This is a genomic window from Chromobacterium sp. CV08, assembly GCF_051129845.1.
Taxonomy (GTDB): domain Bacteria; phylum Pseudomonadota; class Gammaproteobacteria; order Burkholderiales; family Chromobacteriaceae; genus Chromobacterium.
Genome location: NZ_CP150453.1, coordinates 672,678 through 727,051 on the forward strand (window position 1 = coordinate 672,678; position 54,374 = coordinate 727,051).

56 protein-coding genes and 1 tRNA gene (2 of these 57 cut by a window edge) are annotated in these 54,374 nt (G+C 68.0%); 13 read left to right on the top strand and 44 right to left on the bottom strand.

All coding sequences use genetic code 11. The features are described 5' to 3' along the window. The 4 genes from WNM05_RS03255 to WNM05_RS03270 all read left to right on the top strand — a co-directional run. Positions 1-74, top strand: the end of a protein-coding gene (locus WNM05_RS03255) for an adenylosuccinate synthase (protein ID WP_434632516.1). It extends 1,216 nt beyond the left edge of the window; the window shows 74 of its 1,290 coding nt (coding positions 1,217-1,290); the start codon falls outside the window, past its left edge; it ends in the stop codon at positions 72-74. A 90-nt stretch (positions 75-164) separates the two neighbouring features. Further along, positions 165-968 (top strand): 2,5-didehydrogluconate reductase DkgB, encoded by an 804-nt coding sequence (gene dkgB, locus WNM05_RS03260; protein ID WP_434632518.1) that lies wholly within the window; start codon positions 165-167, stop codon positions 966-968. A 56-nt stretch (positions 969-1,024) separates the two neighbouring features. Next, a complete protein-coding gene (locus tag WNM05_RS03265) occupies positions 1,025-1,363 on the top strand; it encodes an FKBP-type peptidyl-prolyl cis-trans isomerase (RefSeq protein ID WP_434632520.1) in 339 nt (112 codons plus the stop codon). Between the two features lie 210 nt (positions 1,364-1,573). Further along, positions 1,574-2,476 (top strand): LysR family transcriptional regulator, encoded by a 903-nt coding sequence (locus tag WNM05_RS03270; RefSeq protein WP_434632522.1) that lies wholly within the window; start codon positions 1,574-1,576, stop codon positions 2,474-2,476. Between the two features lie 41 nt (positions 2,477-2,517). Here WNM05_RS03270 and WNM05_RS03275 read toward each other — a convergent pair whose 3' ends face one another. From WNM05_RS03275 to WNM05_RS03355, 17 genes are all read right to left on the bottom strand, one after another. Then, positions 2,518-3,126 (bottom strand): LysE family translocator, encoded by a 609-nt coding sequence (locus WNM05_RS03275; RefSeq protein ID WP_434632524.1) that lies wholly within the window; start codon positions 3,124-3,126, stop codon positions 2,518-2,520. 76 nt (positions 3,127-3,202) lie between these two features. Beyond that, positions 3,203-3,787: a nitroreductase family protein gene (locus WNM05_RS03280; protein ID WP_434632525.1), complete on the bottom strand. Its 585-nt coding sequence runs from the start codon at positions 3,785-3,787 to the stop codon at positions 3,203-3,205. Positions 3,788-3,806: 19 nt separating this feature from the next. Beyond that, positions 3,807-4,079 (bottom strand): 2Fe-2S iron-sulfur cluster-binding protein, encoded by a 273-nt coding sequence (locus tag WNM05_RS03285; protein WP_434632527.1) that lies wholly within the window; start codon positions 4,077-4,079, stop codon positions 3,807-3,809. Then, positions 4,076-5,041 carry an oligopeptide/dipeptide ABC transporter ATP-binding protein gene (locus WNM05_RS03290; protein ID WP_434632529.1) on the bottom strand — a complete coding sequence of 322 codons (966 nt, stop codon included), beginning with the start codon at positions 5,039-5,041 and terminating at the stop codon, positions 4,076-4,078. The genes WNM05_RS03285 and WNM05_RS03290 overlap by 4 nt, the downstream gene beginning before the upstream one ends. Positions 5,042-5,050: 9 nt before the next feature. Then, the gene (locus tag WNM05_RS03295; protein ID WP_434632531.1) at positions 5,051-6,010 is read right to left on the bottom strand and encodes an ABC transporter ATP-binding protein; all 960 of its coding nucleotides are present in this window, start codon (positions 6,008-6,010) and stop codon (positions 5,051-5,053) included. Beyond that, positions 6,007-6,855 carry an ABC transporter permease gene (locus WNM05_RS03300; RefSeq protein ID WP_434632533.1) on the bottom strand — a complete coding sequence of 283 codons (849 nt, stop codon included), beginning with the start codon at positions 6,853-6,855 and terminating at the stop codon, positions 6,007-6,009. Before WNM05_RS03300 ends, WNM05_RS03295 begins: the two co-directional genes overlap by 4 nt. 2 nt (positions 6,856-6,857) lie before the next feature. Further along, positions 6,858-7,865, bottom strand: coding sequence for an ABC transporter permease (locus tag WNM05_RS03305; protein WP_434632534.1), 1,008 nt, complete (start codon positions 7,863-7,865; stop codon positions 6,858-6,860). Positions 7,866-7,876: 11 nt separating this feature from the next. Further along, a complete protein-coding gene (locus tag WNM05_RS03310) occupies positions 7,877-9,484 on the bottom strand; it encodes an ABC transporter substrate-binding protein (protein WP_434632535.1) in 1,608 nt (535 codons plus the stop codon). A gap of 79 nt (positions 9,485-9,563) precedes the next feature. After that, on the bottom strand, positions 9,564-10,343 hold the full coding sequence (locus WNM05_RS03315; protein WP_434632537.1) for a 2OG-Fe(II)-dependent halogenase WelO5 family protein: 780 nt from the start codon (positions 10,341-10,343) through the stop codon (positions 9,564-9,566). Positions 10,344-10,402: 59 nt separating this feature from the next. Next, complete coding sequence (locus tag WNM05_RS03320; RefSeq protein WP_434632539.1) at positions 10,403-11,650, bottom strand: MFS transporter; 1,248 nt, start codon at positions 11,648-11,650, stop codon at positions 10,403-10,405. A 10-nt stretch (positions 11,651-11,660) separates the two neighbouring features. Next, on the bottom strand, positions 11,661-12,890 hold the full coding sequence (locus tag WNM05_RS03325; protein WP_434632540.1) for an ATP-grasp domain-containing protein: 1,230 nt from the start codon (positions 12,888-12,890) through the stop codon (positions 11,661-11,663). Positions 12,891-12,966: 76 nt separating this feature from the next. Further along, entirely contained in the window at positions 12,967-13,752 is a 786-nt protein-coding gene (locus WNM05_RS03330) for an iron-containing redox enzyme family protein (RefSeq protein WP_434632542.1), read from the bottom strand. Between the two features lie 39 nt (positions 13,753-13,791). Further along, the gene (locus WNM05_RS03335; RefSeq protein WP_434632544.1) at positions 13,792-14,205 is read right to left on the bottom strand and encodes a DUF2000 domain-containing protein; all 414 of its coding nucleotides are present in this window, start codon (positions 14,203-14,205) and stop codon (positions 13,792-13,794) included. A gap of 259 nt (positions 14,206-14,464) precedes the next feature. After that, positions 14,465-16,099 carry a hypothetical protein gene (locus WNM05_RS03340; protein WP_434632545.1) on the bottom strand — a complete coding sequence of 545 codons (1,635 nt, stop codon included), beginning with the start codon at positions 16,097-16,099 and terminating at the stop codon, positions 14,465-14,467. Between the two features lie 215 nt (positions 16,100-16,314). Next, positions 16,315-17,859, bottom strand: a complete 1,545-nt coding sequence (locus WNM05_RS03345) for a DHA2 family efflux MFS transporter permease subunit (protein WP_434632546.1) — start codon at positions 17,857-17,859, stop codon at positions 16,315-16,317. Positions 17,860-17,866: 7 nt separating this feature from the next. Further along, positions 17,867-19,009, bottom strand: a complete 1,143-nt coding sequence (locus WNM05_RS03350; protein ID WP_434632547.1) for an HlyD family efflux transporter periplasmic adaptor subunit — start codon at positions 19,007-19,009, stop codon at positions 17,867-17,869. A gap of 35 nt (positions 19,010-19,044) precedes the next feature. After that, entirely contained in the window at positions 19,045-20,484 is a 1,440-nt protein-coding gene (locus WNM05_RS03355; protein ID WP_434632548.1) for an efflux transporter outer membrane subunit, read from the bottom strand. 113 nt (positions 20,485-20,597) lie between these two features. On the opposite strand from WNM05_RS03355, the gene WNM05_RS03360 reads away from it, so the two are divergent. Next, the gene (locus WNM05_RS03360) at positions 20,598-21,197 is read left to right on the top strand and encodes a TetR/AcrR family transcriptional regulator (protein ID WP_434632549.1); all 600 of its coding nucleotides are present in this window, start codon (positions 20,598-20,600) and stop codon (positions 21,195-21,197) included. Between the two features lie 87 nt (positions 21,198-21,284). After that, a complete protein-coding gene (locus WNM05_RS03365) occupies positions 21,285-21,791 on the top strand; it encodes a DinB family protein (RefSeq protein WP_434632550.1) in 507 nt (168 codons plus the stop codon). Between the two features lie 75 nt (positions 21,792-21,866). On the opposite strand, the gene WNM05_RS03370 is transcribed toward WNM05_RS03365, so the two are convergent. The 9 genes from WNM05_RS03370 to WNM05_RS03410 form a co-directional block, all read right to left on the bottom strand. Beyond that, positions 21,867-24,131 carry a TonB-dependent receptor gene (locus WNM05_RS03370; protein ID WP_434632551.1) on the bottom strand — a complete coding sequence of 755 codons (2,265 nt, stop codon included), beginning with the start codon at positions 24,129-24,131 and terminating at the stop codon, positions 21,867-21,869. Positions 24,132-24,342: 211 nt separating this feature from the next. Beyond that, positions 24,343-25,230, bottom strand: a complete 888-nt coding sequence (locus WNM05_RS03375) for an ABC transporter substrate-binding protein (RefSeq protein WP_434632552.1) — start codon at positions 25,228-25,230, stop codon at positions 24,343-24,345. Further along, complete coding sequence (gene fhuF / locus WNM05_RS03380) at positions 25,193-25,954, bottom strand: siderophore-iron reductase FhuF (protein WP_434632553.1); 762 nt, start codon at positions 25,952-25,954, stop codon at positions 25,193-25,195. Before fhuF ends, WNM05_RS03375 begins: the two co-directional genes overlap by 38 nt. Further along, positions 25,945-27,924, bottom strand: a complete 1,980-nt coding sequence (locus WNM05_RS03385) for an iron chelate uptake ABC transporter family permease subunit (protein WP_434632554.1) — start codon at positions 27,922-27,924, stop codon at positions 25,945-25,947. Before WNM05_RS03385 ends, fhuF begins: the two co-directional genes overlap by 10 nt. After that, on the bottom strand, positions 27,906-28,721 hold the full coding sequence (locus WNM05_RS03390; RefSeq protein ID WP_434632555.1) for an ABC transporter ATP-binding protein: 816 nt from the start codon (positions 28,719-28,721) through the stop codon (positions 27,906-27,908). The genes WNM05_RS03385 and WNM05_RS03390 overlap by 19 nt, the downstream gene beginning before the upstream one ends. Positions 28,722-28,810: 89 nt before the next feature. Beyond that, the gene (locus tag WNM05_RS03395; protein ID WP_434632556.1) at positions 28,811-30,115 is read right to left on the bottom strand and encodes a lysine N(6)-hydroxylase/L-ornithine N(5)-oxygenase family protein; all 1,305 of its coding nucleotides are present in this window, start codon (positions 30,113-30,115) and stop codon (positions 28,811-28,813) included. Continuing rightward, positions 30,112-31,917 (bottom strand): IucA/IucC family protein, encoded by a 1,806-nt coding sequence (locus WNM05_RS03400; RefSeq protein WP_434632557.1) that lies wholly within the window; start codon positions 31,915-31,917, stop codon positions 30,112-30,114. The genes WNM05_RS03395 and WNM05_RS03400 overlap by 4 nt, the downstream gene beginning before the upstream one ends. Positions 31,918-31,927: 10 nt before the next feature. Continuing rightward, positions 31,928-32,944: a GNAT family N-acetyltransferase gene (locus WNM05_RS03405; protein WP_434632558.1), complete on the bottom strand. Its 1,017-nt coding sequence runs from the start codon at positions 32,942-32,944 to the stop codon at positions 31,928-31,930. After that, on the bottom strand, positions 32,941-34,740 hold the full coding sequence (locus WNM05_RS03410; RefSeq protein WP_434632559.1) for an IucA/IucC family protein: 1,800 nt from the start codon (positions 34,738-34,740) through the stop codon (positions 32,941-32,943). Before WNM05_RS03410 ends, WNM05_RS03405 begins: the two co-directional genes overlap by 4 nt. Before the next feature lie 165 nt (positions 34,741-34,905). On the opposite strand from WNM05_RS03410, the gene WNM05_RS03415 reads away from it, so the two are divergent. Next, complete coding sequence (locus tag WNM05_RS03415) at positions 34,906-36,096, top strand: MFS transporter (protein WP_434632560.1); 1,191 nt, start codon at positions 34,906-34,908, stop codon at positions 36,094-36,096. A gap of 246 nt (positions 36,097-36,342) precedes the next feature. After that, a complete protein-coding gene (locus WNM05_RS03420) occupies positions 36,343-38,277 on the top strand; it encodes a methyl-accepting chemotaxis protein (RefSeq protein ID WP_434632561.1) in 1,935 nt (644 codons plus the stop codon). Positions 38,278-38,671: 394 nt separating this feature from the next. Here WNM05_RS03420 and WNM05_RS03425 read toward each other — a convergent pair whose 3' ends face one another. After that, positions 38,672-39,589, bottom strand: coding sequence for a LysR family transcriptional regulator (locus WNM05_RS03425; RefSeq protein WP_434632562.1), 918 nt, complete (start codon positions 39,587-39,589; stop codon positions 38,672-38,674). 109 nt (positions 39,590-39,698) lie between these two features. Between WNM05_RS03425 and WNM05_RS03430 the strand changes: the two genes are divergently transcribed. Both WNM05_RS03430 and WNM05_RS03435 read left to right on the top strand, forming a co-directional pair. Beyond that, complete coding sequence (locus WNM05_RS03430; RefSeq protein ID WP_434632563.1) at positions 39,699-41,120, top strand: MFS transporter; 1,422 nt, start codon at positions 39,699-39,701, stop codon at positions 41,118-41,120. Further along, positions 41,120-41,518 (top strand): nuclear transport factor 2 family protein, encoded by a 399-nt coding sequence (locus tag WNM05_RS03435; protein ID WP_434632564.1) that lies wholly within the window; start codon positions 41,120-41,122, stop codon positions 41,516-41,518. Before WNM05_RS03430 ends, WNM05_RS03435 begins: the two co-directional genes overlap by 1 nt. An 18-nt stretch (positions 41,519-41,536) precedes the next feature. Here the strand turns inward: WNM05_RS03435 and WNM05_RS03440 are convergent, their stop codons facing one another. Further along, positions 41,537-42,175, bottom strand: a complete 639-nt coding sequence (locus WNM05_RS03440) for an NAD(P)-dependent oxidoreductase (RefSeq protein WP_434632565.1) — start codon at positions 42,173-42,175, stop codon at positions 41,537-41,539. 133 nt (positions 42,176-42,308) lie between these two features. Between WNM05_RS03440 and WNM05_RS03445 the strand changes: the two genes are divergently transcribed. Beyond that, positions 42,309-43,217, top strand: a complete 909-nt coding sequence (locus WNM05_RS03445) for a LysR family transcriptional regulator (protein ID WP_434632566.1) — start codon at positions 42,309-42,311, stop codon at positions 43,215-43,217. Here WNM05_RS03445 and WNM05_RS03450 read toward each other — a convergent pair. The 14 genes from WNM05_RS03450 to WNM05_RS03515 form a co-directional block, all read right to left on the bottom strand. Then, positions 43,187-44,137: a LysR substrate-binding domain-containing protein gene (locus WNM05_RS03450; protein ID WP_434632567.1), complete on the bottom strand. Its 951-nt coding sequence runs from the start codon at positions 44,135-44,137 to the stop codon at positions 43,187-43,189. The two genes, WNM05_RS03445 and WNM05_RS03450, sit on opposite strands and share 31 nt — an antisense overlap. A 270-nt stretch (positions 44,138-44,407) precedes the next feature. Beyond that, positions 44,408-44,728 carry a RebB family R body protein gene (locus WNM05_RS03455; protein ID WP_434632568.1) on the bottom strand — a complete coding sequence of 107 codons (321 nt, stop codon included), beginning with the start codon at positions 44,726-44,728 and terminating at the stop codon, positions 44,408-44,410. Positions 44,729-44,759: 31 nt separating this feature from the next. After that, positions 44,760-45,086, bottom strand: a complete 327-nt coding sequence (locus tag WNM05_RS03460; protein WP_434632569.1) for a RebB family R body protein — start codon at positions 45,084-45,086, stop codon at positions 44,760-44,762. Positions 45,087-45,116: 30 nt separating this feature from the next. After that, complete coding sequence (locus WNM05_RS03465) at positions 45,117-45,440, bottom strand: RebB family R body protein (RefSeq protein ID WP_434632570.1); 324 nt, start codon at positions 45,438-45,440, stop codon at positions 45,117-45,119. A gap of 70 nt (positions 45,441-45,510) precedes the next feature. Further along, positions 45,511-46,113 carry a hypothetical protein gene (locus WNM05_RS03470; protein WP_434632571.1) on the bottom strand — a complete coding sequence of 201 codons (603 nt, stop codon included), beginning with the start codon at positions 46,111-46,113 and terminating at the stop codon, positions 45,511-45,513. Beyond that, positions 46,106-46,297 carry a hypothetical protein gene (locus WNM05_RS03475; RefSeq protein WP_434632572.1) on the bottom strand — a complete coding sequence of 64 codons (192 nt, stop codon included), beginning with the start codon at positions 46,295-46,297 and terminating at the stop codon, positions 46,106-46,108. The genes WNM05_RS03470 and WNM05_RS03475 overlap by 8 nt, the downstream gene beginning before the upstream one ends. Positions 46,298-46,389: 92 nt before the next feature. Beyond that, on the bottom strand, positions 46,390-46,830 hold the full coding sequence (locus WNM05_RS03480; protein ID WP_434632573.1) for a lysozyme: 441 nt from the start codon (positions 46,828-46,830) through the stop codon (positions 46,390-46,392). Positions 46,831-46,992: 162 nt separating this feature from the next. Then, positions 46,993-47,520 carry a hypothetical protein gene (locus WNM05_RS03485; protein ID WP_434632574.1) on the bottom strand — a complete coding sequence of 176 codons (528 nt, stop codon included), beginning with the start codon at positions 47,518-47,520 and terminating at the stop codon, positions 46,993-46,995. Further along, positions 47,517-48,626 (bottom strand): extracellular catalytic domain type 2 short-chain-length polyhydroxyalkanoate depolymerase, encoded by a 1,110-nt coding sequence (locus WNM05_RS03490; RefSeq protein WP_434632575.1) that lies wholly within the window; start codon positions 48,624-48,626, stop codon positions 47,517-47,519. Before WNM05_RS03490 ends, WNM05_RS03485 begins: the two co-directional genes overlap by 4 nt. A gap of 29 nt (positions 48,627-48,655) precedes the next feature. Then, positions 48,656-49,054, bottom strand: coding sequence for a hypothetical protein (locus WNM05_RS03495; RefSeq protein WP_434632576.1), 399 nt, complete (start codon positions 49,052-49,054; stop codon positions 48,656-48,658). 79 nt (positions 49,055-49,133) lie between these two features. Continuing rightward, a complete protein-coding gene (locus WNM05_RS03500) occupies positions 49,134-49,733 on the bottom strand; it encodes a hypothetical protein (protein ID WP_434632577.1) in 600 nt (199 codons plus the stop codon). Between the two features lie 27 nt (positions 49,734-49,760). After that, positions 49,761-50,003 (bottom strand): RebB family R body protein, encoded by a 243-nt coding sequence (locus WNM05_RS03505; RefSeq protein ID WP_101706604.1) that lies wholly within the window; start codon positions 50,001-50,003, stop codon positions 49,761-49,763. A 93-nt stretch (positions 50,004-50,096) separates the two neighbouring features. Beyond that, positions 50,097-50,645 (bottom strand): RNA polymerase sigma factor, encoded by a 549-nt coding sequence (locus WNM05_RS03510; protein ID WP_434632578.1) that lies wholly within the window; start codon positions 50,643-50,645, stop codon positions 50,097-50,099. 110 nt (positions 50,646-50,755) lie between these two features. Then, positions 50,756-51,493 carry a Crp/Fnr family transcriptional regulator gene (locus tag WNM05_RS03515; RefSeq protein WP_434632579.1) on the bottom strand — a complete coding sequence of 246 codons (738 nt, stop codon included), beginning with the start codon at positions 51,491-51,493 and terminating at the stop codon, positions 50,756-50,758. A gap of 271 nt (positions 51,494-51,764) precedes the next feature. Between WNM05_RS03515 and WNM05_RS03520 the strand changes: the two genes are divergently transcribed. After that, positions 51,765-51,849, top strand: a tRNA-Tyr gene (locus WNM05_RS03520). Positions 51,850-51,906: 57 nt separating this feature from the next. On the opposite strand, the gene fghA is transcribed toward WNM05_RS03520, so the two are convergent. Both fghA and WNM05_RS03530 read right to left on the bottom strand, forming a co-directional pair. Further along, the gene (gene fghA, locus WNM05_RS03525; protein WP_434632580.1) at positions 51,907-52,746 is read right to left on the bottom strand and encodes an S-formylglutathione hydrolase; all 840 of its coding nucleotides are present in this window, start codon (positions 52,744-52,746) and stop codon (positions 51,907-51,909) included. Further along, positions 52,743-53,882, bottom strand: coding sequence for an S-(hydroxymethyl)glutathione dehydrogenase/class III alcohol dehydrogenase (locus WNM05_RS03530; RefSeq protein WP_434632581.1), 1,140 nt, complete (start codon positions 53,880-53,882; stop codon positions 52,743-52,745). Before WNM05_RS03530 ends, fghA begins: the two co-directional genes overlap by 4 nt. Before the next feature lie 103 nt (positions 53,883-53,985). Between WNM05_RS03530 and WNM05_RS03535 the strand changes: the two genes are divergently transcribed. Continuing rightward, positions 53,986-54,374 carry the start of a LysR substrate-binding domain-containing protein gene (locus tag WNM05_RS03535; protein ID WP_434632582.1) on the top strand. Its footprint extends 514 nt past the window's final position, so 389 of the gene's 903 nt are visible here — the first part of the coding sequence; its start codon is at positions 53,986-53,988; its stop codon lies off the right edge, out of view.

Consider the following 54,374-nt stretch of genomic DNA (forward strand, 5'->3'; position numbering starts at 1 on the left):
CGGTGACGCTGATTTCCACCGGCGCCGAACGCGACGAGGCCATCGTCATCGACGATCCGTGGCGCGGCGGCTAGCCGGCCGGGCGCGGCTCCGGTAGGCTGGGCGGCCAAGCGGCGCGAGGCGGCCGAATGCCGCCCGGCCTCAACTCGATAAGGAAACGCATCATGCAAATGCCGAAACTGGGAGTGGGCACCTTCCGTCTGAAGGAGCGGCAGGCGGAGGATTCGGTGTCTATGGGCCTGGAGCTGGGCTATCGCCATATCGACACCGCCCAGATCTACCGCAACGAGGCCGACGTCGGCCGCGCGATCGCCAACAGCGGCGTGCCGCGCGACGAGTTGTACGTCACCACCAAGATCTGGACCGACAAGTTCGGCCCGGGCCGCCTGATTCCCAGCCTGCGCGAGAGCCTGGACAAGCTGGGCCTGGACAGCGTGGACATGACGCTGATCCACTGGCCGTCGCCCAACGATGAAGTGCCGATGGCGGTGTATATGACGCAGCTGGCCGAGGCCAGGCAGCTGGGGCTGACGCGCGGGATCGGCGTGTCCAACTTCACCATCGCCCATCTGGAGCAGGCGATGGACGTCGTCGGCGCCGACGCGATCGGCACCCATCAGCTGGAGGTGCATCCGTATCTGCAGAACCTGAAGGTGCGCGCCTTCTGCCGCGAGCACGGCATCGCGCTGACCGGCTACATGCCGCTGGCCTACGGCCGGGTGGTCGGCGATCCGGTGTTGCAGGGCATAGGCCGGAAGCACGGCGCGACGGCGGCCCAGGTGGCGCTGGCCTGGCAACTGGGGCAGGACATCGCGGTGATCCCGTCGTCGACCAGGCGCGAGAACCTGGCGGCCAATCTGGACGCGTTGAAACTGCGCCTGGACGACGAGGACATGGCGCGGATCGCCGGCCTGGAGGACGGCGGCCGCATCGCGAATCCGGACTTCGCGCCGGCCTGGGACGCCTGAGCCATCCGCCGCCGCGCGGGTTACAATGGGGTTTTGTCGCCCGCGTGGGAAACAGCATGAACGAAGAGTTGAAGATCGAGGACCTGGTGGTCGGCGACGGCAAGGAGGCGGTGCGCGGCGCGCTGATCACCACCCATTACACCGGCTGGCTGGAGGACGGCAGCCAATTCGATTCCTCGCTGGACAAGGGCCGGCCGTTCCAGTGCGTGATCGGCACCGGCCGCGTGATCAAGGGCTGGGATCTGGGACTGATGGGCATGAAGGTGGGCGGCAGGCGCAAGCTGTCGGTGCCGGCTCGCCTGGCCTACGGCGAGCGCCAGATAGGCGACCGCATTCCGGCCAACTCCAACCTAGTGTTCGAGATCGAGTTGCTGGAGGTGTTGACGCGGGACTGAGCGGTGGGCGGGGCCGGACGGATCGGGTCGAGGAGGCGCGGCGAGGAGCGGAGAGGGGAACGTTTCATGTAAACAGTCCGACTTGCCGATTGACTGGGAATGAATTATTTTTATGCTTTTAGCATTGTTTTCGTAGTCCAGGCCTGCTCTGTCGTATGTCCCGCGCCGGCGTTTACATACTTTGCGGCTTCGGGTTTATCGGAGAGTGAAATGATTGACGATATCCGCTACCTCATCGTCTTTGCCAAGATTGCCGAAGTGGGATCGATGTCCGGCGCCGCGGAGGCGCTGGGCATCACCACCGCCACCATCAGCCAGCATCTGACCAAGCTGGAAAAAAACCTGGACACGGCGCTGTTGTACCGCAACACCCGCAAGCAGGCGCTGACGCCTGACGGCGAGAGCCTGCTGGAGACGGCCAGGGCGATGCTGGACCTGTACGAGAAGGGCATCATAGGTTTCAAGCAGCGCTCGACCCTGATGACCAGCAGCCTGCGCATCTCGATTCCGGCGATGTTCATCAACAGCAGCTTCATGGACGAGGTGGCGCGCTTCATCGGCGAGAATCCGGACATCCAGCTGAGCATCGTCTGCAGCGACAACCGGCAGGACATCATCGGCGAAAACATCGATGTGGCGTTCCGCATCGGCGACATGCCGGACAGCTCGCTGAAGTCCAAACCCATCTTTTCCTTTCCGCGAAGAGTGGTCGCCTCGCCGGATTTCCTCGTGCGCCATGGGCCGATCCGGCATCCGCGCGATCTGGCGGCGGTGCCGTGGATAGGCCTGACGATGCGGGCCGACAACCGCCATTTCCGTCATCCGTCCGGAGAGGAGTGCGGCATCCGCTACACGCCGTGCACCCGGGTCGACAATGTCGCCGCGGCCTACCAGCTGGCCTTGCGCGGCGTCGGCCTGGCCGCCCCGCCGGAGTTCATGGTCCAGCGCGACGTCGCCGACGGCGCGCTGGAATGGGTCTTGCCCGAGTGGTCGCAGGAGCCGATGCGGGTATACGCGGTGTGGCCGTCCAATGTGTCCAGCAGCAGCGTCGCCTACCGTCTGATCCACGTCATCTGCAACGCCTTGCAGCACGTCAGCGCGATGGCGGCCTGACCGCGCCGGACCGGTCCCGGGAGGGACCGTCCGGCGGGTTCTCAGTGCAGATGCTGACGTATCTGCAGGTAGATCAGGTAGCCGGCCGACAGGATCAGCATGCCGCCCATCAGCATATTGAAGGCCCGTATCCGCGTGCGGGTGTTCAGCAGCACCGAGACCCGGTCGCCCAATACCGCCCAGGCCGCCAGCGACAGATAGCAGATCAGGAAGTAGATGACGACGAAGGCGATCAGCGGCTTGTGGCTGCTGGGGCTGGAGAACAGCACGACGCCGGAGGCGCAGGAGATCCAGGCCTTGGGATTCAGCCACTGCAGCAAAAAGCCCTGGCTGAAGGTCGGGATCGCGCGCTTGTCCAGCGAGATTTCCGGCGACGACATGGCGATCTTGTAGCCGACGTAGATGATGAAGGCCGAGCCGGCCAGCTCCAGATACATCAGGAAGCTCGGGTAGGCGCTGATCATCTGCTGGAACCAGAAGCCGACGAAGATCAGCAGCAGCGTGAAGCCTATGGTGGCGCCGGAGACGAAGGGGATGGTGCGGCGCACGCCGTGGTTGGCGCCGGAGGAGACGATCACCATGTTCACCGGGCCCGGGGAAATGGACATCGTCAGAGAGAACACCATCATCGCGATTAGCAGGTTGATCATTGTTTCTTTGTCCTATGGTTGTGCGGAATCCGTATCGATCGAATATCCATTTAACATGAAAATCGGCGGCGAGGAACTAGCAGGCCGGCGCCAGATGCTTGTCCAGGCGGCTGAAATGCCGTTCCAGCGGCGGGCGGCTGACGGCGACCGCGCGTTTTTCCGGATCTAGCCGGCTGCCCAGCCCCAGGAAGCCGGTGATCAGCGTGTCTTCGCCCAGGCCCAGCTTTTCGCGCAGCGCCGGGTTGTAGGCCCATTCGCCGGTGCGCCAGAAACAGTGATAGCCGAGCGCCTCGGCGGCGATGATCATGTTCTGGATCGACGCGCCGGCCGACAGCACCTGTTCGACCTCCGGCACCGGGGCGGTCCGGTTCACATCGAGCAGGCAGATGACGATGTGCGGCGTCGCCAGCAGCTTGCGCTCGGCCTTTTCCCTGTAGGACGCCGCGCTCAGGCCGCTGCCCTCGGGATGGGAGGAGGCGATCAGTTCGATCAGCATGGCCTTGTGTTCGGGATGGCAGACGATGAAGCGCCAGGGGCGCAGCCGCTTGTGGTCCGGCGCGGTCAGCGCGCACTGGAAGATGTCCTGCAGATCGGACGGCGGGATTTCGCCGTCCGTCAGCGGTTGGGATTTGCGTTGCAGTATCGTGTTGACGAGGCTCACCGGCGTTCTCCTGTGATGGTCAGTCGGGAATGATCACGTGGGCGTCGCCGAGCAGAAGCGACGAGCAGGACAGCACATGGCCCTGTTCCAGCACGTGTTTTTGAGGGTGCAGCTCGCCGCTGGCCAGATGCACCCGGCACGATCCGCACAAGCCCCTGCGACAGGAATTGCGGATCGGCAGCAGCATCTCCTCGATGTTTTCCAGTATCGATTTGTCCGGATCGGCGTCGGCGACGTAGTCGGTGCCGCGGAAGGTGACCCGCAGCGACAGGGACGGGGGCGTGGCGTTCATTGGAGGCTTTCGATCAGGAAGCAGGCGGCGTTGCGGTCGGCGAGCGCCAGCATGGCGGGCCGCTGCGTCGAGCAGCGGGCTTGGGCGTGCGCGCAGCGCGGGGCGAAGGCGCAGGCGGACGGTCCGATGGCCGCGGTCTGCAGCTCGCCCGGCGGCGGCGGCGCGCGTTTCGCGTCCTGCCGGCCCGGCATGCTGGCGACCAGCGCCTGGGTGTACGGATGACGCGGCGAGTCTATGACCGCGCCGGCTTCGCCGTATTCCAGCAGCTGCCCGGCGTACATCACCGCCACGTCGTCGGCGATATGGCGGACGACGGACAGGTCGTGCGAGATGAAGACGAAGGTCAGCCGCAGTCTTTGCTGCAATTCCAGCAGCAGATTGAGGATCTGCGCCTGGACAGAGATGTCCAGCGCCGACAGCGGCTCGTCCAGCACCAGGATCTCCGGCTGGCTCGCCAGGGCGCGGGCGATGCCGACCCGCTGGCGCTGTCCGCCGCTGAGCGCGCCGGGCAGCACGTGCAGGAACTGCTCGCCCAGCCCGACGGCCCGCAGCTGCTGTTCGGCGATCCGCATGCGCGCCTCGCGCGACGGTCCGCCGCGGCGGGCCAGCGCGGTGGTGACGATCTGCCAGATCGGCTTGCGCGGATTCAGCGAGGAATAGGGGTCCTGGAAGACCATCTGCACGCGGCGGTAATAGTCGCGCAGCGGGATGTCGGCGATGTCCGCGCTGTCGTTCCGTCCGGCGATGCGTATCGCGCCGGCGCTGGGCCGCTCCAGCTGCAGCAGCAGGCGGGCCAGCGTGCTCTTGCCGCTGCCGGATTCGCCGACCACGGCCAGCGTGCGGCCCTGGCGCAACGGCAGCGACACCTGGTCCAGCGCCTGGGTGTGGCCGGGACGCAGCCACGAGCCGCCGGAGCGGAAGCGCTTGGAGATCCGTTCGATTGTGATGATGTCGTGTGACATTGGGAGTCCTCAGAGATGGCAGCGGTAGGTCGCCGCGTCATGGCCGGCGCGCGGCTTCAGCGCCGGCGGCTGCGCGCAGCCGGCCTCGGCGCGCGGGCAGCGGGAGGAGAAGCGGCAGCCGGCGATGGCCTGGCCTATCGGCGGCACCGTGCCCGGTATCGTCGGCAGGACGGTCTTGGGCGGCAAGGCGTGCGTCGGACGGGCCGCCAGCAGGCCCTGGGTGTACGGGTGGGCCGGCAGGCCGGTCAGCATCGCCGCGCTGCCGGTCTCGACGATCTCGCCGGAATACATGACCTGGATGCGGTCGGTGTATTCCCCGATCACGCCGATATCGTGAGAGACCAGCAGGATGGACATGCCGCGCTGCCGGCGCGCCTCCAGCAGCAGGTCCAGTATCTGGCGCTGGATGGTGACGTCCAGCGCGGTGGTCGGCTCGTCGGCGATCAGCAGGTCGGGCCGGCAGGCCAGCGCCATCGCGATCATCGCGCGCTGCGCCATGCCGCCGGACAGCTGGTGCGGGTAGCTGGCCAGCCGCGCGCCGGGCGAGGCGATGCCCACCTGTTCCAGCAGTTCGGCGCCGCGCCGCGCGAGGCCGCGCTTGTCCAGGCCGGGCTCGGTCCGGCGCAGGGTCTCCGCCAGCTGGCTGCCTATGGTCAGCGAGGGGTTCAGCGCGCTCATCGGATTCTGGAAAATCATCGTCGCCCTGCGGCCGCGTATGGCCGGCCAGTCGCGCTTGCGCAGCGTCAGCAGATCGTGGCCGCACAGCCGGAGCCGGCTGGCCTCGACATCGGCGCCGCGCGGCAGCAGGCCCATCAACGCCAGATTGGTCACGCTCTTACCGCAGCCGGATTCGCCGACCACGCCCAGTACCTCCCCGCGTTCCAGCTGGAAGCTGATGTCGCGGATCACGGTCTTGGGGCCGTCGGCCGACGGCAGGCGGACCGTCAGGTTTTGCACGTCGATTATCATGGCTGGCCTCCCAGTTTCGGATCCAGTTTCTCCTGCAGGGCGTCGCCGAGCAGGTTGAAGGTCAGCACGGTGGCCAGGATGCACAGGCCCGGCAGCACCAAGAGATACGGGCTGGACTCGATGAAGGGCCTGGCGTCGGCCAGCATCGTCCCCCACTCGGCGAGCGGCGGCCTGGCGCCCAGGCCGAGGAAGCCCAGCGCGGCAATTTCCAGGATGGCGTCGCTGAAACCCAGCGAGGCCTGGACGATGATCGGTCCCCAGCAATTGGGCAGCACTTCCGACCACAGGATGGTGAAGCGCGACGAGCCGCAGGTGTGGGCGGCCTGCACGTATTGCTTCTTCATCTCCAGCGAGGCCACCGAGCGGACGATGCGGATGAAGCGCGGCACCGCGACCAGCGTGATGGCGACGGTCATGTTCAGCAGGCCCGGCCCGAGCACCGCCACCACCACGATGGCGAGCAGTATGCTGGGCAGGGTCATGACGATGTCGGTCAGGCGGGTGATCACGGTGTCGATCCAGCCGCCGTACACGCCGGCGAGCAGGCCGAGCAGCGAGCCGGTCAGCATCGAGACCGTCACCACGCCGAAGCCTATGCCCATCGAGCTGCGCGCGCCGTAGACCAGCCGCGCCAGCAGGTCGCGGCCCAGGTCATCGGTGCCCAGCAGCGGTCCGCCGGCCAGGCCGGGGGCGGCGCGGAGGCGGTCGCTGAGGCCGTAGGGGTCGAGGTGGACGACGAGCGGCGCGAGCAGGGCGAGGGCCATCAGCGCCAGCGTGCCGTACAACGCTATCCGTCCCGCCGCGCCGCGCCAGGAGCGGTAAGGCCAAAATGGCTGTTTTGACATGATCAGACTCGCATTCTGGGGTTGGCGACGCGGTAGAGCAGATCGACGCCGGCATTGGTCAGGATCACCAGCACGCCGATCAGCAGGATGCTGCCTTGTATGACCGGGTAGTCGCGGGCGTAGACGCTGTTGACGATGTAGCTGCCGACGCCGGGCCAGCCGAAGATGGTCTCGGTCAGGATGGCGCCGGCGATCGCCGAACTGACGAAGAACAGGCCGCCGACAGTGATCACCGGCAGCAGGGCGTTGCGCAGCGCGTGCAGCCAGATGATGCGCGGCGAGGCCAGGCCTTTGGCGTGAGCGGTGCGGATATAGTCTTCGCCCAGCACCTCGCTCATGCTGGACCGCGTCATGCGGGCGAAGACGGCGATGGGCGTCGCGGCCATCGTCAGCGCCGGCAGCAGCAGGTGGTGCAGCGCGCTGACAAAGGCGTCCAGGCCGTAGCGGGCGGTCGCCTCGGGCAGCAGCGTGTCGATCAGCATGAAGCCGGTCGCCGGGCGGATGTCGAAGGCGATGTCCAGCCGGCCGGAGACCGGCGTGACGCCCAGCATCTCCGAGAACACCAGGATCAGCACCAGGCCCAGCCAGAACACCGGCATCGAATAGCCTATCAGCGAGCCGACGGTGATCAGCTTGTCGACGACGCTGTGGCGGCGGATGGCGGCGACCACGCCGGCGGGCACGCCCACCAGCAGCGACAGCAGAATCACCGCCACGCCGAGTTCTATGGTGGCCGGCCAGCGCGCCAGCAACTCGGTCTTCACCGAGCGGCCGGAGACGATGGACGAACCGAAGTCGCCGCCGGAGGCCCGGCCGACGAAGCCGAGGTATTGCTCGAACAGCGGCCTGTCCAGGCTCAGCCGGTGCAGCGCTTCCTGGTATTGCCTGGGATCGGCGCCTCGTTCGCCTATCATCAGCAGCACCGGGTTGCCCGGCGCCAGCCGGATCACGAAGAACGCGATCAGCGTGATGCCGAGCAGGGTGCAGAGTAAGGTCCCTAACTTGATCATGCGCTCGGCTTTCAGCGGTTCTGATACGACAGGGGCGCGAAGTAGTCCATGTCGAACGGATTCACGACGAAGCCGTTCACGCGCGCGCTCAGCACGCGGTATACCTTGGAGTGCGCGATCGGGATGATGGGCTCGTCCTTGCTCAGCTGCTGCAGCGCCTGCTGGTAGAGCTTGCTGCGGACCTTGGCGTCGTCGGTGCGGCGGGCGTCGCTGATCAGCTTGTTGAACGTCGGCTGGCAGTAGCGCGAGTTGTTCGAGCCCCGGGTGACGGAGTCGCAGCTGAGCAGCGTGTACAGGAAGTTGTCCGGATCGCCGTTGTCGCCGGACCAGCCCAGCTGCACCATCTGGTGCTCGCCCCGCTTGACCTTGTCCAGATAGGTGGCCCAGTCGAACGTGGCCAGCTCGGCCTTGATGCCCACCTTGGCCAGGTCGGCCTGCATCATTTCCCCCATCTTGCGGCCGTTGGGGTTGTAGGGACGGCTGACCGGCAGCGTCCACAAGGTGGTGCTGAAGCCCTTGGCGTAGCCGGCCTGGGCCAGCAGCGCGCGCGCCTTGACCGGGTCGTAGCCATAGGTCTGGACCTTGTCGGTATAGGACCACATGGTCGGCGGGTACGGGTTGATCGCGACCTTGGCGTTGCCCAGGTAGACCGCATTGACATAGGCCTGCTTGTTCAGCGCGTAGGCGACGGCGCGGCGCACCAGCACATTGTTGAACGGCGGCTTCTCGACGTTCATCGCCAGGTAGCCGATGTTCATGCTGTCCTGCTCGCTGAGCCGCAATTCCCGGTTGCCGCGGATGATCTGCAGGTCGGCGGGAGACGGCGACACCGCGATCTGGCATTCGCCCTTCTTCATTTTCTGCAGCCGCACGCTGGCGTCGGGGGTGATCGCGAACACCAGATTGCGGATCTTGGGCTTCGCGCCCCAGTATTGCGGATTCGCGGCGTAGCGTATCGTGCTGTCCTTCAGATAGCTGCTGAAGGCGTACGGACCGGTGCCGACCGGCAGGATGTCGATATCGGCCGGGCGGCCCGCCTTCTGCAGGCGACCGCCGTACTCGGCGGACAGGATGGACATGAAGGGCATGGCCAGATCGGTCAGGAACGGGGCCTCCGGCCGGGTCAGCACGATGCGCACGCTGTAGTCGTCTATCTTGCCGACCGAGGCGATCAGCTTGTCCATGCCCATGCCCTGGAAGTACTGGTAGTTGCCGCCGCCGACCGCGTGGAACGGATGGTCGGCCTTCAGTTGGCGGTTGAACGAGAACAGCACGTCGTCGGCATTGAAGTCGCGGCTGGGCGTGAAGAAGGCGGTCTTGTGGAATTTGACGCCGCGGCGCAGCTTGAAGACATAGGTCTTCTGGTCGGCGGACACGGTCCAGCTTTCCGCCAGCGCCGGCGCGACGCGGGCGCTGCCGGGGGCGAAGTCCACCAGGCGGTCGTACAGCGTGGTCGTGGTGGCGTTGCGGGCGGTGCCGGACAGCGTGATCTGCGGGTTCAGCGACTCGGGGCTGCCCTCGGAGCAATACACCAGGGTGTCGTCGGCCGGCGCCGCGTGCGACAGTTGCGGAGCGGCGCCGAGCAGCGCCGCCAGCAGGGGAGCGATTTTCTTGTTCATTTTGCGTGGTGTCCGGATGGTGGCGGTAAAGGCCGGGCGGCGGCGGTGGGGCCGCGCCCGGCGTCGCGGATGCGCGGGCTTAGGACCAGAGGCCCAGGCTGCCGTCCTGCTTCAGTCCGATGAAGGAGGTCTGGGAGATGCGGTGGCCGTCGGTATTGCCCAGGATCTCGTGGAAGTTCTGCGTGTTGAACAGGATCAGGTCGCCCACTTTCGGACGGATGCGCAGGTGGTCCTCGCGTTCCAGCACCTCGTAGGGGAAGTAGTACTCGCCCGGCACCTTCATGTGATCGTTGGCGGCGGTGTGGATGGTGTCGTAGATCACCAGTTCGCCGCCGGTGTTCAGCATGCTGTAGTAGATGTTCCAGGTCATCTGGCGGCTGATCTCGGTGACGGACCAAGGCTGCTTGATGTGGCTGGGCGCGTGGTCGGCGTGCAGGCGGCCGTGGCCGCGGAAGCTGCGGAAGGCGCCGGCGAAATACTGGCCGAAGCCCGGTTCCTCGAACAGGCCGACCGAGCGGCCGGTCTGGGCGAGCGCGTCGATGACCATCGCCACCGGATCGATGTTCAGGCTGTCGTAGATCTCGTCTATCACTTGCTGGGCCTGATCCTTCTTGTCGAAGTAGATCGGTTTTTCCGAATGGGCCCATTGGTTGTGGCACAGGCCGATGTGATGGACCGGGATGTCCTTCAGATGGTCGTAGTTGTCGAAGGCCGTCTCGCGCAGCCGCTGCGCCACCCGCTCACAGGTCTCGGCCGGGATGAAGTTCTCGACGATGATGCCGGGGATCTTGAAATCCAGCAGCAGGTTCAGGTTTTCTTCGGTCAGTGCGCACAGTTCGTTGCGAATCCAGTTGCCCATGATGCGATGCCTCGTTGATGGTGATTGAATGGTTTTGCCGCCGCCGTCCGGCGGCGGCTTCAGTTTGATGAAAATGCCGGGGCCGGCGATTTGTAGCTGGCGACGGCCAGGCCGATGATCAGCAGGTAGGCGGTCATCAGCGTCCCTATCATCAGCGGGTAGTCATGGCCCAGGTGGTCGAGCAGCATGCCGACCGCGGTCGACAGCACGCTGGCGCACAGGCAGCCCACGGCGAAGGAGATGCCGAATACCGAGCCCAGCTGTCCCTTGGGGGCGAAGGCCACGATGCCGCTGAAACCCATCATCCAGACGAACTCGAACACGATGATCATCAGGGTGAACAGCGCGGCGCTGGCCAGCGGCTGCCGCACGCAGACGGTGGCGACGTACAGTCCGGCCGCCAGCAGCGACAGTCCGGCGGTCAGCAGCTGGGTCTGCCCGAAGGGACGTTCGAACAGCCGGTATTTCTTGCAGAAGAACGAGAACGACGACGAGCCGGCGATGATGGCGGCGCTCGCCAGGATGTAGGACGCCGACACCGCCCCGGATCCCAGACCCAGTTTCTGGATCGGGAAGATCGGCTGCAGGGTGCTGTAGGTCCCCTGGAAGAAGGTCGCGGTCAGCGGCGGCAGCAGGGCGCAGATGAACAGGCGGCGGTCGCCGTTCAGCGCGTCGCGGTACTCCTTGATGCGGATGCCGAGCGTGCGCCGCTGCGGGCTGCCGGTGTCGCCGAGTTCTTCTATGCTGCGGGTCAGGAAGACCAGCAGCGCCGATACCACGAAGGTGACGGCGTCTATCGCCACGACCAGACGGATGTCGATCTTGTTGGCGACGAAGACGCCGAGCACCGCGGCCAGTCCGATGCCGACGTGATAGCTCGACTGCAGGAAGGACGCGTAGTGCGTCGCCTTCTCCTTGGGAAACAGCACGCGGCTGGCGACGGTCTTGTTGATCCGGTTGACGTGGTCGACCAGCCCGCGAACCAGCAGCAGGCCCGCTACCGCCAGATACTCGCCCTGCGAGACGAAGAGCAGGACGGGCAAGGTCATCACCGCCGACACCATGTCGAGCAGATACCACCGCGTCCGCGGGTTCATGCCGTGGTCCCAGTCGCTGCGGTACAGCACCACCAGCAGCGCCGGCAGCCATTGCAGCGAAATGAAGATCGACGTCATCAGCCCCGATTGCGTCTTGGCGTAGACGGTCACGGCGAGCACGATGTGCAGCAGCACGGAACCGGCCGACGAAATGGTGAAGGCGGATGTGCTTAGCAGTAGGTTAAGCCTGCCCCTGTTGAGCTGGATCATGTGGGCGCCTTTATCCGATGACGGTCTGTGCTGCTACGAAGTCGATGGCGCGGGCGGCGTTCAGCTTGGCCTCCTGTTGATCCTTGCCGGTGCACATGACCTGCACGATCCAGCTGTAATTGGAGTTCAGCTCCTGCAATTCGTCGCCGACCTCGTGGTGCAGCCAGACTTCCTGCACGCCGGCGCGGAGCTTGATGTCCTCCGTCGACGGCATGCTGCGGATGACGCCGGTCTGCGGGCTGACGAAGCATTTCCATGCCGCGCCCTGCTTGAAGCGGTACAGCGGCTGACGTTGCTCCAGCGTGCCCAGGCAGAGGTCGACATAGTCGCCGACGATGGAGCGGGCGGTGGACAGGTCCAGCATGATGGAGTGGCCGCTGCCGCCGACGCGGGTGTTGACCTCGACCAGGTGCGGGCCGCTGTCGGTCATGATGATCTCGACGTGGGAGGCGCCGAAGTCGTAGCCTATGGCGTCCAGCGCGGCGCAGGCCATCGCCGCGGCGGCGTCGCGGTCGGCATCGTGCCAGGGGAAGGAGGCGCCGATCTCGATGCTGTCCTTGATCACGTCCCGGTCGGCGACGCCGACCACCTGATGCTGGCCGGCGGCGGTGGTCAGGATTTCCACGCTGACCAGATGGCCGTCCAGATAGTCCTCGGCGACGAAGGCGGGCGAGATCCAGTCTTCCCGGATGCCGGCCAGTTCCTCGACGATGCGCCCGATGTCGGCGCGCTCGCGGCAGATGACGGCGCCGATGCTGGAGTGTCCCTGCAGCGGCTTCAGGAAGCAGGGGAAGTTCAGCTTGTCCTGCCGTGCCGGCAGGTCCCCGATGGTGTCCAGGCGCTCGCACTTCACAGTGTCGGCGCCTTTTTCCAGCAAGGTCTGGCGGAAGCGGAACTTGTCCTGGGCAATGGCGACCGCGTCGGGATTGCTGCCGCGCAGGCCGAGGGCGCGGCACAGGCGGGCGGCGACCTGGGTGCGGATTTCGGCGAAGGTCAGCAGCGCGTCCACGGCGCCTACCTGTTGCTTCAGCGCCGTCAGCACCTCGTCGAAATCGTTGGAGTCGTTGACGGAGACGATCTGGTCCGCCAGGTCCAGCTTGTACAGGCAGGAGGCCGGAAACCATTTACGGAAGCGATCGAAGCTGTCGGTGACGAGCACGGCGCGGTAGCCCCTGGTCTTGCAGTAGAGGAGCGCGTCCAGGCCGCTGAAATTGGTTTCGATGAATACTACGGTCTTCATGCTGATGGTCTTTCTGGGCAAAGCCATCCCCGCCGCCCCCGGCTTGCGGGGCGGTGGCGGCGAGTATGGGGAAGGATTAGGCGCAGGCGCGCAGGTCGGCTTCCAGATTGATCAGGCGCGAGCACTGATCCCAGAAGCGGTGCCAGAAATCGATGCCTTCGTCGAAGGACTGCTGGAATTCCTGGCGTTGGGCGTCGGTCGTGCAGAAACGGAGGAAGTTGGCGACGGAGTGGCGGATGTGCTCGGTCTCGTCGGCCCGGTGGATCTTGAAGAACGGGGTGGCGGACAGGATGTCGGCGCAGCTGTCGTCGTGGCACAGGTTCTCGAACAGAACCTCGATGTTTTCTTCGGCGATGATTTCGAAGCTCATCAGCAGGCCGACGATGCCGTACTGGCTGGTGGTGTTGACCAGCGTCCGGTCCAGCACCTGGAGGATTTCCTTGATCGACGAGCCGGAGGCGTTGGGGATGACCTGCACGCCGACCTCGTTGATCGCCTCCAGGAACAGCTTGGAGTGGATGTAGTTCTTGTCGCGGCCGCCCAGCTCGTCGTAGGCGATCTGGATCAGATGGTGCTGGCGTTCCGGATCGTCGGTCTGCGCGACGGCCTTGGTGATGAAGGTCGGAACGTAACAGGTGAAGTCGTACCAGGCGGTGGCCATGGTGTCGGCGGAAATCAGCGAGCGCTTGCTTTTCAGCGTGGCCTTGATATTGGCGAATACATTGCGCTTGTTCGCTTCGGCCATGAAGTGATTGGTCCAGAACACGACTTCCGGATGATCGTAGTCGTATTCCGCTTCCGGAATCAGATAGCGGGGAGCATTGACGGCTTTTTTGTCTATGGTGATGGCTTGTTGAGTCATGGTCGAATTGCTTTTCAGGATAAAGTCGAGGTGGCTAAATCAACGCAATAAACCAAGATCGCCGGTCAATTGCGTTACGGTCTTCTTATCGCCAAACAGCGCGAGTCCGAAATATTCGATTTGCTCTTCGGGGCCCTGCTTCAGGACCGCGGCGTACTCTTCATAAGAGCGGGTGGTGCGAGTGGCGCTGATGACGTCGATCACCAATAGTTCTGGTTCGAACTCTTTCAGCTTGGCGCGCATGCTTTTCAACAGCTCGCCATTGCCTTTCAATATCGGAATCCCGATGGTGGTAATGCCTTGGTGCAGGTGCCCGGCGCTATCCGGCAAATCATGGCCTATCATTTCCGGGCGCAGTTTTCCGATGCTGGCGCCGAGTACCGCCGCCGTATTGGCGATTACGCCCAGCGGAAGGCTGCCATCAACAATCAGTACGCACTTTTTGTCTTGCATTTTTCTGTCCCTTCTTTGCTTAGGCGGTTATTTACACGGGAAAGCATCGTGCCTATTCATACTAGCGACATGGCACTGGCTTATGAATAGCAATATCTCTAACTGCGCTTTTAGATAAAACCGGGCCAATTGAGACAGTTTTGAACAATATATTGGATACATTCGGCGGCGCCGCTTCGGCGGGCCGCGGGGAGGGAGGGGCTGACAAGAAAAAGAGGCCCGAGCGGGCCTCCTGGTCGACGATATCGGTCGGCGCGGCTCAGTAGCCGATGTTCTTCACCGCCTGCGGTCCCAGCCGCTGGCACAGCTGCATCAGGTAGAGGCTGTCCGGGCCGACGCGCACATTGGCCGAATCGACGGTTCCCAGCTTGGGCGGCACCGGCACGCCCTGCGCGTCCGGCACATCGGGCGTCAGCGCGCCGCTGGTGCCTATCGTCCAGTTGGTGGCGCCCGGCGGCGCGGCGACGGCCAGTTGATCCGCCCTGGCATTCCACACCACGCCCCAGCCCATGCTCCAGCCGTGGCCGCTGCCGTCGGCGCCGCGGTTGCCCAGCGCGATCGCGCCGGCGATGTCGGCGTTGTCGACCAAGAGGCCGGTGGCCCAGCGCTGGTGCGGTTCGATATTGCCGCAGGCCTCGGCGCGGCCGCTGAAGTTCAGCAGCACATTGGGGCCGCCGGCCTGTGCCTGGGTGGCGTAGTAGAACGACTTCTTGCTGCCGTTGGACGCGCTGCGGTCCACCAGCACCTGGCTGCCGGCGATGCTGAACTCGAATTCCTTGGCGCCGGAGCAGTCGACATTGTTGTGGTCGTGGTTCAACACCACTTTCTCCAGCGTCAGCCGCCGTCCCTGCTTGCCGACCACGACGCCGCCGGTGAAGTTGTGCGCCTGGATGTCGTCTAGCCAGCCGTCGTTCAGATTGTCCAGCGTGGCGACGCCATAGTCGGTGCCGCTGCCGCGCGGCTGGCCCTCCAGCGCCAGGTGCTCGGCGCCGATCCGGCCGGCGATGCCGCTGGCTGCGTATTTCTGCACGCTGCCGCCGTTGCCTCCCAGATAACCGCTGTCGAAGGAGTCGGACAGCGGCGCGTTCAGCGTCAGCGCCTTGCCGTCGACGGCGACGACGCTGCGCAGCCAGGTTTCGTTGTTGTTGCCGGCGTTGATCCAGGTCTGCGGCTTGCCGTCGCGGACCAGCTGGTCCATGTCCATGAAGTGTATCCACTCGGCGCTGGCGCGGCGGCGTATCATCACCGCGTCGCCGGGCTGGAAGCCGGATGCGTCGGATACGTGGACCACGTTGGCGCCGGACGGCAGATAGCCGTCGGCGATGGCGGCGGCGGAGCCGACCGGCGTCAGGCTGGCGCTCGCGCCGCCCAGGCTCAGCATGACATGGCCGGCGCCTTGCGCTTTCAGCACGGTGCCGCCGGCGCCGGAACCGCTGCCGCGCAGCACCACGCCGTCGTTGGCGACGACGATGGGCGCATCGAGCAGGAAGGTGCCGGGGGCCAGCAGCACCGCGCCGCGTACGCCGTTCACCGCCGGCAAGGCCGCCACTTTGGCGATGGCGGCCTGGATGTTGGCGAGGTCGTCCGCCGCCTTGCCGCTGGGCTTGACCGTCGCCTTGACCGGCGCCGCCGGCAGCGCGACGCCGCCGCCCATATAGCCGGCGCTGGAGAAGTCCATGATGTGGTCGCCGTTGCCGTTCAACGGCGCGTAGGCGAGGCCGCCCCGGCCGTCGTCCTTCACCCAGCGGCTGCGCGCGGCTGTATTGCCCCACAGCGACTGGCAGGACTGGGCGAAGGCGTCGTGGCGGACGGACGGGAGCGGGGCGGCCGAGGCGGCCTGGCCGGCGAGGGCGGCGGCGAGGAGCGGCGCCAGCCGCTTGATCGTGTGGTTCATTGCTGAGGGTTTCCTGTTTGCGTTGAATGGAAAGCGAAGGCGCCGCCGGTCGGGCCGGTCCGGTTTATTTTCATGGCATATTGATAGCACGCCGTCCGTGTAAACGTCTGTTACGGAATGGCCGGCGCATGTAACGGCCGGCCTTGAATTCAGGACGAAAAAAAGCCCCGGCCACAAGGGCGCGGGGCAAGCTGGTGAAACGGGGAGGGAGACGCTCAGTGGGCCTGGCTGGTGTCGGCGACGCGGCCCGGCTTCGGCGCCAGCCAGATCGCGCAGGCGGCGACGACGAAGGACAGGCCGGCCAGCCAGAAGATCTGGTTGGTCGACAGCATGATGCTCTGCGCCTGCAGCGTCTGCTCGATCACGCCCCAGGCCGTGGCGTCGGACAGGCCGCCGGCGCTCAGCGCGCGCAGCGCGTCGCCGCCGCCGTCGACGATGCCGACCAGCTCGGCGTGGTTGTAATTGGCCTTGTCGTCCCAGGCGGTGGTGACCAGCGAGGTGGCGAAGGCGCCGGACAGCGTGCGCATGAAGCTCATCAGCCCGGCGGCCGAGGCCATTTCCTCCGGCTCCACGCTGGACAGCGCCAGCCCGGTCAGCGGCACGAAGAAGAAGGGCATGCCCAGCCCCTGGAACAGCAGCGGCAGCGCCACCTGCCAGAAACCCATGTCGGTGGTGGAGAAGCTGCGGTACAGCGTGACGCAGCCCAGCCACATCACGCCGCAGAACACCAGTCGGCGCGGGTCCAGCCGGGTCGACAACTTGGCCGCGACGGGCGCCGCCATCACCGCCAGGATGCCGCTCATCGCCGTCGCGTATCCGGCCTGGGTGGCGGTGTAGCCCATATAGGTCTGCAGCCATTGGGGCGTCAGCACGGTGGCGCCGAAGAACGATCCGAACGCCAGCGAGATCGTCAGCACGCTGGCCCAGAAGCCGCGATGGCGGAACACCCTGAGGTTGACGATGGGCTGGGCCTCGGTCAGCTCCCAGATCAGGAAGGCGGCGAAGCCGATGACCGCGGCGATGGCCAGGCCGACGATGATGGGCGAACCGAACCAGTCCAGCTCCTTGCCCTTGTCCAGCATCAGTTGCAGCGCGGCCACCCACACCATCAGCAGCGCGAGGCCGACCACGTCTATCGGCAGCTTGAACACCTGGCTCTGGTAGCGCTTCAGCAGCTTCCAGCCGACGAAGCCGCAGCCCAGCGCGATCGGCACGTTGATGTAGAAGATCCACGGCCAGCTGACCTGGTCGCACAGCGTGCCGCCCAGTATCGGGCCCATGATGGGCGCCACCAGCGTGGTCATGCTCCACAGGCCTATCGCCGCGCCGGCCTTTTGCTTGGGGAAGATCTGCAGCAGCAGCGTCTGCGACATCGGCATCAGCGGGCCGCCGGCCAGGCCCTGCAGCACGCGGAACAGCACCAGCGTCTCCAGCGAACCGGCCAGGCCGCACAGCATCGAGAACAGGCCGAACAGCAGCATCGAGCCGACGAAGAGCCGCACGGTGCCGAAGCGCGCCGCCAGCCAGCCGGTCAGCGGCACGATGATGGCCTCGGCCACCGCGTAGGAAGTAATGACGTAGGTGCCCTGGCTGGACGACACCGCCAGGCCGCCGGCGATATTGGGCACCGACACGTTGGCGATGGTGGTGTCCAGCACCACCATGAAGTTGGCGGCCGCCAGCACCAGCGCCGCCAGCCACAGCATATTGCCGGTCAGCGCTTGCTGGACGCCGCCGGCCGAGGGATTCGCGCTGGACATGGCGGCCTCACTCGCTGACGTCGACGGTGGCTTCCATCGACAGGCCCACCTGCAGCGGATGGGCCTTCAATTCCGCCGGGTCCAGCGCGACGCGCACCGGCAGCCGCTGCACCACCTTGATCCAGTTGCCGGTGGCGTTCTGCGCCGGAATCATCGCGAAGGCGGCGCCGGAGCCGCCGGACAGGCCGGCGACCTTGCCGTGGTAGACCACCTTGCCGCCGTACAGGTCGGCGGTCAGCTCCACCGGTTGGCCGACGCGTACCTTGTTCAGCTGGACTTCCTTGAAGTTGGCGTCGACGTGGGCGTTCTGCAGCGGCACCACCGACATCAGCGGCGTGCCGGACTGGACGCGCTGGCCGATCTGGGCCTGGCGCTTGGCCACCACGCCGTCGACCTGGGCGCGGATCACCGTGCGCGCGAGGTCCAGCCTGGCCTGGTCGCGTTTGGCGCGCGCCAGCGCCACTTCGGGATTGTCGTCTACCGTGGTGTCGGCGGTCAGCGTCCGGTTGGCCTTCAGGCTGCCGACGGCGGCGCGGTAATTGGCCTCGCTCTGGCGGCGGGCGGCCTCGGCGGCTTTCAGATTGGCCTGCGCGGTGGCGTAGGCGTTCTGCGCGTTGCTCAATTCCTCGCCGGACACCGAGCCGTTCTTGGCCAGCGCCTGGCGGCGCTGCAGGTCGAGTTTCGCGCGCTCCAGGTCGGCGCGGGCCGAGGCCAGCTGGGCCGCCGAGCGGGCTTCGTCGGCGCTGCGCGCCTGGGCCTGGGCCGACAGGCCCTCGTCGTTGGCGAAGTAGCCCTTCACCCGACGCTCGGCGCGGGCGAGGTCGGCCTCGGCCTGGGCCAGCGCGAGGCGGGCGTCGCTGTCGTTCAGCACCACCAGCACGTCGCCGGCCTTGACCGGCTGGGTGTCGACGACCCTGACCTCCTTGACGGTGCCGGCCACTTCGGGCGTGACCTGGGCGATCTCGGCGGCGACATAGGCGTTGTCGGTGCTGACGCGGTGCGAGCCGACCAGCATCCAGTAGCCGCCGTAGGCCGCGGCCGCCGCGGCGACGGCGCCGAACAGCAGCGTGAACAGTTTCTTGCGTTGCAGCGGATGGCCGGCGGCGGCGGGCGCCGCGGAGGCTGGCAGCGTTTGTGCGTTTTCGCTCATGGTGGGGATTCCTTGATGTGGGTTTGCCGGCGGCCTCAGCGGGCGGCTTCGGTGTGTTGGTAACCGCCGCCCAGCGCCTTGATCAGCGCGACGTCCAGCGAGAAGCGGCGGGTTTGCAGATCGGCCAGCGCGCGGCGGCTGGCGATGACGCCGTCTTCCGCCGTCAGCACGTCCAGATAGTTGGCGAGGCCGCCCTGGTAGCGGTCCCGGCTGACGCGGTAGGCCTCGTCGGCGGCGCTGAGCGCCGCCTGGCGCTGTTCCAGTTGCGGCGTCAACGCGGCCTGGCTGGCGACGGCGTCGGCCACTTCGCGCAAGGCCTGGCCCAGCGTGGCGTCGTAGCTGGCGACGGCGGCGTCGTAGTCGCCGCGCGCCGCGCGATACTGGCCCCGCAGCTGGCCGCCGCGGAAGATGGGCAGATTGATCGCCGGGCCGACGCCGGCTATGCCGGAACCGGCCTTGTCGAACAGGCCCAGCCCCAGCGACTGGGCGCCGACGAAGGCGGTGAGGTTGACGTTGGGGTAGAACTGGGCCTCGGCGACGTCGATGCGGCGGGCCGCGGCCTCGGCGCGGAGGCGGGCTGCGGCCAGATCCGGTCGGCGGCCCAGCAGCTCGGCCGCCAGCGTGGCCGGGAGCTTCTGCTCGCGAAACAGGCCGGCGGCCGGGCGGGCGATGGCCAGGCCGCGGTCCGGTCCGGCGCCTATCAGCGCCGCCAGGCTGTGGCGCTGCAGCGCGATGCCCTCGTCGGCGGCGGCCAGGTCGGCGCGGGCGGCGGCCTCGCGCGATTCGGCCTGGCGCACGCTGCCCAGCGTCTCCATGCCCTGGCTTTGGCGTTCGCGCATCAGCGCCGCGGTGTGGACGCGCACGTCCAGAGCCTGGGCGGCGGCGTCGCGCTCGGCGAACAGCCGCGCCAGATCGGCGTAGCCGGCGGCCAGCGAGGCGGTCAGCAGCAGCCTGGCCTGGGCCGCGTCGGCGCGGGCGGCGGTCAGCTCCGACGTCGCGGCGGCGACCGAGGCGCGGTTCTTGCCCCAGAAGTCCAGCTCGTAGCTGAAATCCAGCGTCGCGCGGGCGCTGTTGGCGAAACCGGACGGCACCGGCATCCCGTTGTTGTAGCTCTGCTTGGCGCGGCTCATCGAGGCGTTCAGGTCCACGCCGGGCAGCCGGGCGGCGCCGGCCTGCTCGGCCAGGCCCTCGGCGCGTTCGACGCGGGCGCGGGCGGCGGCGAGGTCGGGCGCCTGGCTCAGCGCCTCGTCCATCAGCCGGTTCAGTTGCGTATCCCGGTATTTCAGCCACCATTGGCCGTCGGTCCATTGATCGCCGGCAACGGGCAGGCTCTGCGTATTCTGGTATTGTTGCAGCGGTTTGATCTGCGGCGCCGGGCCCATGTCGGGCAGCGCGGCGCAGCCGCCCAGCAGCGCCAGCGACGCTGCCAGGCCGGCGGCCGGCAGCGGGCGCCAGCGGAAATATACGGTTCTCATCGTCTCTGTCCCATTGCGATTTGATTTAACTGTACGGTACGGTATAGTTATATGGCGAGGCGGGATCGGCTGTCAAGAAAATTTGAACCGTACAGTTCAGTTTAGAGGTAACTATGCGTACAAAAAGCGAAAACAAGCGCCAGGCCCTGGTGGCCGCGGCGACCGAGGTCTTCGTCGAGCGCGGCTACGAGGCCGCGTCGATGTCGGAGATCTCGGCCCGCGCCGGCGGCTCCAAGGCCACGCTGTACAACTACTTTTCGTCGAAGGAAGCCTTGTTCCTCGAGGTGATGGGCGAACTGACGGCGGAGCTGTCCTCGTCCTACGTCAGACTGCAGCCGGGCGGCGACCTGGCGGCGACGCTGCGCGATTTCGGCGTGGCCTTCGTCGACAATCTGTTCAGCCCGCAGCTGCGCGCCCTGCACGCCATCGTGATGGGCGGCGGCAGCCGCAGCGAGGTCGGCAAGCTGTTCTACGAGAACGGTCCCAAGACCGGGTGGACACGCTTGTCGACCTTCATGGCCGCCGAGATCGGCGCCGGCAGGCTGCGCGAAGCCGATCCGTGGACGGCGGCGATGCATTTTCACGGCCTGCTGATGTCGGAATGCCAGGCGGCGATGATGACCGGCCTGATAGACGAGTACGCGCCGAAGGCCGAGCGTCCGGGCCGGGTCGCGGAGGCGGTCAGGGTATTCCTGGCCGCCTACGGGCGCTGAGGTTGATATGTCGGCGGTATGGTGGCGGCGGTGCGGCGGTGCGATAATCGGCCACGTGTCCAATACGACAGGCAGGGGAGTTAGACGATGAGCACGGAACTGTTCGCCTCGCTGTTCCGCTACAAGGCCTGGGCCGACGAGGAGCTGCACGCGCTGGTGGCGGCGCTGGACCCGTCCGGGCACGCCGAGCAGCGCCACGCCGCGATCCGCATCCTCAACCACATCCACGTGGTCGACCGCATCTTCGCCGGCAATCTGCGGCGGCTGCCGCATGGCTATGTCGCCACCAACACGCCGGAGACGCCGGAGGCGGCGACGCTGCTGGCCGCGGTGCGGGAGACCGACGCCTGGTACGTCGGCTACGCGGCCGGTCTGTCCGACGCCGAGCTGGCCGAGATCGTCGACTTCACCTTCACCGACGGCGACCGCGGCCGGATGAGCCGCGCCGAAATGCTGATGCAGGTGATCACCCACGGCGGCTATCACCGCGGCGCCGCCGGCCGCGTGCTGTTCCAGTGCGGGGTCCAGCCGCCGCGCGACCTGTACACCCGCTACCTGCACGACAGCGAGCCGGGGCGCCGCCGGCCCGGCTGAAGCGAAAGATCCCCGCCGGCGGACGCGGGCGGGGACGGTCGACGGCGGCGCCAGCCAGGCCGGCGCGTCGCGCGATCAGTAGCTGACGCTGTAGCTCAGGCCGTAAGTGCGGCCGCGGCCCTGGTAGTAGACCGTCTGCGGCGTGACTGAGCCCGGGGCGCTACCGCCGTAGTAGATCGTCGCGCGCTGGCTCCACAGCGTCTGGTAAGTCTTGTTGAACAGGTTCTGCACGCCGAAGCTCAGCGTGCCGACCGGCAGCTTGTAGCTGCCCAGCAGGTCGGCGGTGGCGTAGCCGTTCAGCTTGTTGCCGCTGGCGTCGTCCAGATCGAAGATCTTCTGGCCCTGCAGCCGCAGCGTGGCGTTGCCGCGGTTCCAGTCGATGAACAGGCCGGTCTTGGACGGGCTGGCGCTGGTGACCGCCTGCTTGCCCCAGCCGCCGTTCGCGTTCTGCTGCTCGGACTTGATCGCCAGCAGATTGCCGCCCAGGCGCCAGTGTTCGCTGAAGTTGTACGCCACCTGGCCCTCCAGGCCGTAGGTGCGGACTTTCTGCGACAGCTCCTGGATCAGCAGCGTGGTCTTGTCGTAGCCGAGGGCCTTGTCCGACCAGGCGTAGAACGGCGCGGCCTGGATTTCCCAGTTGTTGCGGTTGAAGCGCCAGCCCAGCTCGATCTGGCGGGTCTTGATGCCGTCCAGCGCCGAGTTGGCGACGCTGACGCCCTGCACCAGCTGGCCGCTTGCCGTGTAATTGCCCTGGCCATACCATTTGGCGCCGTCGGGCAGGTCGAAGCCTTCCGAATAATTGGCCCACAGCTGGCTGCCCGGCATCAGCTTGTACACCGCGCCGATATTCGGCAGCAGCACGCTATAACTCTTGCTGCCGCCCGGTACGGCATCGGCGGACTTGAGCTTGCCGCTCTGAATCAGAACCTGCTCATAGAAGGGGACGAAATCGTCCACCTTGGTGCTGATTCTCTGCTTGCGCAGGCCGAAATTCAGGCTGAGCTTGTCATCCAACTGCCATTTGCCCTGGGCGAAAGCGGCGAGGCTGGTGGTATCGACGTTGGGGTAGCGGCCGACTTGCCCGATGCTGTCTAGCTGCATGGCGCCGCTTTGCAGTGCGGTGCCGTAGTTGAACAGCATCTGATTGGCGTCGAAATGATCGCGGCTGGCTTCGATGCCGTAACTGAAGCTTAGGCGCTTGGTCCAGTCCTTGGTCAGCACGGCTTTCAGACCCTGCTGATTGGTGTTCTGCTGCGATGCGCCGTAATACGGGATGGCTTTGGTCAAACCCGTCTGGGCGGAAGTCGTCGATCCCGCTGCCGGTCCGGGCGTCGACCCGGGGAAGGGGAAGAAGTCCATCTGTTCCTGGCGTGCCGAACCCTGAATGTAAAGGTTGTGCCCGCCAAGCACGTCCGGCGCGAAATAATTGAACTGCGCCATCCAGCGCTTGGTCTTCGGCGTGCGATCGCTGTCGAATCCATCACGCATTTGCAGAAGGTTCGGATTGGCCGGTTGCTTCTTGCTGGCTGCCACGCTGCCGCTCAGATTCTTTCCCATGTACAGACCGTAGTCACCATCATAGCCGGAGTCATAGTACTGCGCGGTCAAGCTCAACTTTTGCGAGCCCGGCAGCTTGAAGTCCAGATTGCCCATCAGATCGATAGAGCGGTTGTACTGCAGATCGGTCTGGGTGATATCGGTGAAGATCTGCTTGCCGTCGCCGCCGTAGGCCGCGCCGTTCTGCTGGTAGGCGAGTCCCAGACGGCCGGCCACGATGTCGTTGCCGCCGCTGACCGACTGGGCGATGCGCCGGTCCAGGTCGTCTTTGCCCATGAAGCCGCTGCGCGCGCCGATCTCGGTGGTGAAGCGCGCCGGTCCGCTTTCGCCGTGCTTGGTGATGATGTTGATGATGCCGCCGCCGGCGCCGCCGCCGTACAGCGCGCTGGCGCCGGACAGCACTTCGATGCGCTCGATATTGAACGGGTCTATCGAGTCGAACTGGCGGCTCAGGCTGCGGGTGCTGTTCAGCGACACGCCGTCTATCATCACCAGCATGCTGCGGCCGCGCAGGTTCTGGTCATTGTTGCTGCGGCCTTCGGAGCCGATGTCCAGGCCGGGCACCAGCTTGCCCAGCGCTTCCTTCAGCGGCACGCCGGCCTTGGCCTGCTGCTGGATCTCCTCGGCGCCGACGACCCAGGCGGTGCCGGGCAGTTCGCTGATCCTGGTCGGTTGCGCGCTGGGCGCGGTGACGATGACGCGGTCCAGGGCGGCCGGGTCCTCGGCTTGGGCGTAGGCGGCCAGCATGGCCAGCGGCAGGGCTGCGAGTGCGTATTTTTTCATGTCGTTCTGCGGTGATCTATAAGCCGGAATCCCACCGCGCGGTGGGAAAACCGCTTCATCTTAATTAAAGAATGAGAATTAATACCATTCTTATTTGAACCAATCGCAAGGGATTGGCGCAAATACAACTAAATGGTAATCACTATCATCAAATGGCTTGAAATGCCGTCAGGTTTATGATCGCCGAGCGTGACGGCGGGCTTGCGCGACGCTACAGCTGCCGCAGCGCCTGGCTCAGCCGGCCGGCCAGCCGCGCGGCCGACTCCGGGCCGCCGAAGGTCCAGCTGTCCGGCGCGAGCCGCGCCGCGCGATGCTCGGCCAGCGCCGGCACCCGAGACCACAGCGCGCCCTGCGTGAAGTCGGCGCGCGGATCGGCGATGACGGCCAGGTCGGCCCGCTCGTTCAGCAGCGTCTCGACGCCGACGGCGACGATGCCCTGGGCGGCGTCGTCCTGGGGCCAGGCGTTTCGCATGCCCAGCGCGCCGACGATGCCGCCGGGCAGGCTGTTGGCGGCGAAGGCCCAGCAGGTCGGCGAGCCGGCCAGGCCCTGCAGCACGCCCAACCGGCGGCCGGCCCGGGCGGCCAGCGTCCGGCGCGCGCCGGCGAGTTCGCCGTCCAGCCTGGCCAGCGCCTGCGCCGCCTCGGCCTGGCGGCCGCACCAGCCGGCGAGCTGCAGGAAGTCTGCGCGCATATTGGCGAGGCCGTCGCCGCGGTGCCGGCTGGCCATCAGCCGCGTCGGCGCGATGCGCTGCAATAGCGGCATCAGCGGCGCGTGGCGGAAATCGACGCCGACGATCAGGTCCGGCCGCAGCGCGACGATGGCCTCCAGCGACGGTTGCTGGCGGCTGCCGACCGAAGCGGTCGACGCCAGCCGTTCGCGGCCGATGCCGACCCAGCGCCGGTAGCCCTTCAGGTCGGCGGCGCCGACCGGCGCCAGGCCCAGCGTCAGCAGCATCTCGATCAGATTGTATTCCAGCGCCACCACCCGCAGCGGGCGGGAGGCGGCCAGGGCCGGCGCGGCCAGCGCCAGCGCGGCGAGGCCGGCGAGGCAGCGGCGGCGTTCAGGATTCGGCGGCGCGCCAGCGGCGGAGCAGGGCATGCAGTTCTTCCTCGGATTTGTTCGGCAGCAGCGGGCAGGTGGCGCAGCACACCTCGCCCGGCAGTTCGTAGCGCAGGCAGCACAGCCGGCGCAGCCGCACCGGCGACGGCACCGGCGGCAGGAACGATTCGACGTAGCGAACCGGCTGCCACAGCAGATTGTGGCCGCCGTCGTTGCGGCGGCGCGGCAGGAACAGCCAGTCGGCGTGGACGGCGGCGGCCGTCAGGCCGTCTTCGCGCCAGTGCTGCAGCAGGTGCTCGATCAGGTTGCCGGCGCTGTTCCACAGCACGCGGCGGCTGAGCTTGCCGTGTTCGGCCAGCCGTTCCAGCAGCGGCGGCAGGTGCTCGGCCAGCAGCGGCCGGTAGCGTTCGGCCAGGTCGGCGTCGGGCTGCGGCAGGCCCAGGTGGTCGACCTCAAGCGCGGCCGGTAGGCCGTCGCCGCCGAGGAGCAGGCCGATCCGGGCCGGAGCCAGCGGCATCGCCAGGCCGGCGACGGCGCCGGCCACCGCCATCGGCAGCAGCAGGCGCAGATAGTGCTTGGCCCATTGAGACACCTGGGCGCGGCGCGGCGCGCCCGGATGGCTGCGCTCCAGCGCCGCCAGCGCCTCCGGCAGCCGCGAGCCGTCGATCAAGGCGGACAGCGGCAGCGCGGCGGCGCTGCGCCCGACGCGCCAGGCTTCCCGGTACGGCGCCAATTCGCCGGACAGCAGCGCGTTCAGTTCCATGGCGAGCGGCGGCGCTGGCGCGCCAGCAGGATTAGCAGATACGGCGCGCCTATCGCGGCCGTGGCCAGGCCCAGCGGGACGTCCAGCGGCGCCAGCAGGCTGCGGCCGAGCACGTCGGCGGAGCCGGCCAGGAGCGCGCCGGCCAGCATCGCGGTGGCCAGGCGCCAGCGCGGGGCGTTGCCGGTCAGCAGGCCGGCCAGGTGCGGCGCGGCCAGACCGACGAAGCCGACCGGCCCGACCGCGGCGACGGCGGCGGCGGCGGCCAGCGCGCTCAGCGCCAGCGCGGCCAGCCGCAGCCCGGCCACCGGCACGCCCAGCGCCCGGGCCTGTTCGTCGCCCAGCGCCAGAAAGCCCAGCGCGCGCGCCAGCCACAGGCCGGGCAGCGCCAGCGCCAGCCACGGCAGCAGCGCCCGCGCGCTGTCCATGCCCTTGCCGTAGCTGCTGCCGGCCAGCCAGACCAGCGCCTGCGCCGCCTGCACCTTGGCCGACACCACCAGCATCGTCGACAGCGCCGCCAGCAGCGCCGACAGCGCGATGCCGGTCAGCGCCAGCCGCAGCGGCTGGTAATCGTGGCGGCGGTTCAGCAGCAGCGCCGTCGCCAGCACCAGCAGGGCGCCCAGCAGCGCCGCTAGCCATTGCGCCGGCAGCGGCGCGGCCGGCCAGGCCAGCAGCAGCGCCAGCGCGGCCAGGCCGGCGCCCTGGGAGACGCCCATCAGCTCCGGGCCGGCCAGCGGATTGTTGACCACCTGCTGCAGCAGCTGGCCCGACAGCGCCAGCAGGGCGCCGGCGGCCAGCGCCAGCAGCAGCCGCGGCAGACGCAGCTCGACCAGCAGCTCGCCGGGGCCGGGGCGGCCGGCCAGCCAGTCGGCCAGCGCGCCGGCCGGCAGCGGGCGGGCGCCGTGGTGCAGGCCGAACCACAAGAGCAGCGGCACGGCCAGCGCCAGCAGTAATAAGGGCCAGCGGCGGACGGGCGACTGCAGCGCGGCGCCGTCGGCCTGGGGCGGCAGCAGGCGGTCCTGGCGCTGGATCAGCCACAGCAGCAGCGGGGTGCCGATCAGCGCGGCGGCCACGCCCAGCGGCAGGCCGCCGCCGCTGCCGGCCTCTTGCACCAGCGCGTCGGCCAGCGCCAGCAGCAGCGCGCCGGCGGCGGCGGCGGCCGGCACCAGCCGGCGCGGATGCCAGGCGCCGCACAGCCGCGCCAGATTGGGCGCGATCAGGCCGATGAAGGCGATCGGGCCGGCCAGCGACACCGCCGCGGCCGACAGCAGCGTGGCGATAGGCAGCACGCGGCGGCGCAGCCGGTCCGGCGCCAGGCCCAGGCTGGCGGCGGCCTCGTCGCCCAGGCCCAGCACCGCCAGCGGCTGGCGCAGCCACCAGGCGCCGGCGGCGGCCAGCAGCAGCCACGGCAGCGCCTGGCGCACGCCGCCCCAGCCGTCCTGGAACAGGCTGCCGGCATTCCACAGCGCGGCGCCGGCGATGTGTTGCTCGTTCAGTATCAGCAGCAGCGAACACAGCGCCGCCAGCAGCATGCCGGTGGCGGTGCCGGCCAGCACCAGGCGCAGCGGCGACGCGCGCCAGCCGCCGGCGACGGCGAAGGTCAGCAGCGCGGCCAGCAGGCCGCCGACGAAGATGGCCGGCACGCCTATGAATTTGAGGCCGGCCGGCAAGAGCAGGCTGAGCAGCAGGCCCAGCTGGGCGCCGGCGGTGACGCCGAGCACGCTGGGTGCGGCCAGCGGATTGCGGGTGGACAGCTGCAGCAGCGCGCCGGCGAGGCCGAGGGCGCCGCCGGCCAGCAGCGTGGCGGCCAGCCGCGGCAGCTTCAGCTGCCACAGCACCGCCTCGGCGGTGGCGGCGTCGGCGTAGCCGGCCGGATACAGGCGCAGCAGCAGCCAGGCCAGCAGCAGCATCGCGGCCAGCGGGGCCAGCCGGCGCGGCAGCGGCGCCGCCGCGCTCAGGCCGACGGCTGCCATGCGGCCTCCGTCCGGTAGCGGGGCAGGCAGACCGGCGGCCGGCTGTCGGGCAGCCGCCACATGTCGACGTCGAACACTTCCTTCAGCAGCTCGGGCCGCATGATCTCGTCCGGCGTGCCGCGCGCGCGCAGCCGGCCGGCCTTCATCAGCAGCAGCTCGTCGCTGAAGGCGGCGGCCTGGTTCAGGTCGTGCAGCACCCAGACCACGGTCAGGCCGTGCTCGCGGTTCAGGCCACGCACGGTGGACAGCACTTCCAGCTGGTGGTGGACGTCGAGATAGGTGGTCGGCTCGTCCAGCAGCAGCACCTCGCCGCCCTGTGCCAGCGCCATCGCCAGCCAGGCGCGTTGGCGCTGGCCGCCGGACAGCGTCGAGAGCTCGCGGCCGGCCAGCTCGGCGAGGCCGCTCAGTTCGAGCGCGCGTTCTATCGCCCGCCTGTCGTCGGCGTTCAGCCTGTGGTTGAAGCCGCCGTGGGCGAAGCGGCCGCAGGCGACCAGCTCGGCGACGCTGAGGCCGGGCGGCTGCGTGTGGCTTTGGGCCAGTAGCGCCAGCCGCTTGGCGCGGGCGCGCGCCGGCATCGCCGCCAGCGGCTCGCCTGCCAGGCGCACTTCGCCGGCGCTGGGCGGAATCAGCCCGGCCAGGCTGCGCAGCAGCGTGCTCTTGCCGCAGCCGTTCGGGCCGCACAGCGCGTAGACGCCGCCGGGCGCGAAGGCGAGCGACAGCGAATCGAGTATGGGGGTGCCGGACAGCGAGACGCTGAGCGCGTCGGCCTGCAGCAGCGGGGTGTGGGGTGCGTTCATTGAAAACCGCGGGCCACCGCTTTGCGATGGCCCGACCAGGAATGACATGTCGCCATTCTAATGAAAACGATAATAATTATCTATACGTTTCAGGCGGCTACGGTGGTCGAGGCCGGCGAGGCCTGCGGCGCGGTCCAGTTCAACGGGGTGGCGGCGTCGCTGTCATTGTAGTGGCGGCGTCCCAGCAGACTGTTGACGATGACGGCGCTGCGCCAGGCGGCCAGCGACAGCTGCGGGTCGGCGATGCCGTGGCTGAGGCGGCCGGCGTTCTGGAAGAACAGCCGCTGGCCGGCCGGACCGTCCCACTCGGCCGAAAAGTCCTCGCGAAGCGCCAGCCGGCCGTGGCGGTCGCGCCGCAGCCTGTCGGACAGCGGCGCCAGGCAGGACGGCAGCGCGCTGCGGTAGCCGGTGGCGAAGATCACCAGGTCGGCGTCCATCTGCTCGTCCTGGCCGTCGAAGCCGTTGTGCATGGTCAGCCGCAGCGTCTTGCCGTCGCGGCGCATCGCGCACACCTCGCGGAACGGCAGCAGCGACGGGCGGCTGTTGTCCGGCGACAGGAAGTCGGCGACATAGATGGCCTGGGTCAGCTGGCGAAGCGTGTCCGGCGAGATGCCGTCGCTGGCCAGCTTCTGCCGTTCGACGATGGCGGCCTTGCGCTCCTGCGGCAGCCGGTGGAAGGCGCCGACGTATTCCGGCGTGAAGAATTCGTTGGTGAACGGGCTCTCGTCCAAGGGCTCCAGCGTCGGTCGGCGGCTGAGCAGCGTGATCGACGCCGCCTCGCCGCGCTTGCCTGCCATCAGGTCCAGCACGATCTCGGCGCCGCTCTGGCCGCCGCCGATGACGACGACGCGCTTACCCTTGGCGCTGAACGGCGTGGTCATGTACTGGCTGGCGTGCAGCGCCTGCTCGCCCAGGTGGGGCGCGCCCCAGTCCGGCACGTGCGGCACGCTGCCGGTGGCGACGACCAGCTGCTCGGCCTCCACCGTCTGGTCGGCGAAATGCAGCACGAAGCGCTCGCCGTTGTGGCGCACTTCGCGGATCTCGTTGCCGAAGCGCAGATTGGGCAGCTGCTCGGCGACCCAGCGCAGGTAGTCGGCGAACTCTCGGCGCTCGATGCGCGGGAATTCGGCGTTGATGAAGCGGTAGAAGCGGCCCTGCGCCACCAGGTAGGCGAGGAAGGAGTAGCGGCTGGTCGGATCGGCCGAGGTCACCAGGTCCTTCAGGAAGGAGGTCTGCAGCCGGGTGCCGGCCAGCATCATGCCGGGATGCCAGTTGAAGGCCGGGCGGCGTTCGAAGAAGGCGGTCTTCAGTTCGGACAGCGGGGCCAGCAGCGCGGCGACGCTGAGGTTGAACGGGCCGACGCCGATGCCGGCGACGTCAAGACGGGTATTCATGCGATTTCCTTTCGCGGGGCCGGCGCGGCGTGCGCGGCAAGCGGATTGATCAGGGCGGGTCCCATCGCGTGGACGGGGCGTTCGGCGCTGTCGCCGTAGCCGGCGACGAAGCGGGCGCGGTTCAGCGACAGCCGCGGCATTTCCGGCGTGAACGGATCGAAGCGGGCGTAGCGGTCCGCCAGTTCGGGGTGGGCGGCCTGGTAGCCGCGCAGCCGTTCGGCCAGCAGGCGCCAGAACGCGGTCTCGTCGAACAGGCCGGCGTCTTCCAGCAGGCCGGCCATGAAGCGGAACACGCTGCCGAACAGCGCGGTCCACAGATTGTGGATCAGGTAATGCGGCGGCATCGTCGGCAGCGCGGCGCGGACCGCCGCCGGCATGCCGTCGAGCTCGGGCAGCGGCAGGTCGGCCAGGAACAGGTCGCCCTGGAAGTCCTTCAGCGCGACGCCGACCGGCTGCGCGTCCCGCAGGATCAGCGTCAGGTTCTGGCCGTGGGCGATGAAGCCGAGGCCGTAGCGGCATTGCAGGTGGTAGAGCGGCAGCACGCAGCGGTCGAACAGCCGCGTCAGCCAGTCGCGCGGCGCCAATCCGGAGCGGCGGATCAGCTCGGCCGCCAGCGGCCGGCCCTGGTCGTCGCACTGCTGCAGCATCGCGAACATCGGCGCGCGCTCGCCGTCGGCCAGCAGCGCGGCCGGGCTGTCGCGCCATACCGCGCCCAGCATTTCGTTCAGATGGTAGGGCGCGCCGGCGAGTCCGGCGTAGAACGGATGCGGCACATGGCCGCCGGCCGGCTCCTCCAGCACCAGCACCCGGCTGTCGGCCAGCGCCGGATCGGCGGCGACGGCGGCGCTGAGCCAGCGCGACAGCGCCGGGCCTATCGCCAGGTATTTGCCGGGCAGGCCGCGATAGCTGGAGGTGTTCAGCACGGTCAGCGGCAGCTTCAGATGGGCGGCGGCCGGCCGGTCGTGGTTGGACAGCGTGCGCAGCGACGGCTGCGGCGTGTAGCGGTCGCCGAATTCTCCGAGATGGATCAGCCGGCCGTCGGCCAGCAGGCCGGCGTACTGGGCCGCGATGTGCTGATGCCATTGCCACGGGTGGACCGGCAGCAGCCAGTGGCTGGCGGCGTCGGCGCCGAAGTCGGCCAGCCTGGCCAAGAGCCGGGCGCGCTCGGCCTCGTCGCAGCTCTCGGCCAGCAGCGCCGCCTCGTCCAGGCCGTCGGCCAGGTGCAGCGGTGCGACGCCGCGCGCCACCGCCAGCCAGTGCAGGCGGAACGGGCGGGCGCTTTCGGTGCCGTAGCCGTGGTGTTCCTCTATGCCCCAGCCGACGCGGCCCTTGTTCGGGATCGCTTTCGGATGGCCGTCCAGCAGGCTGTTCAGCCTGTCGTCGGGCAAGGCCAGCAGCGCGGCGGCGTCCAGGCCGGCGCGCGCGCGCAGCAGTTGCAGATCGGCCAGCAGCGTCTGCTGCATCTCGCTGGCGTACTGCGCCAGCGTCAGGGCCGGCGCAGGCAGCGACGGGGCCAGTTCGGCGAAGGCCTGCATCGCGTCCCAGGCCGGCTCGCGCTGTCCGTCGGCCTCGCGATGCAGCGTGCCGGCCGCGATCAGCGGCTGTCCCCACAGATTGAGCCGGCCGCGCCAGTCGTAGCGGACGCCGTCCAGGCTCAACGCGAAGGTGCCGGGCGCGGTCTCGACCGGCGCGATCAGGCCCTCGTAGGCGAATTCGGACAGCAGCTTGGCCAGCAGCCGGCGGTTGGCCAGCCGCCACAGCGCCGGGTCGGCCTGGGCGGTCAGCGGTGCGTGTTCGCTCATCGCGTCCTCCTCACAGTCCGAACTGGTCGAAGAAGACGTCGCGCTCCATCACCACCAGCGCGGCGCGTTTGTGCGGGAAGTCGAATTCCTTGCGCTTGACGAAGCCGTGGTTCTGCAGGTGTTCGATGAAGCGGGTATTGTCGACGCGCGGCTCGCCGACGATGCGGCGGCAGCGCGGCTCGTCGACGAACAGGTAGTGGACGATGCCGCGTATCCACAGCGGAAAGCGGCCGGGGCCGCGGTAGCGGGCGTCGCCGACCAGCACGTGGCAGCCGCGGTCGTAGTCGTCGGCGTCGTAGAACGGCGAGATGCGGTCCTCCTTGGCCCAGTAGGCCTCGAAGTAGCCGAAGGGCACGTCGTCGAAGCAGCCTATCAGCGGATGGCTGTGCGGATCGGCCAGCAGCTTGCGCAGATAGTCGGCGTGCGTTCCCTTGTCGCCGGCCATTTCCCAGAAATGGTCGACGCGCTGCTGGTTCATCCAGTCGTGGAACACGTCGAGATCGGCCTCCGGATCGACGGTGCGGAAGGACAGCGTCTCGCCGATTTCCGGCAGGTAGCGGCGGTAGACCTCGCCGCGCGGCTTGGGCGGGCGCAGCGGATGCTGGTGGTGGTTGCTGACGGTCAGACTGGCCGGAAACAGGCCGGAGGCCGGCGCGCTGAGCAAGTTGCCCGGCAGCTGCCAGAAGGCGGCGCGCGTGGCGACGGCGTCGCCGGCCGCGTCCAGCGTCTGGAACAGGCCCAGGCGGTGGGCGTCGGCGGCCAGCCGCGGCGCGGCGGCCAGCGCCAGCGACAGCCGGCGGACGTCGCCGTCGCTGCGGAAGGCCTCGGCCAGCAGCGCGTACAGCGCCGCCGCCGGCAGCCGCGGCGAGATCTCGCCCTGGGGCGCCAGCGCGAGCCGGTCCTGATCGCGGACGGCGGCGAAGCGGGCGGCCGGCTCGCCGTCCAGCAGCAGGGTCAGGCTGTCGGTTTCAGCCAGGCAGACGGCCTGGCGGCCGTCCTGAAGGAGGTGCGGGGGCAGATTGTTCATGGCGCGCAGTGGTATATCGGGTTGCTGACGGGAACGTAGGAGCGGAAGGAACCGTCCGGTTCGGTGGTTTCGTTGACGTTGCGCAGGCAGATCATGAAATTGCCCTTGGATTCGATTTCCGGCGCGTCCAGCAGGTAGTCGACGAAGGCCGGCTCGGCCAGCCCCTCGTCCTTCAGCGCGACGAGGAAGCCGCGCATCCGCGCCGCCAGCCGCATCTCGTCGGCGGCGCCGGCGGCGCCCAGCGCGCTGATCACGTTGAACACATTGTTGACGATCAGGTAGTAGCCGCACAGGCGGTTGATCTCGGCCTGGCTGAACTGCAGCTCGCGCGCGGCCTCGATGCCGGGCACGTGCGCTTCCAGCTGGCGTATCGTGGCCTCGCTGAAGGTGGTGCCCTGGCAGTCGCGGAAATGCACGCGCGACGGATAGCCGTCGGCCAGTTCCAGCACCATGTTCTGCTGGTGGGCGCTGAACAGGAAGCCGAAGTCCGACATCGCGATCAGGAACGGCCGCAGCGCGACTTCGAGGAAGGCGGCGAACCAGCGTTCGGCGGCGTCGGCGACCGGCCGGCCCTCGCGCTCGGCCAGCGCGGCGACCAGCTTGCCCAGCATGCCGGGCGTCCCGTCCGGGCCGTCCTGGCACAGCGTGGCCATCACGTAGGCGGTGTCGCGCTCGGCGAACGGATTGTCGCGCAGCAACACGAAGCTTTCGGCCAGCGGGCCGCCGTCCGGCAGCGCGATGGCGAAGGCGGCGCGTTCGTGCATGATGGACAGCGTCGGGCAGCGTTCGCTGAGCCGGCGGCCCAGCGGGCTCATGAAGGCGCCGTGGACCAGCGCGCCGCGCGCCACCTCGGCCGGCTGCAGGACGCGGCGCGAGTTGGTCAGCCGCACGCTCAGCGAGTGTTTCAGCATATAGCGCTGCTTCGGCGCGTACAGCGTGCGCAGCGAGGAAGTCGGGTGCCACTCGGCGCCGAGGGCGCCCAGCTCCTTCAGCTTGCCGGCCCTGAGCCAGTGCTCGTAGGCCGGGTGGCTGCGCAGCGTGCGCATCTGCCACGGGTGCACCGGCAGCGGCAGCCAGCCGTCGGGCAGGCCGACGGCGGCCAGCGCGGCGTCGTCGGCGACCAGGCCGGCCAGCCGCTCGGCCGGCGCCTGGCCGTCGCAGTCGACGCTCCACATCGCCTCAGGCGCCAGCGCCAGCCATTCCAGCGCGAAGCGCGAGGCGAACTCGGGGCTGTAGGCGCGCACGTCGTCGGCGGAGAATTCGTCGCGGCTCTTCGGCGTCGGGTGGACGGCGTGGCCGTAGACCAGGCCCTGCTCGGCGTCCAGATAGCCGGCGGCCGGCCAGGCCAGCCGCTTCAACTCGTCCAGCCGCGCCGCCTCGGCGTCGGCCAGGTTCAGCGCGCTGTCGGCGACGCGCTTGACGAACAGCCAGCCGCGGCGGTTGGCGTCGCGCGGGCCGACGATGGCCGGCTCGCCGGCGATCAGCGTCGCCAGCTCCAGCAGGCCGCAGCGCCGCCACGGGCCGCCTTCCGGCGACAGCCACAAGGGCAGCGCGAACAGGTGGCGGCCGGCGGCCGACCAGTGCGCCAGCGGCAGCCACAGCGTCAGGCCGTGGCCGGGCAGCGGCAGCAGCACGCCGCCGTCGGCGTGCGAGGCGTCGGCGGCTATGGAGGAGGGAGCCTGTTCCTGGCGGCTCCACTGCGGCCATTCGCGCAGCAGGGCGTTCAGGAAAGCATTGGCCGAGGCGAGTTCGCCGGGCGTGCGCCCGGATTCCGGAGCGGCATGGGACAGCTGCATGGTGGCTGGCGTCCTGAGGTGGGTTTGAGAATGATTATCATATTATCAATAAACAAGAATCATTTGCAATATTACATTCGCAAGACGATAATCGCGGGTTTGCCCATCCCCGCTCCCTTGCCGCCCATGACCGTTTCCGCCCCAGATTCCCGGCTTCCGTCCATCGTGCCCGCCCTGGCCCTCAGCTGCGTGGTGATGGGCCTGGGCCAGGCCGCGCTGTTCACCTTCCAGCCCTTGCTGGTGGCGGCCAGCGGCCTGGGTCTGGCCCGGATCAACAGCGCCTTCGCGATAGGCAGCGCGCTGTTCCTGATCGGCGCGCCGCTGTGGGCGCTGCTCGGCGACCGCATCGGCCGCCGTCCGGTGCTGCTGGTGGCCCTGTCGGGCTTCGCGCTCAGCCATCTGGCGCTGCTGGCGCTGACGCTGGCGGCGCGGCGCGGCGGCCTGTCCGCCGACGCGGTCTGGGGCTGGCTGCTGGCCAGCCGGGTGCTGTACGGCCTGACGGTGTCCGGCCTGGTGTCGTCCGGCCAGGCCTGGGTCGGCGCGACGCTGAGCGGCGACGCGCGCCTGGCCGGGCTGTCGCGCTTGTCGGCCGGGCTCAGCGCCGGACGGCTGCTGGGGCCGGTGCTGGCGTCGGCGACGCTGGCGCTCGATCCGCTGGGGCCGCTGTGGCTGGTGGCGCTGGCGGCCTGGCCGGCCTTGCTGGCCGCCGCCAGGCTGCGCGAGCCGGCGCATCGGGCCGGCGCCCGGACGGCGCCGCTGCCGCGCGGCGAGCTGTTCCGCCTGCTGTGGCGCTTCTGGCCGTTGGCCTTCGCCTGCCAGTGCGCGCTGGGCCTGGTGCAATACGTCGCCGGCATGTGGCTGGCGGCCCGCTTCGGCTGGAGTCCGACCCATGCCGCCGCCGCGCTGGGCGGCATGCTGACCGCCGCCGGCGTGTCGGCGCTGCTGGTGCAGCTGTGGCTGTTGCCGCGTTACCGACTGCCGGCGCGCGCGCTGCCGGCGTCCGGCCTGCTGCTGGCGCTGTCGATCGCGCTGATGCCGCTGTGGCATCATCCGGCGGCGCCGTGGCTGGCCTTCGTCGGCCTGTCGCTGGCGCTGGCGGTGATGGTCCCGGCCTACAGCAACCAGGCGGCGCGCGCGGTGCCGCCGGCGCAGCAGGGGCGGGTCAGCGGTTCGATCGCCGCGGCGCACACCGTCGGCTACACCGTCAGCGCGGCGCTGGCCGGCTGGCTGTTCGAGCGCGGCGCCGACTGGCCGCTGTGGCTGGCGGTGGCGTGCGCGCTGGCGTCGGCGGCGATGCTGGCCGCGCTCAACCGGCCGCAGGCGGCGGGCCGGTGTTGCGCCGATAAGTCAGCGTGAAGATGTTTGGATAAAAATATTCATCTTGCCGGCCGGCATGCTTGTTACAATTGCGCCCGGTATTCCAGTGGTATGGCTTGAAGCTCGGCGTCCTTGCCGATGGCAGGCCCTGCCCTCGGGTCCTGTTTTTAGTTTGAAAACATAATCTTATCCGTCGGTCGGCGCGCTCCTGGGGAGGGGCCGGCCCTTGTCGCGTCCGGGCGCCGTCCGGGCGTGTTCCGTCCTTCCATCGGGAAACCAGCAAGCATGTTCAAGAACTGGTCAGTCAAACAGAAAATCCTGGTCAGCGTGGCGCTGATCCTGCTCGTCGCGCTGGCCATCGCCGGCGCGGTGTCCACCAGCATGTTCAAGGCGGCCCTGACCGACCGGCTGGAGCGGCATGAATTGAAGGCCACGGTGGAGGGCATACGCAATGAGCTGGACGCCTCTATCGCGCTGCCCTTGAGCCAGACCCGCCAGCTGGCCGCCAACACCTATCTGCTGGACTGGACGGCCGCCGGCGAGCCGGCGTCCGGCGTCGGCCCCTGGCAGCGCTACGCGAAGGCGCTGATGCAGACCTCGGGCGCGTCCATCATCTCCTGGACCTCCGAGGCCACGCTGAACATCTATATCGACCACGGCACGGTCAAGGCCGATCCGAACGGCAACGACAAGTGGCTGAAGGACTTTCTCGACTCCGGCCGCGACAGCCAGTTCACGCTGGGCTCCGAAACCGGCAAGCAGCAGGTGATGATGTTCGTCAACGTGCTGGCCAACAAGGGCATGACCGGCCACCGCGCGGTGGCGGCGCTGGGCTTCGACGTGACTTCGATGGCCGAGCGCGTCCGCAAGATGGCGGTCGGCGAGCGCGGCCAGGTCTATGTGGTGGACGCCACCGGCCAGGTGCGCCTGCACCGCGATCCGGCGGTGATGCAGAAGAAGACCATGCTGGCCGACCTGCCCGGCCTGTCGGCGATCGCGCCGCAGCTGTTGAGCAAGTCCGGCTTCAACCTGGCGCATTTCGAAGGCCCGAACGGCCCGACCATCGCCGCCTCCAGCCATATGCCGAACGCCGACTGGTTCGTCGTCGTGGAGATGGACGAGAACGAGGTCTACGGCGCGGTGACCCGCACCATCTGGTGGGTGCTGGCGGTGGACGCGGTGGTGCTGCTGCTGTCGCTGCTGCTGATCTGGTGGGTGTCCGGCTTCATCAGCCGGCCGCTGGTGCAGCTGCGCAACGCGATGCGGGCGCTGAGCTCCGGCCACGGCGATCTGACGATACGGCTGCCGGCCGACAGCCGCGACGAGACCGGCCAGGTGGCGGCGGCCTTCAACCAGTTCATGGAGCAGCTGCGCGGCATGTTCCAGCAGGTGAGGGCGCAGAGCGGCCAGTTGCACCACAGCGCCGGCGAGCTGGCGCGGATGACCGAGCGGCTGGCGGCGGGTTCGCGCCACAACGCCGATCTGAGCGAAACCACCGCGGCGACGATCGAGCAGCTGTCGGTCAGCGTCAGCCACATCGCCGGCAACTGCCACGGCACCGCCGAGGCGGTGGAGCAGGCCGGCGCGCTGTCCGAGCAGAGCGCCGACGCGGTCGGCAAGGTCAGCGTCGAGATCGGCTCGGTCGCCGAGTCCATGGACGAGGTCAAGGCGGTGATGGAGGAACTGGAGCGCCGTTCGGCCCAGGTCGGCAGCATCGCCGGCGTGATCAAGGACATCGCCGACCAGACCAATCTCTTGGCCTTGAACGCGGCGATCGAGGCGGCGCGGGCCGGCGAACAGGGCCGCGGCTTCGCCGTCGTCGCCGACGAGGTGAGGAAGCTCGCCGAGCGCACCAGCCAGGCCACGGTGGAGATCGACGACATGGTCGGCGGCATGCAGCAGGGCTCGGGCCAGGCGCGCGAGCGCGTGGCGAAGACCTACGGCGCGGTGCAGGGCGGCGTGGAACTGGCCGAGGAGGCGCAGCGGCAGATCGCCGAGATCCGCAGCAGCATGCAGGTGGTGGTGCGCCAGGCGGCCGAAATCCGCGACGCCGCCAGCGAGCAGTCCAAGGCCACCGAGGACATGGCGCGCACCGCAGAGCAGATGTCGTCGCAGGCGCTGCAGTCCGACGCCGAGATCACCCGCGCCGGCGAGGTGGTGGCCGATCTGGAACGGCTGTCCCAGTCGCTGGAGGGCGTGGTGTCGCGCTTCAAGCTGTAAGCGTGCTGCGCTTTCCTATGCCCGTTCGTGGTTTGTAGGTTTTGAATCCGCTGCGCGGATGATGATTTTCATAGCCGGGGTTGCCCGGCGAGCAGGGAGGGGATATTTGCTTGGCCAAATATCCCCTCCACCGCTAAAGGCCACCCCGCAAGCCTGGCCTGCGGCTTCCCGCCGGGGCCCGTCGGGCCCGAGGCGCGGCTGAACTCTCTGCGTGTGAATCTTCCAGATTCGCTCAGCGACGCGCGCTAAGGTCGCCGGGCTCAAGCAGACAGCCGCTTAAAACCTCGGGCCTGCCACCCGGCGGCGGGCTTGAGGGGAGCCGGGCGCATCGGACGCGCGACTTTTTAAGCGCTTGCGAAAAGATCGCCAGCAGCTTCTGAGAACAGCGGCTGGCTCAGTCCTCCCCTTGCCGCGTGGCGAGATAGTCGGCGAAAAAGTCTATGAAGGCCCGGACCTTTTCCGGCAGGTGGCGGGTGTCCGGGTAGACCGCGTACACCCCCTGCCGCGGGAAACGGTAGTCCGGCAGCAGCCGGATCAGCCGGCCGGCGGCCAGGTCGTCGCCGACCTGCCAGTCCGGCAGCAGCGCGACGCCGCAGCCGTGGCGGGCGAAGTCCAGCAGCGCGCCCGAGGTGTCGGCGACGATGCGCGGCGCATCGCCGGCGTCCAGTTCCGTTTCTTCCATTCCATCGTCCGTTTCCCGGCTCAGCCGCCAGCGCAGCGGCGCCGTCAGCCGGCTGTGCGCCAGCCAGCAGGCGCGCGCCAGCTCGTCGACGGTCCTCACCGCGCGGCCCGCTTGCGCCAGATAGTCCGGCGAGGCCACCGGCCAGATGTCGAAGTTTTCCAGCAGCCGCGCGCGGTAGCTGGAGTCGACCAGGGTGCCCAGCCGGATCGCCACGTCGAATTGTTGCGAAATCAGGTCGGCGTGCTGCGACGACGAGGCATGGCGCACCGTCAGGCCGGGGTGGCGCCGCGCGAAGGCCGCCAGCGCCGGGACGACGCGAAGATGGCCGTACTCGGCGGTGGAACTGACGCTCAGCGTGCCCCGCAGGCCGCCGTGGCCGCGGCGGGCGTCGTCCATCGCCGATTGCGCCATCTGCAGCACGCGCCGGCAGTCGTCGTAGAAGCGCCGGCCGGTCTCGGTCAGCTGCAGCCGGCGCGTGCTGCGGGTCAGCAGCGCGACGCCCAAATCGGCCTCCAGCTGTTTCAGATTGAAGCTGACGACCGCCTTGCTGTGGCCCAGCGCGGCGGCGGCGGCGGTCAGCGAGCCGCACTCCACCACGGCGGCGAAGATGCGGAAGCGTTGCAGACTCATCTTCTTCCCGGCTTATTGTCAAAATGATTTTGACAGTTTAATCGATTGTCGGTGGTTTTTCCGCCAATGCCGCGCCGCTATGCTGCCTCCCTCATGCAAGGAGATGGATATGGAGTACCGCAAACGCGTGGCCACGGTGTATCTGCTGGGATTTTTCATCGATCTGGCCAATCTTTTCATCGGCAACGTCGCCTTTCCCGACATCGCCCGCGCCTTCGGCCGCGACGTGGCCGAGACGGCCTGGGTCGGCACCGCCTACATCCTGGGGCTGACGGTGGTGATCCCGCTGGGCAACTGGCTGGCGGCGCGCTGGGGCGGCCGGCGGGTGTTCGTCGCCTCGCTGCTGCTGTTCATGGCGGCTTCGCTGGGCGCCGGGCAGGCGTCGTCGCTGGAGGCCCTGATCGCCTGGCGCACCTTGCAGGGCCTGGGCGGCGGCCTGCTGATTCCCTTGGGCCAGACCATGAGTTATCGGCTGTACCGGCCGACGGAGCGTCCCGGACTGACCGCGATGATCCTGCTGGTCGGCCAGATGGCGCCGGCACTGTCGCCGACGCTGGGCGGGCTGGCGGTGGACGCGCTGGGCTGGCGCTGGATTTTCTGGCTCAACCTGCCGCTGGCCGCCGTGCCGCTGGTCCTGGCGTTGCTGTGGCTGCGCGAGGAGGCCGAGTCGGAGCCGCCGGCCGCGCTCGACTGGCGCGGCCTGCTGCTGGGCGGGCTGAGCCTGCTGCTGGCCTTGCAGGGGCTCAGCGATCTGGGGCAGCCGTCCACCTGGGCGCGCGGCGGCGCGCTGCTGGCGGCCGGTCTGGCGCTGGGCGCGGCCTACGCGCGACATAGCCGCCGGCATCCGAGGCCGATACTGCGGCTGGAACTGCTAGGCGAGCCCTTGCTGCGGATTTCGATGCTGATCTATCTGCTGGTGCCGGGCGCCTTCATGGGCGTCAGCCTGGTGGCGATGCTGTATCTGCAGCAGGTGCTGGGCGTGTCGGCGGCGGCGGCCGGCTCGCTGATGCTGCCGTGGTCGCTGGGCTCGTTCGCCGCGATCACGCTGACCGGACGCGGCTACCGCCGGCTGGGACCGGGCCCGCTGCTGGCGGCGGGCTCGTTGGCGCAGGGACTGGGTTTCTTGAGCCTGCTGGCGATAGACCGCTCCGGTCAGCTGTCCTGGCTGGCCGGCAGCTACGCCTTGATGGGCCTGGGCGGCACCTTGTGCAGCAGCGCCAGCCAGAGCACCGCCTTCCTGGCGGTGGCGCCGGCGCGGATGGGCGAGGCCAGCGCGCTGTGGAACATCAACCGCCAGCTGGCCTTCTGTGTCGGGATGGCGCTGGCCAGCGTGCTGTTGAACCTGCTGCTGGCCGCCCACGGCGTCGCCGATCCGGTCGCGCCGGCCATGCGTGCGCAGGCGATCCGCGCCTTCCACCAGTGTTTTCTGATCGCCGCCGTCTGCATGCTGCCGCCATTGTGGCTGGGCCGCAGCATGGGCAATGCGGCGGTGTTGCAATTATTGAAACGTCCGCAAACGGGAGAGGCATGATGGGACAGGATGAAGACCAGGTTTTCGCAGCCATTCGCTGCACTTTGGCGCAAATAGAACGCTGGCTGGGCGATGGGCCGCATGCGCCGGAGGCGCTGGCGCGCCTGATGGCCGATTTCGACGCCGGCTTCACGATGGTGACGCCCGGCGGCGCGAGGCTGGACCGGGAAGCGCTGCGGGTCTTTTTCCAGCGCGCGGCCGGCAGCCGGCCGGGCCTGGCGATCGCGCTGGAGCGGATGACGCTGCTGGCGGGAGACGGGCAGGCCGCGACGGTGGCCTACTACGAAACGCAGGCCTGGGGCGACGGCGGCAACGGCCGTCACGCGACGGCCGTGCTGCGCCGGGACGGCGCCGGCTGGCGCTGGCGCCATCTGCAGGAAACCGGCGACGCCGGATGACGTCGCCGGGATGGCCTATCAGTAGCCGACGGTGAAGCGGCTGCGCTGGTGCTCGCCCTTGACCAGCTCGTCCAGCATCGCCACCGCGTAGTCCTGGACCGAGATGTGGCTGTTGCCTTCGGCGTCGACCAGCAGCTGGTCCTTGCCCAGACGGAACTGGCCGGTGCGCTGGCCGGGCTGCAGCATCGCCGACGGGCTCAGCAGTGTCCAGTTCAGCTCGGTCTCGGCGCGCAGCAGGTTCAGCGCTTCGCGGGCGCCCAGCGCCGAGGCCTTCCATTGTTCCGGGAATTCCGGGGTGTCCACCAGTTGCACGCCGGGGGCCACTTCCAGGCTGCCGGCGCCGCCGACGACCAGCAGGCGCGGCGCTTGCGCGGCCTTGGCCGCGGCGATGATGGAGCGCATGCCGGCGACGAAGTAGTCGAACTGCTCGGCCTGGGCATGGCCGCTGAAGGCGCTGATCACGGCGTCGAAGCCCTTCAGCTGCTCGGCCAATTGGGCGCTGTCCTGCACGTCGACCTTGGCGGCGGCCAGATTGTCGCGGGCCTCGATGCGTTCCGGGCGGGACACCAGGGCGGTGACGTGGTGGCCGCGGGACAGCGCTTCGTTCAACAGCGCGGAACCGACATAGCCGCTGGCGCCTATCAGTGCGATTTTCATGGTGGGACTCCTTGTTTGATATCCGGTTGAAGCGCCGCGTCTCAGCGCTGATGGACGCCATGATGCGCTTTTCGATTGATCCGATAAACGGCTGAAACCATAATTGATTGTTATTGAAAAATTGACAGTTGATATGGCGCGAGGCGTAGAGAACAATCTGGAAGGGCTGCAGGTCTTCGTGGCGGTGGCCGAGGCCGGCGGCTTCACCGCCGCCGCCGAGCGGCTGGGCATGACCAAGGCCAACGTCAGCCTGCAGGTGGGCCGGCTGGAGGCGCAGCTGGGCGCGACGCTGTTCACCCGCACCACGCGGCGGGTGAGGCTGACCGAGGCCGGCCAGGCCTTGTACCTGGACGCGCAGCCGGCGCTGGCGGCCTTGCGCGACGCGCTGCTGCAGGCCGGCCACGGCTCGGCGGCCTTGTCCGGCACGCTGAGGCTGACCGCGCCGGTCAGCCATATGGCGGAGTCGGTGGCGCCGGCGGCCACCCAGTTCATCCGCCGGCATCCCGGCTTGCAGCTGGAGCTGCACGCGATCGACCGCATGGTGGACCTGGTGGCCGACGGCATCGATCTGGCGATCCGCCTGGGCACGCTGCGCGATTCCTCGCTGAGGGCGCTGAAACTGGGCGAGTTCGCCCAGCAATTGGTGGCGTCGCCGGCCTATCTGCGCGAGCGGGGCATGCCGGCGGGTCCCGGCGAACTGGCCGGGCACGACTGGGTGGCGCTGACGCTGCTGAAAACGCCGCTGACCTGGCGCTTTTCCGCCGCGGGCGGCGCGGAGGAGACGGTGAGGATGCGCGCGCGGATCAAGGTCGACTCCGCCGCCTCGCTGCGCTCGCTGCTGCTGGCCGGGGCGGGGATGTCGGTGCTGGACTCGTTCAGCGTGCAGGAGGACTTGCGCCAGGGCCGGCTGGTCCATCTGCTGCCGCAATGGACGCTGCCCAAGGGCGGCGTCTACGCGGTGTTTCCGCCCGGCCGCCACGCGCCGGCGGCGGCGCGCGCCTTCGTCGAGTTCTACCGGGTGATGCTGGCGCGGCCGGCCTGATCCGCCCGATGGGACGGCAGCGCGGCGGTCACCCGCGGCAGAACGAAGTCGATGAAGGTCTGGTATTTGCGCGTCAGCGGCGTGCGGAACGGATGGACCAGATAGATGGGCCAGTAGTCGCAATGCCAGTCGGGCAGCACCGGCGCCAGTTCGCCGCGCTGGAGGTGGCGCTGCACCGTGTAGTCGGCCAGCAGCGTGATGCCGGCGCCGGCCAGCGCCAGCTCGGCTCTCAGCGGGTAATGATCCAGATACAGCTGGGCGGCGACCGCTTGGCGCAGCAGGCGCTCGCCTTGTCGCAGCAGCAGGCCGTCGCGCTGTTCCGACTCCATCACCAACAAGCGGTGCCGCGCCAGATCGGCCGGCTGGCGAATGGGCGGGTGGCGGGCCAGATAATCCGGCGACGCGTACAGGTTTTCGCTGGCGTAGCCGGCCAGCCGGGCCACCAGGCTTTCGTCGTGCACCTTGTGCGAGCGCGCCGAGCGCAGGCAGAAATCCAGCACGTCGGCCATCGGATCCTGCAAGCGGTTGTTGACCTGCAGCGACAGCTGCAGCGCCGGGTGCAGGTCGGCCAGCGCGCTGAGCACCGGGCCCAGCACGTATTGCGCCAGCGAGGAGGTGGTGCTGACCGTCAGCGGCCCTTCCAGATCGCTCTGCGTTTCGTCCACCGCCATCCGCGCCCGCGCCACCGTTTCCCGCAGCTGCGCCGCATGCGGCCTGAGGCGCTCGCCGGCCTCGGTCAATGCCACCTTGCGCGTGCTGCGCAGCACCAGCGTCGCGCCCAGTTCGCGTTCCAGCTGTTTGACGCGGGCGCTGATCAGGCTCTTGTGGCAGTCCAGCAAGTCGGCGGCGGCGGTGAAGCTGCCGGCGCGGGCCAGCGCGTCGAAGGCCAGCAGATTGTCAGGCGACGGCATTGTTTTCATATCAGGACAATCAATCCGAAATAGCGCGTTTATTCGACGCATTCTAGCGACTATTCTGAGCAGCATCATTACTTTGTCATTGGAAAGCGGGCTGCGCGATGTCTTATCTGTTTCGTCTGTATCCGATGCTGTTCCGGCGCGAGATCGCGCATTGCCGCGGCCTGCGCCTGCGGCGCGATGGCCGGGCCGAAGTCCGCCGGCTGGTGTTCTGAGCGGCAAAAAAGCCCCGGCCGAAACGGCGCGGGGCAAGCCCTGGGGGGATGGGTGGAATCAGCGGGCGAAGCTTTGCAGCACCGTCAGCAGGCTGGTCAGGTTGTCGGCGATGCCGCCCTGGGCCACTTTCTCGGTGGCGGCGGCGCCGGCCATGGTGTTCAGGCTGTAGATCTGCATCACGCCCTGGTTGGCGGCGGCCTGGGCCAGCGTGTTCTGCTGCTGCTGGGCCGAGACCGCGTTCTGGAACAGGATGCCGGTGGAGTGGGCCAGCGACTGGTAGATCGAGCCCATCGCCATCGCCGGGGCTTCGCCCAGCACCTTGACATTGACCTGGGTGACGGCGTCGGTGATCTGGTTGTTGACTTGAGTCGGGAACATCTAATTTCTCCTGGTTTGGCCGGAATGCCGCTTAGCGGTTCTGGAAGCTCTGCAGCACGGTCAGCATGCTGGTCAGATTGTCGGCGATGCCGCCCTGCGAGGTTTTCTCGGTGGCGGCGGCGTCGGCCATGGTGTCGACGCTGTAGATCTGCATCACGCCCATGTTCGAACCCGCCTGCGCCAGCGTGTTCTGCTGCTGCTGGGCCGAGACGGCGTTCTCGAACAGGATGCCGGTCGAGTGGGACAGGCTCTGGAACAAGGCGCCCATCGCCATCGCCGGCGATTCGCCGAGAACCTTGACGTTCACCTGGGTGACGGCGTCGGTGATCTGGCTGTTGACACTGGTATCTCTGGCCATCGTCTGTTTCCTTTATCTGGGCGGGTTAGCTTAGCGGCGGAACGATTGCAGCACGGTCAGCAGGCTGCTCAGGTTGTCGGCGATGCCGGCCTGGCTGATCTTCTCGGTGCCGGCGGCGCCGGCCATCGTGTCCATGCTGTAGATCTGCATCACGCCCATATTCGAGGCGGCCTGGGTCAGCGTGTTCTGCTGTTGCTGTGCCGACACGGCGTTTTCGAACAGGATGCCGGTGGAGTGGGCCATGGTCTGGTAGATCGAGCCCATGGCCATCGCCGGGGATTCGGCCAGCACCTTGACGTTGGACTGGGTGACGGCGTCGGTGATCTGGTCGTTTACTGCGGTGTGCTCAGCCATTTTTGCTTCCTTCCTGCAAAGGGTTGGGATCGCGCACGCGGCGGCAGGGCGAAGGGCGCTGCTGCTCGTGCTATGGCATGGACGGCGGGTCGGCCGGCGTGTGAACGGCGTCGGCCGCCGGCGAGCCGGCATCCGGCTGCGGCGCCGTGTCCGTCGCGGCGGCTTGCTGCTGGCCGTTCAGGCGCTCCGCCAGCTCCTGCAACTGCCGGGTCAGCGGACCGAACGATTGCTGGAAGCATTTCTCCACCTCCTGCCGCGCCAGATCGGACAGACGGGCTGCGATCTGGGTCAGCGCCAGCTGGCTGCCGGGCTGCAGCGCGCCCATGCCGGGCGTCAGCGTCGACGGCCGCAGCTCGGCCAGGTCCTGGCTGCCTTCCAGCAGCTTCAGGATGGCCTGCTCCTCGGCGTCCTGCACCTGCAGCGCCTTGCTGGAGCTGGTCTGGATCGCTTCCAGCAGGTCGCGGACGCTGGAGGCCGCCCGGTTCTGCCCCTGGGCGATGGCGCGCTGGGCCTGCTGCCTGGCCATCTGCACGACATTGGCCGGCGGGGCCGCCTGGTTTTGCATCGCCTGCTGCAGTTGCAGTAGCTGGCTTTCCTCCGAGGTTTCCAGCGCGCGCCCCAGATAGTGCTCGGCGACCTGGCGCAGGCCGGGATTCAAGCTCGCCTCAGTCATGGCCGGCGTCCTCGTCGTCCCGCAGCGGCGCCAGCGCGTCGCGGACGGCCAGCAGCGCCTGCAGCACGGCCAGCGCCTGCCCGTCGTCGTGATGGCCGGCGTGCAGCGATTCGGCCCAGAGCGCCAGATGCTCGGCCAGCAAGCGGGACGCCGTCTGGTATATGCCGTTCAATTCGTCTTGCATGGTGTCCTCCTGAGTGGTCAATGCGGCAACAGCCCTGCCGGACGAGCCGGGCAGGGCTGTTGCATGGACGAGGCGGCGGACGGACCGTGAACTCAGTCCGAGGCCGGTGTGCGGAACAGCTTCTGTTCTTCCAGGCGGCGGCGGGTCAGGCCGGCGACCGCATTGCCGCCGGCGCGGTTCCAGCGCGGGAACTGTTCCGCGGCGCCGGCATAATCGCCACGGTTCAGCAGCCGCAGCAATGTCGACTGCTGCAGGCTGCCCAGGCCCAGGTTGTAGCTGAAGCTCACCAGGGCGGCGAACTGGTTCGGATTCAGCGGCACCTTGACCGCGTTGGCGACGCCGGCCTCGAAGCGGGCCAGATCGCCCAGCAGCAGCTGTTCGGCCTCGGCATCGGTGATGCGCAGGCCGGCGCGCACATCGGCGCCGGTGTGGCCGTAGCCTATCGTCCAGACCCCGACCAGATCCTGGTAGGCGATGAGGCGCAGGCCCTCGAAATGTTTGATCAGCGCGAGGCCGGCGTGGTTGATTTTCATGGCTTGTCCTTTGCGTGCGGGGCGGGATCGTCCGGAGATAGGCGGATATCGTGGAAACGGACGGCGGGGCGGAGTGTGAACGCGTGGCATGCGCAGTGTGGCGGCCGCGGCAAAGGAGGGGGAGTTGAAGCCGGTCACCGGGAGGCGACCGGCGTGGAACGATCAGGCGGCCGGCGGTTCCGACTTCGGTTGCAGGAATTGCTGCAGGCAGTCCAGCAGCGCCGGGGAGAAACCGGTCAGCAGGTTCTGCAGGTCTTCCTGGTGCACGCCCATGCTCTGCCTGGCGCCTTGCTGCAGCGCGTGGAAGGCCAGCAGGTCGTCGGCGCCGCCGCGAGAATCCAGCAGATTGCGCAGCAGTTCATAGCCCTGCTGACGCCACAGCGATGCCAGCTTCAGCTGCCAGTTCAGCAGCTGCTGGCCGAACTCCTGGCCGATGTCCTGGCATTGCTGGCAATAGTCCAGCCAGCCGTCGGCGTCGACATGCTGCCTCCAGGCCTGGCGCCAGTGCCGGCTTTCCTTCTGCCGCCACTCGTCCAGGTTCTGATGCCGTTCCAGGCCGGATTGCACGCCGGCCTTCCAGTCGCCGTGGGCCGGCAGGCCGGCGAAGAATAATTGGCGGAACATCGGCGGCCAGGCTTCCCAGCCGGTTTGGCCGTCCTGCAGCCAGGCGTTCAGCGGGTGTGCGTTCATTGCGGGCTTCCTTTCGGTTGGCGGGGGCTGTCCAGGCGTTCCACCATCGCGTGGATGGCTGCCATCTGCGGCGCGCTCTTGGCGTAATAGTCCGGATCGGTCGATTCCTTGCTGCTGTAGCCCCAGAAGTCCCAGCAGCCCTGGGGATTGCGCTTCGGGTCGGTACGTATCTGCGGATACAGCACGACGATGCGGTTGCGGTCGGCCATCTCGTTGAAGCCGGTGCTGGTGTAGTAGCGGTTGCCGATGCGGCTGTCCTCCTGTGTGCAGCCATGGAACACCACGTGCACGCGGCAGCTGTGCTTGCGGCAGTCGGCCGGGATGTAGACGTGGCCGATGTCGGACAGGCCGGTGTAGCTTGCCTTGGAGAACTCGGTCTGGTCGAAGTCCAGGAGCTCGCCGGACAGCCTGGCGGCCGGCGGTTTCAGATCGTTGCCGTACAGCTGGCGCAGGATGTCCTGCGACTGCATGAAGCCGCAGTTGTTCAGATTGGTCTTGGTGCTGCCGGCGGCCGGGGACACATTGCTCGGGCAGGCTTCGTCGCCGGGATTGGAGGTCAGCAGCGCGTGGCCGGCGTTGACGTTGTCGATGTAGCGTATCTGCGATTCCGGCACGCCGGCGCTCTGGTAGAAGGTCCGCACCTGGGCCACCACTTTCGAATAGACCACGCTGTCGGACGCGCCTGTGAAGATGTACAGGCGCTGGCGCCGGATATTGTCGACCGGATCGATCAGGCCGTCGCGGGCGAATTGCTGCGCCTGCCGCCAGGCGTCCTTGCCGGATGGCGCCGGCCCCTTGGGCCGCATGCACTGGTTGCTGGCGTTCATCAGGAAGCGGTCGGCGCCGCCCAGCTTGTTCAGGCCGGCGCAGTAGAAGGGCCCGCCGGCGACGATGCCGGCGCCGGCGACGTCGGCCGAGTAGGCGACGCTGAACTGGGCGGCCATGAAGGCGCCCGACGACAGTCCCGACACGGTGTTCTGCCGGGCGTCGGCCCCCAGGGCGGGCAGCGGCGGCGCGCTGGCTGCGGCCGCCGGTTCGGCCGCCAGCGCCGCCAATAGCGGTGCCGCGCGGGACAGGGCGATAAACGCATGACGTGTGCTATGCATGGTTCAACTCTCCTTGGATGGGGTGGGGCTTATTTCTCCAACTTCTGCAATTCGTTGATGCCCGACCAGCCGATGAAGATCAGCCCCAGTTCGGTGGAGCCGAATGAGTATGGCAGACCGGCCAGCATGCCCATGGCTAGTCCTTTGGCCAGGGCCGTGCCCAACGGGTCTGCATCGACCCAGCGCTGGGTCAGTGTGGCGCTGAGCGAGGTGAGAAGCAGCAGCAACAGGCCGGCGCACAGAAAGAACCGTTCCTTCTCGGCCGGCGGAAGGGTCCTGGCCATGTCCAGCAGCATCACGTCCCACAATTTGTCGGCGGCCAGCGCGACGATGGCGGACAGCAGGTGGACCGGACTCTTGCTCAGTTCCGGTATGGTGCCGCGCAGGACGCCGCTGGCTTTGGGCTTGTCGGTGGTGGAATCGGGCATGGCGTTTCGGTGGCGGGTCGGGGGGCTTCATCGCGCGACGGGGCCGGCGCGCTTGCGGGACGGCCGGCCCGGAGCGCCGTCAGGTGCCGCGCTTGTCGAGCAGGTCCTGGTACTTGCTCAGGCTCTGGTCTATCTTGTCCAGCGCGAAATGGGCCGCCTCGCCCTCGATGGCGCCGGCCGCGGCGGCCACCGCGGCGGCGGTGCCGACCAGGAGGTCGGTGATCAAGACGCCCAGCGCGTCCTCGGCCGCGCCCTTCAGGTCCTCCTTGGCGAATTTTTCCGTCATGTCCTTCAGCAGGACGCTCTTGCTCGCCATCGCCAGCTTGCTGGCGCCGTCGAAGTAGTTGGCGGCGGCCTGCGCAACCAGGCCGCTGGCCTGGGTGATCATCATGTTCGGCGGCACCGCCACCTGATTGGCGGCGTAGGCGGCGGTTTCCTGATTGCTGAATTGCACCGCCTGCACGATCTGGCTGTTCAGCGCGTCGGTGGCCGGCGGCGTGGCGCCGGCCTGCTGCGCGTGCATCTGCTCGGTCATGCCGGACAGCGGCGTCTTCGGCGGGGGGGCGGGCGGCTGAGCCGGCGCTTCGGGACGAGGGTCCGGCTGGGCGCCGGCGGGGTCCGGCGGCGTCGGCTGGCCGGCGTCGGCCGGCGGGGCCTTGCGGAAAGGATTGAGGTTCATCGCGTGTCTCTCCGGTGGCGGCTAGGTTCAGGCGCCGCTTTTCTCGCCTATCGACAGGATCATGCTGACCGCCTTGGACACGACCGCGTTGGAGATCTGGTTCAGCGCCTGCTGGCTGTGCACCGCGTTTTGCAGCGACAGTCCGGCCGAGTGGCTGGCCAGCTGGTACAGCGAGGCGATGGCCTGGGCGGGGGCCTCGGCCACCACTTTGACATTGGTCTGGGTGACGGCGTCGGTGATCTGGCCGTTGACGGGCGTGTTGTCTGCCATGGTTGCTCCTGGACGTTGGGTCTATCGATGGGGAAGCCGGCGCGGCGGCTGCGCTTGCCGTTACGGACGTGACAGGCGCAGCCTTGTGAACGCTCAGGCCAGCTGGCGGCGCAGGCGCTTGCGTAGCAGCTCGACCCGTTTGCGCGCCAGCGCCTCGTTGATGCCGAGCTCGGCGGCGATTTGCGGATACGGCAGGTCCTGCTCGAACTTCAGCTGGAACAGCAGCTGTTGTTGCGGCGTCAGGCTGGCCAGCGCGCTTGCCATCAGGTACAGCTGCTGTTTCAGCGTCAATTCCTGTTCCGGCGTCGGCGTCGCGCCGGCCAGGCCTTCCAGATGCTCGTCGTCGCAGTCGCAGTCGCGGTCGAACACCCGGTTCTCACGGCCCTGGCGCCTGGCCTGGTCGAGGAAGGCGTGGTTCAGCGCCAGGAACATGAAGCCGGCCAGATTCTGCACCCGTTCCGCCGAGTGTTGCAGATAGAGGTGGACTTTGAGCGCGGTGTCCGACAGCAGTTCGTCGGCGCGATGGATGTCGCCGCGGCACAGATGGCGCGCGCGGCGTTGCAGCTTGCCGTGGATTTCGCGCCAGACCAGGTCGAAACGTTCGTCGAGGGAATCGGATGCAGCAAGGGCATAGTGTTGCATACGGCCATCCTTTATGACAAATGGGATTTGCAGGATGGCCGGGGGTGGGGAACTGGGCTGTCGCTAAGGTGACAAATGAATATGTTTTTTCTTAAAAATATCCATTTGATCTATCTTGAGGCGGCTTGCTGCGCGATCTGCCGCAGGCGTCCGGGGTCGGTGACCCGCAGCGCATGGCGCGAAAGCTGGATCAGCCCGGCGCGCTGCCATTGCTTCAGCTGGGCGTTCAGCCTAGGGCGGCTGGCATTGAGCATGGCGGCCAGGATGCTCTGGTTGGCGGTCAGAGGCAGTTCCACCCCGTCCGGCCCGGAGCGGCCGCTGCGCGCCATCTCCGACAGCAGGTGGCGGGCCAGCCGGGCTTCCAGCCGGTACAGGCAGACGGTTTCGACGAAGCTGCTGATCCTCTGCAGCCGGCTGCACAACTGGCGCTGCACCCGCGCCATCAGGGCGTCGTTGCCCTGCAGCGCCGGAAAGTGCAGCTGGTGCAGCAGCAGCAGCTGGCAATTGCGGCTGAGCTGGGCGTTGCAGCTGCGCTTCTCCGCTTGCAGCAGCGCGCTTTCGCCGACCAGTTCGCCGGGACCGGAGCGGTCTATGATCACCTCGTGCCCGTCCGGCTCCTGCAGCGTGTGGTAGACATGGCCTTGCAGCACCAGGCCGATGAAGGTTTCCGGATCGTCGCGCAGGAACAGCAGCTGGCGTTGCCTGCCGTGGACCATGGTGGCGTGCTGTTCGATGTGCCGCAGCAGCTCGGCCGGCAAGTCCTGCAGCAACGGCAGTTCTCGCAGGGCGGCGTTCAGGTGGCGGGTGGCCGGGGTGCTGTCTGTCTGACTGTATGTTTGAGAATGCATCGGGGTTTCCGCGGCTGGACATTCTGGATACAAGGCATCGTTTACGGCGACTCCGGGTCCGCGTCGGCGGCGACAATCGCGCGGCCGGCGGCGGCATCGGCGGCTTCAAGCGAAAAACGGTTGACATCGAGGCCTGTGAAGCGGCGCGGCAGATGGGCAGGGCAGAGGAAGAAGGTATGATGGCAGACTGTCTGTCTGGATGGCATTCCGGCGGGGGCGGGCGAGGCGGGCGTTGACAGCGTCGACGCAAGCCTATACTATGCGCCGCTCTGGAGGGATTCCCGAGCGGTCAAAGGGATCAGACTGTAAATCTGACGGCTCTGCCTTCGAAGGTTCGAATCCTTCTCCCTCCACCAGATTCAACAAAAAAGCCAGGCTCTAGAGCCTGGCTTTTTTGCGTTCCGCGCGTGACGTCAGGTCAGCAGATGCTCGGCGTGGAAGCGCAGATGCTCGTCGATGAAGCTGGCGACGAAGTAGTAGCCGTGGTCGTAGCCGGCGTGGCGGTTCAGCTCCAGCCGGGCGTCGCCGGCGCGGGCCGCCTGTTGCAGCGCCTCCGGCTGCAGCTGTTCGGCGAGGAAGGTGTCGGCCAGGCCGACGTCGACCCTGAGCGGAAGCGGGCAGCCGCGCTCGGCCAGCAGCAGGCTGGCGTCCCACTGGGCCCAGGCGGCCTCGTCGTCGCCGAGATAGGCGGCGAAGGCCTTGCGTCCCCACGGCGCGGCGACCGGATGGCAGATCGGGCTGAACGCCGACGCCGACACGTAGTCCTGCGGCCGCCGGATCGCGCAGACCAGCGCGCCGTGGCCGCCCATCGAATGGCCGGCGATCGCGCAGCGGCCGTTCAGCGGGAATTCGGCGCGCAGCAGCGCCGGCAGCTCGCGCGACACGTAGTCGTACATCCGGTAGTGGCGGCTCCACGGCTCGCGGACGGCGTCGACATAGAAGCCGGCGCCCTGGCCCAGGTCGTAGGCGGCGTCGTCGGGCACCGTCTCGCCGCGCGGGCTGGTGTCCGGTATCGCCAGCGCGATGCCGAGCTGGGCCGCCAAGCGCTGCGCGCCGGCCTTGTGGCTGAAGTTCTCGTCGCTGCAGGTCAGGCCGGACAGCCACAGCAGCCACGGCACCTTGCCGTGCGCCGCCGCCGGCGGCAGGAAGACGCTGAAGCGCATCCGGCAGGCGAGCGTTTCCGAATCGTGCAGCCATTGCTGCTGGCGGCCGCCGAAGGCCAGGCTGTCGGCTATCTTCAGCAGCCCGGTCATGCCGGCTTCGCCTCGTAATGGATGACGGAGCGTATGCTCTTGCCCTCGTGCATCAGGTCGAAGGCTTCGTTGACGCGCTCCAGCGGCATCGTGTGGGTGATGAAGTCGTCCAGGCGGAATTCGCCTTTCAGATAGCGTTCCACGTATTCCGGCAGCTCGGTGCGGCCGCGCACGCCGCCGAAGGCGGAACCGCGCCATACCCGGCCGGTGACCAGCTGGAACGGACGGGTGGAGATTTCCTGGCCGGCGCCGGCCACGCCGATGATCACCGATTCGCCCCAGCCCTTGTGGCAGCATTCCAGCGCCGCGCGCATCACCTTGACGTTGCCTATGCATTCGAAGGAGAAGTCGACGCCGCCGTCGGTCATTTCGACGATGACATCCTGGATCGGCTTGTCGAAATGGCTGGGGTTGACGCAGTCGGTGGCGCCCAGCTTTTTCGCCAGCTCGAACTTGCCTTCATTGATGTCGATGCCGATGATGCGGCCGGCGCCGGCCATCCGCGCGCCGATGATGGCGGACAGGCCGATGCCGCCCAGGCCGAAGATGGCCACGCTGTCGCCGGCCTTGACCTTGGCGGTGTTGACCACGGCGCCCATGCCGGTGGTGACGCCGCAGCCCAACAGGCACACTTCCTCCAGCGGCGCGGCCTTGTTCACCTTGGCCAGCGAGATTTCCGGCAGCACCGTGTACTCGCTGAAGGTGGAGGTGCCCATATAGTGGTAGATGGGCTTGCCGTCCTGGGAGAAGCGGGTTGTGCCGTCCGGCATCAGGCCCTTGCCCTGCGTCGCGCGTATCTTCTGGCACAGATTGGTCTTGCCGGACAGGCAGAACTTGCATTCGCGGCATTCCGGCGTGTACAGCGGAATCACGTGGTCGCCGACCGCCACGCTGGTGACGCCGGGGCCGATCGATTCGACGATGCCGCCGCCTTCGTGGCCGAGTATGCTGGGGAACACGCCTTCCGGATCCGCTCCGGACAGCGTGAAGGCGTCGGTGTGACAGACGCCGGTGGCCACCATTCTCACGCGCACCTCGCCGGCCTTGGGCGGGTGCACTTCAATCTCTTCGATGCTCAACGGCTGGCCGGCGGCCCAGGCCACGGCGGCCTTGCAGCGGATGATGTCCTGGCTCATCAGCGATTCCTTTTCACGGCTTTTAGGCAATCGATCATTGTATTTTCTTGCCGCCGATTCATAATCGGCAAGATTGGTAAATGATTTTTTCCGTGGAGAAAAAATGGCCAGTTGGGAAGGGATGCAGGAATTCGCCGCCGTGGCCGACAGCGGCAGCTTCACCCGGGCGGCGCGTCGGCTGGGAATCTCCATCGCCCAGGTCAGCCGCCAGGTGGGGCAACTGGAGGAAAGGCTGGGCGCGCGGCTCTTGTACCGCACCACCCGCCAGCTCAGCCTGACCGAGGCCGGCGAGTTGTATCTGGCGCATTGCCGCCAACTGCTGGAGTCGCTGGCCGATGCCGAACAGGCGGTGTCCCAGCTGCAGGCGGCGCCGCAGGGCCTGCTGAAGCTGACTGCGCCGCTGGCCTACGGCCACAGCCACATCGCGCCGCTGGTGCTGGACTTCATGCAGCGCTATCCGCAGCTGGAGGTGAGCCTGGACCTGTCCAACCA

Bases quoted from the DNA above. Each gene is read 5' to 3' on its own strand.
- dkgB (WP_434632518.1), top strand. From the start codon at position 165: ATGCAAATGCCGAAACTGGGAGTGGGCACCTTCCGTCTGAAGGAGCGG.
- WNM05_RS03265 (WP_434632520.1), top strand. From the start codon at position 1,025: ATGAACGAAGAGTTGAAGATCGAGGACCTGGTGGTCGGCGACGGCAAG.
- WNM05_RS03270 (WP_434632522.1), top strand. From the start codon at position 1,574: ATGATTGACGATATCCGCTACCTCATCGTCTTTGCCAAGATTGCCGAA.
- WNM05_RS03275 (WP_434632524.1), bottom strand. From the start codon at position 3,126: ATGATCAACCTGCTAATCGCGATGATGGTGTTCTCTCTGACGATGTCC.
- WNM05_RS03285 (WP_434632527.1), bottom strand. From the start codon at position 4,079: ATGAACGCCACGCCCCCGTCCCTGTCGCTGCGGGTCACCTTCCGCGGC.
- WNM05_RS03290 (WP_434632529.1), bottom strand. From the start codon at position 5,041: ATGTCACACGACATCATCACAATCGAACGGATCTCCAAGCGCTTCCGC.
- WNM05_RS03295 (WP_434632531.1), bottom strand. From the start codon at position 6,010: ATGATAATCGACGTGCAAAACCTGACGGTCCGCCTGCCGTCGGCCGAC.
- WNM05_RS03300 (WP_434632533.1), bottom strand. From the start codon at position 6,855: ATGTCAAAACAGCCATTTTGGCCTTACCGCTCCTGGCGCGGCGCGGCG.
- WNM05_RS03305 (WP_434632534.1), bottom strand. From the start codon at position 7,865: ATGATCAAGTTAGGGACCTTACTCTGCACCCTGCTCGGCATCACGCTG.
- WNM05_RS03310 (WP_434632535.1), bottom strand. From the start codon at position 9,484: ATGAACAAGAAAATCGCTCCCCTGCTGGCGGCGCTGCTCGGCGCCGCT.
- WNM05_RS03315 (WP_434632537.1), bottom strand. From the start codon at position 10,343: ATGGGCAACTGGATTCGCAACGAACTGTGCGCACTGACCGAAGAAAAC.
- WNM05_RS03320 (WP_434632539.1), bottom strand. From the start codon at position 11,650: ATGATCCAGCTCAACAGGGGCAGGCTTAACCTACTGCTAAGCACATCC.
- WNM05_RS03325 (WP_434632540.1), bottom strand. From the start codon at position 12,890: ATGAAGACCGTAGTATTCATCGAAACCAATTTCAGCGGCCTGGACGCG.
- WNM05_RS03330 (WP_434632542.1), bottom strand. From the start codon at position 13,752: ATGACTCAACAAGCCATCACCATAGACAAAAAAGCCGTCAATGCTCCC.
- WNM05_RS03335 (WP_434632544.1), bottom strand. From the start codon at position 14,205: ATGCAAGACAAAAAGTGCGTACTGATTGTTGATGGCAGCCTTCCGCTG.
- WNM05_RS03340 (WP_434632545.1), bottom strand. From the start codon at position 16,099: ATGAACCACACGATCAAGCGGCTGGCGCCGCTCCTCGCCGCCGCCCTC.
- WNM05_RS03345 (WP_434632546.1), bottom strand. From the start codon at position 17,859: ATGTCCAGCGCGAATCCCTCGGCCGGCGGCGTCCAGCAAGCGCTGACC.
- WNM05_RS03350 (WP_434632547.1), bottom strand. From the start codon at position 19,009: ATGAGCGAAAACGCACAAACGCTGCCAGCCTCCGCGGCGCCCGCCGCC.
- WNM05_RS03355 (WP_434632548.1), bottom strand. From the start codon at position 20,484: ATGAGAACCGTATATTTCCGCTGGCGCCCGCTGCCGGCCGCCGGCCTG.
- WNM05_RS03360 (WP_434632549.1), top strand. From the start codon at position 20,598: ATGCGTACAAAAAGCGAAAACAAGCGCCAGGCCCTGGTGGCCGCGGCG.
- WNM05_RS03365 (WP_434632550.1), top strand. From the start codon at position 21,285: ATGAGCACGGAACTGTTCGCCTCGCTGTTCCGCTACAAGGCCTGGGCC.
- WNM05_RS03370 (WP_434632551.1), bottom strand. From the start codon at position 24,131: ATGAAAAAATACGCACTCGCAGCCCTGCCGCTGGCCATGCTGGCCGCC.
- WNM05_RS03375 (WP_434632552.1), bottom strand. From the start codon at position 25,230: ATGCCCTGCTCCGCCGCTGGCGCGCCGCCGAATCCTGAACGCCGCCGC.
- fhuF (WP_434632553.1), bottom strand. From the start codon at position 25,954: ATGGAACTGAACGCGCTGCTGTCCGGCGAATTGGCGCCGTACCGGGAA.
- WNM05_RS03385 (WP_434632554.1), bottom strand. From the start codon at position 27,924: ATGGCAGCCGTCGGCCTGAGCGCGGCGGCGCCGCTGCCGCGCCGGCTG.
- WNM05_RS03390 (WP_434632555.1), bottom strand. From the start codon at position 28,721: ATGAACGCACCCCACACCCCGCTGCTGCAGGCCGACGCGCTCAGCGTC.
- WNM05_RS03395 (WP_434632556.1), bottom strand. From the start codon at position 30,115: ATGAATACCCGTCTTGACGTCGCCGGCATCGGCGTCGGCCCGTTCAAC.
- WNM05_RS03400 (WP_434632557.1), bottom strand. From the start codon at position 31,917: ATGAGCGAACACGCACCGCTGACCGCCCAGGCCGACCCGGCGCTGTGG.
- WNM05_RS03405 (WP_434632558.1), bottom strand. From the start codon at position 32,944: ATGAACAATCTGCCCCCGCACCTCCTTCAGGACGGCCGCCAGGCCGTC.
- WNM05_RS03410 (WP_434632559.1), bottom strand. From the start codon at position 34,740: ATGCAGCTGTCCCATGCCGCTCCGGAATCCGGGCGCACGCCCGGCGAA.
- WNM05_RS03420 (WP_434632561.1), top strand. From the start codon at position 36,343: ATGTTCAAGAACTGGTCAGTCAAACAGAAAATCCTGGTCAGCGTGGCG.
- WNM05_RS03425 (WP_434632562.1), bottom strand. From the start codon at position 39,589: ATGAGTCTGCAACGCTTCCGCATCTTCGCCGCCGTGGTGGAGTGCGGC.
- WNM05_RS03430 (WP_434632563.1), top strand. From the start codon at position 39,699: ATGGAGTACCGCAAACGCGTGGCCACGGTGTATCTGCTGGGATTTTTC.
- WNM05_RS03435 (WP_434632564.1), top strand. From the start codon at position 41,120: ATGGGACAGGATGAAGACCAGGTTTTCGCAGCCATTCGCTGCACTTTG.
- WNM05_RS03440 (WP_434632565.1), bottom strand. From the start codon at position 42,175: ATGAAAATCGCACTGATAGGCGCCAGCGGCTATGTCGGTTCCGCGCTG.
- WNM05_RS03445 (WP_434632566.1), top strand. From the start codon at position 42,309: ATGGCGCGAGGCGTAGAGAACAATCTGGAAGGGCTGCAGGTCTTCGTG.
- WNM05_RS03450 (WP_434632567.1), bottom strand. From the start codon at position 44,137: ATGAAAACAATGCCGTCGCCTGACAATCTGCTGGCCTTCGACGCGCTG.
- WNM05_RS03455 (WP_434632568.1), bottom strand. From the start codon at position 44,728: ATGTTCCCGACTCAAGTCAACAACCAGATCACCGACGCCGTCACCCAG.
- WNM05_RS03460 (WP_434632569.1), bottom strand. From the start codon at position 45,086: ATGGCCAGAGATACCAGTGTCAACAGCCAGATCACCGACGCCGTCACC.
- WNM05_RS03465 (WP_434632570.1), bottom strand. From the start codon at position 45,440: ATGGCTGAGCACACCGCAGTAAACGACCAGATCACCGACGCCGTCACC.
- WNM05_RS03470 (WP_434632571.1), bottom strand. From the start codon at position 46,113: ATGACTGAGGCGAGCTTGAATCCCGGCCTGCGCCAGGTCGCCGAGCAC.
- WNM05_RS03475 (WP_434632572.1), bottom strand. From the start codon at position 46,297: ATGCAAGACGAATTGAACGGCATATACCAGACGGCGTCCCGCTTGCTG.
- WNM05_RS03480 (WP_434632573.1), bottom strand. From the start codon at position 46,830: ATGAAAATCAACCACGCCGGCCTCGCGCTGATCAAACATTTCGAGGGC.
- WNM05_RS03485 (WP_434632574.1), bottom strand. From the start codon at position 47,520: ATGAACGCACACCCGCTGAACGCCTGGCTGCAGGACGGCCAAACCGGC.
- WNM05_RS03490 (WP_434632575.1), bottom strand. From the start codon at position 48,626: ATGCATAGCACACGTCATGCGTTTATCGCCCTGTCCCGCGCGGCACCG.
- WNM05_RS03495 (WP_434632576.1), bottom strand. From the start codon at position 49,054: ATGCCCGATTCCACCACCGACAAGCCCAAAGCCAGCGGCGTCCTGCGC.
- WNM05_RS03500 (WP_434632577.1), bottom strand. From the start codon at position 49,733: ATGAACCTCAATCCTTTCCGCAAGGCCCCGCCGGCCGACGCCGGCCAG.
- WNM05_RS03505 (WP_101706604.1), bottom strand. From the start codon at position 50,003: ATGGCAGACAACACGCCCGTCAACGGCCAGATCACCGACGCCGTCACC.
- WNM05_RS03510 (WP_434632578.1), bottom strand. From the start codon at position 50,645: ATGCAACACTATGCCCTTGCTGCATCCGATTCCCTCGACGAACGTTTC.
- WNM05_RS03515 (WP_434632579.1), bottom strand. From the start codon at position 51,493: ATGCATTCTCAAACATACAGTCAGACAGACAGCACCCCGGCCACCCGC.
- fghA (WP_434632580.1), bottom strand. From the start codon at position 52,746: ATGACCGGGCTGCTGAAGATAGCCGACAGCCTGGCCTTCGGCGGCCGC.
- WNM05_RS03530 (WP_434632581.1), bottom strand. From the start codon at position 53,882: ATGAGCCAGGACATCATCCGCTGCAAGGCCGCCGTGGCCTGGGCCGCC.